The sequence below is a fragment of the Nonomuraea sp. CX421 genome, assembly GCF_059358955.1.
This window is the reverse complement of sequence record NZ_JCADBK010000021.1, coordinates 57672-113130: the sequence shown is the minus strand read 5'-3', so window position 1 is coordinate 113130 and position 55459 is coordinate 57672. Positions and strand designations below refer to the sequence as shown.

At 70.6% G+C, this 55459-nt stretch carries 57 protein-coding genes and 1 tRNA gene (1 of these 58 running past the window's edge); 35 read left to right on the top strand and 23 right to left on the bottom strand.

Annotated features, from left to right (window positions below):
• The 4 genes in view from AC5L3X_RS29760 to AC5L3X_RS29745 are tightly spaced (each overlapping or abutting the next) and all read left to right on the top strand, a layout consistent with a single transcriptional unit that may run on beyond the window.
• Window positions 1-328, top strand: the end of a protein-coding gene (locus tag AC5L3X_RS29760; RefSeq protein ID WP_494861327.1) for a glucose-1-phosphate thymidylyltransferase. The gene continues 737 nt to the left of window position 1, outside the view; the window shows 328 of its 1065 coding nt (coding positions 738-1065); its start codon lies beyond the left edge, outside the window; the stop codon is at window positions 326-328.
• Window positions 325-2082 (top strand): acetyl-CoA carboxylase carboxyltransferase subunit alpha, encoded by a 1758-nt coding sequence (locus AC5L3X_RS29755; RefSeq protein WP_494861325.1) that lies wholly within the window; start codon window positions 325-327, stop codon window positions 2080-2082. Before AC5L3X_RS29760 ends, AC5L3X_RS29755 begins: the two co-directional genes overlap by 4 nt.
• On the top strand, window positions 2061-2648 hold the full coding sequence (locus AC5L3X_RS29750) for an acetyl-CoA carboxylase biotin carboxyl carrier protein (protein WP_494861323.1): 588 nt from the start codon (window positions 2061-2063) through the stop codon (window positions 2646-2648). The genes AC5L3X_RS29755 and AC5L3X_RS29750 overlap by 22 nt, the downstream gene beginning before the upstream one ends.
• Window positions 2648-3997: an acetyl-CoA carboxylase biotin carboxylase subunit gene (locus tag AC5L3X_RS29745; protein WP_494861321.1), complete on the top strand. Its 1350-nt coding sequence runs from the start codon at window positions 2648-2650 to the stop codon at window positions 3995-3997. Before AC5L3X_RS29750 ends, AC5L3X_RS29745 begins: the two co-directional genes overlap by 1 nt.
• 79 nt (window positions 3998-4076) lie before the next feature.
• On the opposite strand, the gene AC5L3X_RS29740 is transcribed toward AC5L3X_RS29745, so the two are convergent.
• Genes AC5L3X_RS29740 through AC5L3X_RS29725 form a run of 4 tightly spaced genes read right to left on the bottom strand, consistent with a single transcriptional unit; the run spans window position 4077 to window position 7715 of the window.
• Entirely contained in the window at window positions 4077-4532 is a 456-nt protein-coding gene (locus AC5L3X_RS29740) for an anthrone oxygenase family protein (protein ID WP_494861320.1), read from the bottom strand.
• A 6-nt stretch (window positions 4533-4538) separates the two neighbouring features.
• On the bottom strand, window positions 4539-5573 hold the full coding sequence (locus AC5L3X_RS29735; protein WP_494861319.1) for an acyltransferase domain-containing protein: 1035 nt from the start codon (window positions 5571-5573) through the stop codon (window positions 4539-4541).
• 24 nt (window positions 5574-5597) lie between these two features.
• Entirely contained in the window at window positions 5598-7448 is a 1851-nt protein-coding gene (asnB, locus tag AC5L3X_RS29730) for an asparagine synthase (glutamine-hydrolyzing) (RefSeq protein ID WP_494861317.1), read from the bottom strand.
• Between the two features lie 9 nt (window positions 7449-7457).
• Window positions 7458-7715 (bottom strand): acyl carrier protein, encoded by a 258-nt coding sequence (locus tag AC5L3X_RS29725; RefSeq protein WP_189129195.1) that lies wholly within the window; start codon window positions 7713-7715, stop codon window positions 7458-7460.
• Window positions 7716-7867: 152 nt separating this feature from the next.
• Here AC5L3X_RS29725 and AC5L3X_RS29720 point away from each other — a divergent pair, with 152 nt between their 5' ends.
• Window positions 7868-8008, top strand: coding sequence for a hypothetical protein (locus tag AC5L3X_RS29720; RefSeq protein WP_189129194.1), 141 nt, complete (start codon window positions 7868-7870; stop codon window positions 8006-8008).
• Between the two features lie 37 nt (window positions 8009-8045).
• Window positions 8046-9245: a cytochrome P450 gene (locus tag AC5L3X_RS29715; RefSeq protein WP_494861316.1), complete on the top strand. Its 1200-nt coding sequence runs from the start codon at window positions 8046-8048 to the stop codon at window positions 9243-9245.
• A gap of 73 nt (window positions 9246-9318) precedes the next feature.
• On the opposite strand, the gene AC5L3X_RS29710 is transcribed toward AC5L3X_RS29715, so the two are convergent.
• Entirely contained in the window at window positions 9319-9804 is a 486-nt protein-coding gene (locus tag AC5L3X_RS29710; protein WP_189128773.1) for a hypothetical protein, read from the bottom strand.
• Window positions 9805-9914: 110 nt separating this feature from the next.
• A complete protein-coding gene (locus AC5L3X_RS29705) occupies window positions 9915-10940 on the bottom strand; it encodes an LLM class flavin-dependent oxidoreductase (protein ID WP_494861315.1) in 1026 nt (341 codons plus the stop codon).
• A 189-nt stretch (window positions 10941-11129) separates the two neighbouring features.
• Here AC5L3X_RS29705 and AC5L3X_RS29700 point away from each other — a divergent pair, with 189 nt between their 5' ends.
• The 4 genes from AC5L3X_RS29700 to AC5L3X_RS29685 all read left to right on the top strand — a co-directional run bounded on the left by AC5L3X_RS29700 (window position 11130) and on the right by AC5L3X_RS29685 (window position 16115).
• Window positions 11130-12806: an FAD-dependent monooxygenase gene (locus tag AC5L3X_RS29700; RefSeq protein ID WP_494861313.1), complete on the top strand. Its 1677-nt coding sequence runs from the start codon at window positions 11130-11132 to the stop codon at window positions 12804-12806.
• Window positions 12807-12821: 15 nt separating this feature from the next.
• Window positions 12822-13661 (top strand): LLM class flavin-dependent oxidoreductase, encoded by an 840-nt coding sequence (locus tag AC5L3X_RS29695; protein ID WP_494861357.1) that lies wholly within the window; start codon window positions 12822-12824, stop codon window positions 13659-13661.
• Window positions 13662-13675: 14 nt separating this feature from the next.
• The gene (locus AC5L3X_RS29690) at window positions 13676-14827 is read left to right on the top strand and encodes a nucleotide disphospho-sugar-binding domain-containing protein (RefSeq protein WP_494861312.1); all 1152 of its coding nucleotides are present in this window, start codon (window positions 13676-13678) and stop codon (window positions 14825-14827) included.
• Between the two features lie 118 nt (window positions 14828-14945).
• Window positions 14946-16115, top strand: coding sequence for a nucleotide disphospho-sugar-binding domain-containing protein (locus tag AC5L3X_RS29685; RefSeq protein ID WP_494861310.1), 1170 nt, complete (start codon window positions 14946-14948; stop codon window positions 16113-16115).
• Between the two features lie 4 nt (window positions 16116-16119).
• On the opposite strand, the gene AC5L3X_RS29680 is transcribed toward AC5L3X_RS29685, so the two are convergent.
• Window positions 16120-16881: an SDR family NAD(P)-dependent oxidoreductase gene (locus AC5L3X_RS29680; protein WP_494861308.1), complete on the bottom strand. Its 762-nt coding sequence runs from the start codon at window positions 16879-16881 to the stop codon at window positions 16120-16122.
• A gap of 233 nt (window positions 16882-17114) precedes the next feature.
• On the opposite strand from AC5L3X_RS29680, the gene AC5L3X_RS29675 reads away from it, so the two are divergent.
• The 16 genes from AC5L3X_RS29675 (at window position 17115) to AC5L3X_RS29600 (ending at window position 28462) form a co-directional block, all read left to right on the top strand.
• Window positions 17115-18140 (top strand): methyltransferase, encoded by a 1026-nt coding sequence (locus AC5L3X_RS29675; protein ID WP_494861307.1) that lies wholly within the window; start codon window positions 17115-17117, stop codon window positions 18138-18140.
• A gap of 28 nt (window positions 18141-18168) precedes the next feature.
• Window positions 18169-19173, top strand: a complete 1005-nt coding sequence (locus AC5L3X_RS29670) for a methyltransferase (protein WP_189128780.1) — start codon at window positions 18169-18171, stop codon at window positions 19171-19173.
• A 9-nt stretch (window positions 19174-19182) separates the two neighbouring features.
• On the top strand, window positions 19183-19503 hold the full coding sequence (locus AC5L3X_RS29665; protein ID WP_189128781.1) for a TcmI family type II polyketide cyclase: 321 nt from the start codon (window positions 19183-19185) through the stop codon (window positions 19501-19503).
• Window positions 19500-19904 carry a cupin domain-containing protein gene (locus AC5L3X_RS29660; protein ID WP_225263893.1) on the top strand — a complete coding sequence of 135 codons (405 nt, stop codon included), beginning with the start codon at window positions 19500-19502 and terminating at the stop codon, window positions 19902-19904. Before AC5L3X_RS29665 ends, AC5L3X_RS29660 begins: the two co-directional genes overlap by 4 nt.
• Window positions 19904-21163 (top strand): beta-ketoacyl-[acyl-carrier-protein] synthase family protein, encoded by a 1260-nt coding sequence (locus tag AC5L3X_RS29655; protein WP_494861304.1) that lies wholly within the window; start codon window positions 19904-19906, stop codon window positions 21161-21163. Before AC5L3X_RS29660 ends, AC5L3X_RS29655 begins: the two co-directional genes overlap by 1 nt.
• The gene (locus AC5L3X_RS29650) at window positions 21160-22335 is read left to right on the top strand and encodes a ketosynthase chain-length factor (protein ID WP_494861302.1); all 1176 of its coding nucleotides are present in this window, start codon (window positions 21160-21162) and stop codon (window positions 22333-22335) included. The genes AC5L3X_RS29655 and AC5L3X_RS29650 overlap by 4 nt, the downstream gene beginning before the upstream one ends.
• An 11-nt stretch (window positions 22336-22346) precedes the next feature.
• Window positions 22347-22808 (top strand): SRPBCC family protein, encoded by a 462-nt coding sequence (locus AC5L3X_RS29645; RefSeq protein WP_494861301.1) that lies wholly within the window; start codon window positions 22347-22349, stop codon window positions 22806-22808.
• On the top strand, window positions 22805-23266 hold the full coding sequence (locus AC5L3X_RS29640; RefSeq protein ID WP_494861300.1) for an anthrone oxygenase family protein: 462 nt from the start codon (window positions 22805-22807) through the stop codon (window positions 23264-23266). Before AC5L3X_RS29645 ends, AC5L3X_RS29640 begins: the two co-directional genes overlap by 4 nt.
• Before the next feature lie 14 nt (window positions 23267-23280).
• Entirely contained in the window at window positions 23281-24006 is a 726-nt protein-coding gene (locus tag AC5L3X_RS29635; protein ID WP_494861299.1) for an SDR family NAD(P)-dependent oxidoreductase, read from the top strand.
• Window positions 24007-24008: 2 nt separating this feature from the next.
• Window positions 24009-24320, top strand: a complete 312-nt coding sequence (locus tag AC5L3X_RS29630; protein ID WP_189128787.1) for an antibiotic biosynthesis monooxygenase family protein — start codon at window positions 24009-24011, stop codon at window positions 24318-24320.
• The gene (locus tag AC5L3X_RS29625) at window positions 24317-24643 is read left to right on the top strand and encodes an antibiotic biosynthesis monooxygenase family protein (RefSeq protein WP_494861298.1); all 327 of its coding nucleotides are present in this window, start codon (window positions 24317-24319) and stop codon (window positions 24641-24643) included. Before AC5L3X_RS29630 ends, AC5L3X_RS29625 begins: the two co-directional genes overlap by 4 nt.
• Window positions 24640-25350 (top strand): SDR family NAD(P)-dependent oxidoreductase, encoded by a 711-nt coding sequence (locus AC5L3X_RS29620; RefSeq protein WP_189128789.1) that lies wholly within the window; start codon window positions 24640-24642, stop codon window positions 25348-25350. Before AC5L3X_RS29625 ends, AC5L3X_RS29620 begins: the two co-directional genes overlap by 4 nt.
• On the top strand, window positions 25350-25733 hold the full coding sequence (locus AC5L3X_RS29615) for a SchA/CurD-like domain-containing protein (RefSeq protein ID WP_189128790.1): 384 nt from the start codon (window positions 25350-25352) through the stop codon (window positions 25731-25733). The genes AC5L3X_RS29620 and AC5L3X_RS29615 overlap by 1 nt, the downstream gene beginning before the upstream one ends.
• The gene (locus AC5L3X_RS29610; RefSeq protein ID WP_225263891.1) at window positions 25730-26590 is read left to right on the top strand and encodes an NAD(P)-dependent oxidoreductase; all 861 of its coding nucleotides are present in this window, start codon (window positions 25730-25732) and stop codon (window positions 26588-26590) included. The genes AC5L3X_RS29615 and AC5L3X_RS29610 overlap by 4 nt, the downstream gene beginning before the upstream one ends.
• 6 nt (window positions 26591-26596) lie before the next feature.
• Window positions 26597-27538 carry a dTDP-glucose 4,6-dehydratase gene (gene rfbB, locus AC5L3X_RS29605; RefSeq protein WP_494861297.1) on the top strand — a complete coding sequence of 314 codons (942 nt, stop codon included), beginning with the start codon at window positions 26597-26599 and terminating at the stop codon, window positions 27536-27538.
• Between the two features lie 747 nt (window positions 27539-28285).
• Entirely contained in the window at window positions 28286-28462 is a 177-nt protein-coding gene (locus AC5L3X_RS29600; RefSeq protein ID WP_189128792.1) for a hypothetical protein, read from the top strand.
• Window positions 28463-28562: 100 nt separating this feature from the next.
• Here AC5L3X_RS29600 and AC5L3X_RS29595 read toward each other — a convergent pair whose 3' ends face one another.
• The 8 genes from AC5L3X_RS29595 to AC5L3X_RS29560 form a co-directional block, all read right to left on the bottom strand.
• Complete coding sequence (locus AC5L3X_RS29595; RefSeq protein WP_494861295.1) at window positions 28563-31109, bottom strand: polysaccharide lyase family 8 super-sandwich domain-containing protein; 2547 nt, start codon at window positions 31107-31109, stop codon at window positions 28563-28565.
• A gap of 15 nt (window positions 31110-31124) precedes the next feature.
• Window positions 31125-32078, bottom strand: coding sequence for an aldo/keto reductase (locus tag AC5L3X_RS29590; protein ID WP_494861294.1), 954 nt, complete (start codon window positions 32076-32078; stop codon window positions 31125-31127).
• 97 nt (window positions 32079-32175) lie between these two features.
• A complete protein-coding gene (locus AC5L3X_RS29585; protein ID WP_494861292.1) occupies window positions 32176-32577 on the bottom strand; it encodes a hypothetical protein in 402 nt (133 codons plus the stop codon).
• A 212-nt stretch (window positions 32578-32789) separates the two neighbouring features.
• Window positions 32790-33641: a metallophosphoesterase family protein gene (locus AC5L3X_RS29580; protein ID WP_494861290.1), complete on the bottom strand. Its 852-nt coding sequence runs from the start codon at window positions 33639-33641 to the stop codon at window positions 32790-32792.
• 55 nt (window positions 33642-33696) lie between these two features.
• Complete coding sequence (locus AC5L3X_RS29575) at window positions 33697-34383, bottom strand: 4'-phosphopantetheinyl transferase family protein (protein ID WP_494861288.1); 687 nt, start codon at window positions 34381-34383, stop codon at window positions 33697-33699.
• 95 nt (window positions 34384-34478) lie between these two features.
• A complete protein-coding gene (locus tag AC5L3X_RS29570; RefSeq protein ID WP_494861286.1) occupies window positions 34479-34805 on the bottom strand; it encodes a hypothetical protein in 327 nt (108 codons plus the stop codon).
• Window positions 34798-36306, bottom strand: coding sequence for an ADP-ribosyltransferase (locus tag AC5L3X_RS29565; RefSeq protein ID WP_494861284.1), 1509 nt, complete (start codon window positions 36304-36306; stop codon window positions 34798-34800). Before AC5L3X_RS29565 ends, AC5L3X_RS29570 begins: the two co-directional genes overlap by 8 nt.
• A gap of 3 nt (window positions 36307-36309) precedes the next feature.
• On the bottom strand, window positions 36310-36549 hold the full coding sequence (locus AC5L3X_RS29560) for a hypothetical protein (RefSeq protein WP_494861282.1): 240 nt from the start codon (window positions 36547-36549) through the stop codon (window positions 36310-36312).
• A 239-nt stretch (window positions 36550-36788) separates the two neighbouring features.
• Between AC5L3X_RS29560 and AC5L3X_RS29555 the strand changes: the two genes are divergently transcribed.
• The 5 genes from AC5L3X_RS29555 (at window position 36789) to AC5L3X_RS29535 (ending at window position 41714) form a co-directional block, all read left to right on the top strand.
• Window positions 36789-37574: a S1C family serine protease gene (locus AC5L3X_RS29555; protein ID WP_494861280.1), complete on the top strand. Its 786-nt coding sequence runs from the start codon at window positions 36789-36791 to the stop codon at window positions 37572-37574.
• A gap of 14 nt (window positions 37575-37588) precedes the next feature.
• On the top strand, window positions 37589-38578 hold the full coding sequence (locus AC5L3X_RS29550; protein ID WP_494861278.1) for an AAA family ATPase: 990 nt from the start codon (window positions 37589-37591) through the stop codon (window positions 38576-38578).
• A 6-nt stretch (window positions 38579-38584) separates the two neighbouring features.
• Entirely contained in the window at window positions 38585-39577 is a 993-nt protein-coding gene (locus AC5L3X_RS29545) for a DUF58 domain-containing protein (RefSeq protein ID WP_494861276.1), read from the top strand.
• Between the two features lie 100 nt (window positions 39578-39677).
• The gene (locus AC5L3X_RS29540) at window positions 39678-40664 is read left to right on the top strand and encodes a VWA domain-containing protein (RefSeq protein ID WP_494861274.1); all 987 of its coding nucleotides are present in this window, start codon (window positions 39678-39680) and stop codon (window positions 40662-40664) included.
• On the top strand, window positions 40665-41714 hold the full coding sequence (locus AC5L3X_RS29535) for a VWA domain-containing protein (RefSeq protein ID WP_494861273.1): 1050 nt from the start codon (window positions 40665-40667) through the stop codon (window positions 41712-41714). It begins immediately after the preceding gene.
• Window positions 41715-41730: 16 nt separating this feature from the next.
• Here the strand turns inward: AC5L3X_RS29535 and AC5L3X_RS29530 are convergent, their stop codons facing one another.
• Window positions 41731-42909, bottom strand: a complete 1179-nt coding sequence (locus tag AC5L3X_RS29530) for an FAD-dependent oxidoreductase (RefSeq protein ID WP_494861271.1) — start codon at window positions 42907-42909, stop codon at window positions 41731-41733.
• A gap of 54 nt (window positions 42910-42963) precedes the next feature.
• Here AC5L3X_RS29530 and AC5L3X_RS29525 point away from each other — a divergent pair, with 54 nt between their 5' ends.
• Entirely contained in the window at window positions 42964-43539 is a 576-nt protein-coding gene (locus tag AC5L3X_RS29525) for a PadR family transcriptional regulator (protein ID WP_494861269.1), read from the top strand.
• 89 nt (window positions 43540-43628) lie between these two features.
• On the opposite strand, the gene AC5L3X_RS29520 is transcribed toward AC5L3X_RS29525, so the two are convergent.
• Entirely contained in the window at window positions 43629-44024 is a 396-nt protein-coding gene (locus AC5L3X_RS29520; RefSeq protein WP_494861267.1) for a MerR family transcriptional regulator, read from the bottom strand.
• Window positions 44025-44073: 49 nt separating this feature from the next.
• Between AC5L3X_RS29520 and AC5L3X_RS29515 the strand changes: the two genes are divergently transcribed.
• The gene (locus AC5L3X_RS29515; RefSeq protein WP_494861265.1) at window positions 44074-45123 is read left to right on the top strand and encodes an aldo/keto reductase; all 1050 of its coding nucleotides are present in this window, start codon (window positions 44074-44076) and stop codon (window positions 45121-45123) included.
• Between the two features lie 103 nt (window positions 45124-45226).
• Here the strand turns inward: AC5L3X_RS29515 and AC5L3X_RS29510 are convergent, their stop codons facing one another.
• Window positions 45227-45379 (bottom strand): hypothetical protein, encoded by a 153-nt coding sequence (locus tag AC5L3X_RS29510; RefSeq protein WP_494861263.1) that lies wholly within the window; start codon window positions 45377-45379, stop codon window positions 45227-45229.
• A gap of 5 nt (window positions 45380-45384) precedes the next feature.
• Window positions 45385-47904 carry an ABC transporter substrate-binding protein gene (locus AC5L3X_RS29505; RefSeq protein WP_494861261.1) on the bottom strand — a complete coding sequence of 840 codons (2520 nt, stop codon included), beginning with the start codon at window positions 47902-47904 and terminating at the stop codon, window positions 45385-45387.
• A gap of 337 nt (window positions 47905-48241) precedes the next feature.
• On the opposite strand from AC5L3X_RS29505, the gene AC5L3X_RS29500 reads away from it, so the two are divergent.
• Window positions 48242-50239: a hypothetical protein gene (locus AC5L3X_RS29500; protein ID WP_494861260.1), complete on the top strand. Its 1998-nt coding sequence runs from the start codon at window positions 48242-48244 to the stop codon at window positions 50237-50239.
• Between the two features lie 77 nt (window positions 50240-50316).
• Window positions 50317-50766 carry a hypothetical protein gene (locus tag AC5L3X_RS29495; RefSeq protein WP_494861258.1) on the top strand — a complete coding sequence of 150 codons (450 nt, stop codon included), beginning with the start codon at window positions 50317-50319 and terminating at the stop codon, window positions 50764-50766.
• A 61-nt stretch (window positions 50767-50827) separates the two neighbouring features.
• On the opposite strand, the gene AC5L3X_RS29490 is transcribed toward AC5L3X_RS29495, so the two are convergent.
• The 4 genes from AC5L3X_RS29490 to AC5L3X_RS29475 all read right to left on the bottom strand — a co-directional run bounded on the left by AC5L3X_RS29490 (window position 50828) and on the right by AC5L3X_RS29475 (window position 55382).
• A tRNA-Arg gene (locus AC5L3X_RS29490) sits at window positions 50828-50926 on the bottom strand.
• 63 nt (window positions 50927-50989) lie between these two features.
• A complete protein-coding gene (locus AC5L3X_RS29485) occupies window positions 50990-51502 on the bottom strand; it encodes a hypothetical protein (RefSeq protein ID WP_494861256.1) in 513 nt (170 codons plus the stop codon).
• A 248-nt stretch (window positions 51503-51750) separates the two neighbouring features.
• Complete coding sequence (locus tag AC5L3X_RS29480) at window positions 51751-53304, bottom strand: CBS domain-containing anti-phage protein (protein WP_494861254.1); 1554 nt, start codon at window positions 53302-53304, stop codon at window positions 51751-51753.
• 320 nt (window positions 53305-53624) lie between these two features.
• The gene (locus tag AC5L3X_RS29475; RefSeq protein ID WP_494861253.1) at window positions 53625-55382 is read right to left on the bottom strand and encodes a hypothetical protein; all 1758 of its coding nucleotides are present in this window, start codon (window positions 55380-55382) and stop codon (window positions 53625-53627) included.
• Between the last annotated feature and the right edge of the window lie 77 nt (window positions 55383-55459).

The following is a 55459-nucleotide window of genomic DNA, read 5'->3' as shown; positions in this document are numbered from 1 at the left end:
GGACGACTCCTGCGAGATCCGCGGCCCGGTCGTCATCGAGGAGGGGGCGCAGGTCAGCGGCTCCCGCATCATCGGGCCGGCGGCGATCGGCGGCTCGGCGGTGGTGCGCGACAGCCGCATCGGGCCGTACACCAGCATCGGCGCCGACTGCGACATCGTCGGCGCCACCATCGAGAACTCGGTGGTGTGCGACGGCAGCACCGTCCGCGGCAGCCTGCGCGACTCCCTGATCGGCCGACAGGCCAGGGTGAACGGCGACTTCGGACGGCCCGCCCGCCTGGTGTTGGGCGACCACAGCGAGGCCAGGCTGCACGAGGGCGCCTCATGACCGTCACCCTCGAAGCCACCTGGCTGATCTGCCCGGGCTGCTCCGACCTGGTCTTCCGGCCCAAGTACGAGCGTGGACTGCGGGTCTGCCAGGGCTGCGGCCACCATGCCAGGCTCACCGCCCGCGAGCGGCTGGACAGCCTGCTGGACCCCGGCTCGGAGAAGCCGGTCGAGACGGCCCTGCCGGTCGACGACCCCCTCGGCTTCACCGACACCCGGCCCTACACCGAGAGGCTGGCCACCGCGCGGGCCGGCACCGGCCTGCGTGAGGCCGCCCTCTGCGCCACCGGCACCATCGAGTCCCACCCCGTCGTGGTGGCCTGCCTCGACTTCGCCTTCGTCGGCGGCTCGCTCGGCTCCGGGGTCGGCGAGCTGGTCACGGTCGCGGCCGAGAAGGCGTTGGCCGAACGCGTGCCGTTGCTCGTGGTGACGGCCTCCGGCGGCGCGCGGATGCAGGAGGGCGCGCTGTCGCTCATGCAGATGGCCAAGTGCAGTCAGGCGCTGGCCCGCCTGGACGAGGCCGGGATTCTCACCGTCGCCCTGGTCACCGACCCGACGTACGGCGGCGTGGCGGCCTCGATCGCCACGCTGCCCGACGTGCTGATCGCCGAGCCCGGCGCGCATCTGGGGTTCGCCGGGCCGCGCGTCATCGAGCAGACCATCCGGCAGCGGTTGCCGGAGGGGTTCCAGACGGCGGAGTTCCTGCTGGCGCGGGGACTGATCGACGCGGTGGTGCCCAGGCCGGTGCTGCGCCGCGCCCTGGCCCGTCTGCTGGCGGCCGCCCGCCCGGACGGCACGGGCGCCCCGACGGGCGACGCAGCCCACCCGGCCGACCGGGCTGACCGGGCCGAGCGGGCCGGGGTCGAGCAGGTCGAGCCGACCAGGGCCGAGCGGGCCGGGCTCGTGCGGGACTCGGCGGCGCTGCCGCGGCGCCCCGCCTGGGAGGTGGTGCGGCTGGCCAGGGAACCGGCCCGCCCGACCACCCTCGACTACGCCGGCCTGCTCCTGGAGGACTTCACCGAGCTTCGCGGCGACCGCGCGGGCGCGGACTGTCCGGCGATCGTGGGCGGTATCGGACGCCTGTATGGCAGGGGTGTGATGCTCATCGGCCACCAGAAGGGGCACGACACCCAGGAACGCGTGAAGCGGAACTTCGGCATGCCGACCCCCGCCGGATACCGCAAGGCGGCCCGGCTCATGCGGCTGGCCGGCAAGCTCGGCCTGCCGGTGCTCACCCTCGTGGACACCCCCGGCGCCTACCCCGGCATCGAGGCCGAGGAGCAGGGACAGGCGTGGGCCATCGCCGAGAACCAGCGCCTGATGTCGGGCCTGCCCGTGCCCGTCGTCGCCGTCATCACCGGCGAGGGCGGCAGCGGCGGCGCGCTGGCGCTGGCCGTGGCCGATCGGGTGCTCGCCCTGTCCAACGCCGTCTACTCCGTCATCAGCCCCGAGGGATGCGCCGCGATCCTGTGGAAGACCGCCGCGGCGGCCCCGCAGGCCGCCGACGCGCTCGGCCTGGACGCCCGCGAACTGCTCCGGCACCGCATCGTCGACGCGGTCATCCCGGAGCCTGACGAGGGGGCGCACGAGGCCGCCTCACGTACCGCCGAGCGGGTCGGCAGGGCCGTACGGCAGGCGTTCGAGGAGCTGACCCCGTCGCCGGTCGCCGAGTTGGTCGAGGCGCGGCGGCGGCGCTTCCGCAGTTTTGGTGTCCCTTCGTCCGAGGAGTCGAGATGGCCGAACACGGAGACCTGATCGAGGCGGTGCACCGGCATGCCGTGGGGTTCGTCGAGTCGGTCGGCGGGCCGATCCGCCGGCTGAAGGTGACGGCGGGCGAGGTCACCCTCGAAGCGGAGTGGGCCGGCCCCGCCGACTCCGCCGACCCTGCCGCCCACGCCGGCCCTGCCGACCGGCGAGCCCCCGCGCCCCACGGCGCGACCTCCAACGGGCAGGGGCCGGACGGTGTGGTCTCGGGGGCGGCGCTGGTCGCCGCCACGGTGGACGCGCACGGGACCCGGGCCGCCGTGACGGCGGCGTCGCAGGGGGCCTCGGTCACCGTGAACGGAACCGCCGCCACGATGGCGTCGGTCATCCCGTCGCCCACGGTCGGCACCTTCTACCGCTGCCCGGAGCCCGGAGCCGAGCCCTTCGTCAAGGAGGGCGACCTGGTCACGCCCGGCCAGCAGGTGGCGATCCTGGAGGCGATGAAGCTGATGAACCCCATCCACGCGCTCACCGCCGGCCGGATCACCCGGATCCTCGTCGAGGACGCCGCCGCCGTCGAGTACGGTCAGGCGCTCTTCGCCCTTGAGGAGAGCTGATGTTCGGGACGGTCCTGGTCGCCAACCGCGGCGAGATCGCCCTCCGGGTGGTCCGGACCTGCAAGGAGATGGGCATCCGCACCGTCGCCGTCTACTCCTCGGCGGACGAGGACTCCCCGGTCGTCCGCATGGCCGACGAGGCCGTGCGGATCGGCCCGCCTCCGGCCAGACGCAGCTACCTGTACGCTCCGGCCATCCTTCAGGCCGCCCGCCTGACCGGCGCGGAGGCCATCCATCCCGGCTACGGCTTCGTGTCGGAGGACGCCGACTTCGCCGAGATGTGCCAGGCGGAGGGGCTGACGTTCATCGGGCCGCCGCCGGAGGTGCTGGCCATGCTGGGCGACAAAGCCGAGGCGCTGCGCGTGCTGTCGGCCGCCGGACTGCCGGTCCTGCCGGGCACGCACCGGCCGATCGCGAGCGCGGGGGAGGCCGTCGAGGCGGCGGCCGGCATCGGCTTCCCGATCATCGTCAAGGCCCTGTCGGGCGGCGGCGGCCGGGGCATGGCCATCGCCATGCGCCCGTCCGAGCTGCCCGAGGCGTACGCGCGGGCCCGCAGCGCCGCCCGGGCCGTCTTCGGGGACGAGCGCGTCTACCTGGAGCGGTACGTCGAGTCGGCTCGGCACGTCGAGGTGCAGGTGCTGGCCGGGCTCCACGGGCAGGTCCTGCACCTGGGCGCGCGCGACTGCTCGGTGCAGCGGCGGCGGCAGAAGCTCATCGAGGAGACCCCGGTGCCCGGCCTGCCCGAGGACGTGGCGGCCGAGCTGTGCGAGCGGACCGTCGAGGCGGCCCGTGCCGTCGGATACGTCGGGGCGGGGACGTTCGAGTTCCTGCTCGACGACGCGGGCGAGTTCCACTGCATCGAGGTCAACTGCCGCATCCAGGTCGAACACCCGGTCACCGAGCTGGTCACCGGCGTGGACCTGGTCCGCGAGCAGCTCCACGTGGCCGCGACCGGCACGCCCGGCATCACGCAGGACGACGTCCGGCTGAACGGCGCGGCCATCGAGTGCCGCGTCAACGCCGAGGATCCGGCTCGGGGCTTCCTGCCGACGCCCGGCACGATCGAGTCGCTGACGCTGCCGGCCGGGCCGTTCACCCGGGTGGACGACCACGTCCGGCAGGGCATGCGCGTCTCGCCCTTCTACGACCCGCTGCTGGCCAAGGTGAGCGTGTGGGCGCCCGACCGGGAGCAGGCCATCGCCCGCATGGAGCGGGCGCTGTCGGAGTGCGTCGTCACCGGTCCCGGCGTCAGCACCACGACCGCGTTCCTCGCCGGGCTGCTCGCCCACCCGCTCTTCCGGGACGGCAAGCACACCACGGCCCTGGCCGAGACCTTCGACCCGGCCTGACCGCGAGCCAGGCGCACCGAGAAAGGCGGCGCGGCCCCCGACCGGGGGCCGCGCCGCCTCACTTGCCGACGAGCCGCGCTCAGGTGAGCGCCACGCCCAGGCTGTTGGCCGTCAGCGCGGCCACGGCCAGCGTGGTCCGCAGCAGGTGCCAGGCCCGCCAGCGCGGCCGCGGATCGGCCCAGTCGGCCGGGACGGCGTCCGGGTCGATCCGCTTCAGCATCCGGTTGATCGGCACGTTGCACAGGTGCGAGACGCCCGCCACCCCCAGCATCAGCACGACCGTCGCCCCGAACAGCACCCGGGCGCTCTGCGGCCCCGGTAGCAGCGCCAGGGCCAGGTCGCCGGCCGCCGTGCCCAGCACGAGGATCGGCATGACCGGGTCCCAGTTACGGCCGAGGAGGGTCGTGGTGTAGAGGTAGCGGTCGGCGGGCATCGCCATCAGCGCCGGCACCACGCTCAGCGCCACGGCGAACAGCACGCCCGCCACCATTCCGCTGCTCACCACCACCAGCACGGCCAGCGGTGAAATCTGCATCGCTCGTCACACTCCCTCTACACTTCCTCGCCGAACTTCCTCGCCGAGAGCTCCCTCGCCGACCTGGGCGTCCAGCTCCTCCATCGCCGCCTTCCACGCGGCGAGCGTTCCCTCGGCCGACGCCGGCAGCGGCGCGACCACCGTGCTGCGGCCCGACCGCACGGCCGCGTGCCGCCGCGCCAGCATCGACAGGCTCCTCCCGGGACCGGCCTCCACCAGCGTGTGGACGCCGTCGGTGAGCAGGCCGTCCAGCGCCGCCCAGAACAGCACGGGCCGGGCGAGCTGCCCGGCCCAGAAACCGGGGGAGAGCGCCTGGGCCCCGCTGACGGGCAGGCCCGTCGCGGTGGACCTGATTGGCACCCGAGGCGGCGCCAGCGACATCCCGGCGAACCCCACGGCGAACAACTCCGCCGCGCCACGCACCGCCGGGCAGTGGAACGGCTGGCGCGACGGCACCCGCCGGGTCGTCACGCCGTCGGCCGCCAGCTCACGGGTCAGCTCCGTCAGCCACGGTTCGGGCCCGGCCACGACGGTGTGGCGGGGGGCGTTGATCGCGGCCACGGCCACGCCCGCCGCCCGGTGCCGGGCGCCGATGCGTGGCTCCAGATCGTCGGCGGCCACCCCGGCGGCGATCATGCCGCCGGGGCCGACCGTCGCCATCGCCTGGCTGCGGGCCGCCATCAGCCGCGCCGCGTCGGCCAGGGTGAACACCCCGGCCAGGCAGGCCGCCGCCAGCTCGCCGACGCTGTGGCCGAGCAGCGCCGCGGGTCTGAGCCCGCGGGCCGTCAGCGTCCTGCCCAGCGCGTACCCGATGGCGAACAGCAGCGGCTGGGCGCGCGAGGCGTCGTCGAGGGGGACCCGAGGATGGTCGCCGAGCCAGTCGGCGCGCAACCGGCCCCCCTCCTCGCCCATCAGGGCGAAGAACTCGTCCATGGTCGCGGTGAACTCCGGCTCGGCGCCGTACAGCTCCACCGCCATGCCGGGATGCTGTGCCCCCTGTCCGGGGAACAGCAGCACCACCGGGCGACTCGGCTCGGGCATGCGCGACCTCTCAGTAGTCAGCAATCAGTAGTCGAGGGTGACGTCGTACTCGGTGAACCACCTGGTCAGCCAGAGCGCCATCTCCAGGCTGCCGCGGTCGTACGGCCGGCTGACGTGGCCCGCCGGGCGCTGGACCGCCTTCCTGACGCGCTCCGGGTCGAGCAGCCCCGGCACCGCGCGCTCGCCGCCGCCGGTCAGCTCGCCGAGCTCGTCGCGCAGGGCCTGCTCGTACGCCGGGTCCTGCGTGGCCGGGTACGGCGTTTTCACCCGGTCCCGTACGGCTTCGGGCAGCAGGTCGCCGACGGCGGCCCGCAGCAGGCTCTTCTCCCTGCCGTCGAACGTCTTCATCGCCCACGGGACGTTGAAGACGTACTCGACCAGGCGGTGGTCCAGGAAGGGCACCCGGACCTCCAGGCCGTTGGCCATGCTCATGCGGTCCTTGCGGTCGAGGAGCGTCTGCAGGAACCGGGTGAGGTTGAGGTAGGTCACCTCGCGCATGCGCCGTTCGAGCCGGTCCTCTCCCGGCAGCACGGGCACCTCGGCCAGCGCCTCGTGGTAGCGGGCCAGCCGGTGCTGCTGGATGTCGAGTTTCTCCTTCAGCTCCTCGTCCAGCAGCGACAGCCCGCCGAAGTACCGCGCCGAGCCGGGCGTCAGCCAGGGGAAGGTGCCGGCGTCCACGGCCGCCGGGTTGAAGAACCAGCGGTAGCCACCGAACAGCTCGTCGGCGCCCTCACCGGACAGCGCCACCGTGGAGCGCTCGCGCACCGCGCGGCAGAGCAGGTAGAGCGACGGCCACATGTCGCCCCAGAACGCGGGCGGCTGGTCGTTGGCCCGCAGCACCGCCGAACGCACCGACTCGGCCACCAGCTCGTCGCTGTTCAGCCGCACTTCGCGGTGCTCGGCTCCGACGTGCGCCGCCAGCGCGCGGGCGAACGGGGCGTCGGGCGCGCCGCGCACCGCGTCGGCCTGGAAGATGTCCTCCGCGCCGGAGAAGGCGACCGAGAACGACCGTACGGGGCCGTTGCCGGCGGCCGCCAGCCGGTCGGCGGTCAGCGCCGTCAGCGCGGACGAGTCGAGGCCGCCCGACAGCAGGGTGCACACGGGCACGTCGGCGATGAGCTGCCGGCCGACGATGTCCTCCAGCAGCCCGCGCACCGTGGCGACCGAGGTGTCCAGGTCGTCGGTGTGCTCGCGGGCCTCGATCGACCAGTAGCAATGCTTGGTCAGGCCGCTTCTGCGCAGCCGTACCAGGTGGCCGGGGCGGACCTCGTGCATGCCGGACAGGACCGCCCGCTCGGGGGTCTTGACCATGTCGAGGACCTCGCGCAGGCCGTCCAGCCCGACGCGGCGCCGCACCTCGGGGTGCGCGAGCAGGGCCTTGGGCTCCGAGCCGAACAGCACCCCGGAGCGGGTCGGATGGTAGTAGAGGGGTTTGACGCCCAGCCGGTCGCGCAGCAGCACCAGCTCCTGCGTGCGGACGTCCCAGACGGCCAGCGCGAACATGCCGTTCAGCCGCCGCGCGAAGTCGGCGCCCCACCGCAGGTAGGCGTGCAGCACCACCTCGGTGTCGCTGCTGGTGCGGAACCGGTGGCCGTGCGAGACCAGCTCGGCACGCAGCTCCCTGAAGTTGTAGATCTCCCCGCAGAACGTCACCGCGGCCAGGGTCGTGCCGTCCTCCTCGGCCGACATGGGCTGGTGGCCGCCGGCCAGGTCGATGACCGACAGGCGGCGGTGCCCGAGCAGGACGTGCCGGTCCTGCCACAGGCCCTCGTCGTCGGGGCCTCTGCGACTCATCGTGGCCGTCATCGCCCTGGCCGTCGCCGTGTGGCGGGTCAGGTCACGCGAGAAGTCCACCCAGCCGGCGATTCCGCACATGCGCGCTCCTCAGGACGTGCCCGCCAGGGCCCGGTTGACCGTGTTGAGCAGGTCCGCGGGCGTCTTGGCGCCGCCGACCTCCTCCTCCGAGATCTCGAGTGAGTACTCCCGCTCGATGGCGCTGACCGTGTTGAACAGGGCCAGCGAGTCGTAGCCGAGCGCTTCGAAGGTCGTGTCGAGGATGTCGCCGTCCAGCTGGACCGACTCGTCCTCGCCGGCGCTTTCGCGGAGCAGTCGCACCAGTGTGTCGATGGTGATTTCCCGCATCTTCACCCCTTGTCTTACCTAAGAGCTGTCTATGGCGGGAAATGTCGTACGACGCGCTTGACGGACGTTGGACGGCGGCTCGACCCGCCGTGCGGCCCGTGCTCCAGCGGGGCTCCAGCGAGACCACAGATCGCGCGGTCACGGTCGGCACCATGAGGTTGCCGTTAGGCGAATGGCTGCGGGCCTACGTCCGCGTATGGGCGGAGTACCCGTCCCTGATCTTCTACCAGCCGAGCCCCTGGGACGACGGCCCCGAACCGGACGACGAGTGGCCCGAGACGGCGAACCGGTGAGGCCCACCGCGTGCCGTAGCCGTACAAGGAGGCAAGTATGACCGCAGAAGCACCACCCCCGAGCTTCCCGTTCGCCGCCGCCGACCCCCTGGAGCCGGCCGAGGAGTACGTGCGGATGCGCGAGAACGGCTCCGCCGCCCGCGTCACCCTCCCGTCCGGTGACCCGGCCTGGCTGGTGACGAGGTACGAGGACGTCCGCACCGTGCTCGCCGACCCGCGCTTCAGCCGGGAGGCGATCACGGCGCCCGGCGCGCCCAAGGTGTTCCCGATCGCCCGGGGCGCCAAGTCCATCATCGTGATGGACCCGCCGGAGCACACCAGGCTGCGCCGCCTGGTGTCGTACGCGTTCTCCGTGCGGCGCATGGAGGAGCTGCGCCCGCGCGTGGAGGAGATCGCCCGGGGGCTGGTGACCGCGATGGAGCGCACGGGCCCGCCCGCCGACCTCGTGGCCGGCCTCACCCAGCCGCTGCCCATCATGGTCATCTGCGAGATGCTCGGCGTGCCGTACGAGGAGGTCGACCAGTTCAGGACGTGGACCGACCTCATGCTCAGCTTCGACTCGGGCCGCCGCGAGGAGGTCATCGAGGCCCGCGACCGGCTCAACGGCTATCTGGCCGAGCTCATCGCCACCAAGCGCACCCGGCCGACCGACGACCTGCTCATGGTGCTGATCAACGCCAGGGACGAGGGCGACCGGCTGTCGGAGGAGGAGCTGGTGGCGTTCGCGTTCACGCTGCTCGGCGCCGGCTACCACGCCACCACCGCCGGGATGACGCACGTGATGCTGCGGCTGCTGCGCAGTCCCGAGCGGATGCGGACGCTGCGCGACAAGCCCGAGCTGCTGGCGCCCGCGGCCGAGGAGCTGCTGCGGCTGTCGCAGGCGGGCGGCGGGGTGGGCGCGCTGCGCATCGCCACCGAGGACGTCGAGCTGGGCGGCACCCTCGTCAGGGCGGGCGACGCGGTGCTGCCGTCCACCACGGCCGCCAACCGGGACCCCGGGGTCTTCGCCGACCCCGACGGGTACGACCCGGCGCGCGAGCAGAACCACCACATCACCTTCGGCCACGGCGTCCACTACTGCCTGGGCGCGCAGCTCAGCAGGATCGAGCTGCGGATCGTGCTGGAGACGGTGCTGGAGCGGTTCCCCGGTCTGGAGCTGGCGGTGCCGGCGGAGGAGCTGGAGTGGCGCACCGGGACGGCGTTCGGCCGCCCCGAGCGGCTGCCGGTCACCTGGTAGGGAACACGGCCGGCCGGCGGGGAACACGGCAGGGGCGGCGCCGCGCGATCACGCGGCGCCGCCCCCGCTGCCGTCACGGTGCCTGGACGCTGTAACGCCTGCCCTCGACCTGGGTCTGGAAGACGCCCTGGACGTTGCCGTCGGCGTCGACCGACGTGCCGGTGCCCGACGAGGTGAACGTGTCGGCCGAGGTCACCTGCCCGTCCTGGAGGCCGCGCAGCTCCCAGTCGAAGGCGCCTTCGGCGTTGAGGTTGTAGTGCCTGAAGGCGTACCGGAAGCCGGTGGCGGTGAGCTTCCAGGTGCCGAGCCCGACCCGCTTGCCGTCGGCCAGCGTGAAGCTGCCGTCGGGCCGCAGCGCGAACAGGGCGCGCTCCTTCTTGGTGCTGGACGCGAACTTGATCTCCACGGCCCAGGTGCCGACGGGCGAGCGTAACTGCTCGGTGTCACCGCTGGCCGAGCCGGCCAGGCCGGCGACCGAGCCGAGCGTCAGGGTCGTCGCCGCCGCCACCAGCGCCACGCGCCGGGCCATCCCGGGCCGCCTGCCTACCTTGTCTGCCATGCTTCCTCCCTGTGTTCTGACCGTTTCATCTGTTCTGTGTCCGCCGGCTTCGTGTCCGCCGGCTTCGTGTCCGCCGGCTTCGTGTCCGTCGGTCTTGTGTCCGCCGGCCTTCATCGGCCGGAACCGACCAGGCCGATCGCTTCCGCCGCGACCTGGAGAGACGTGCGCCGCGCCGCCGGGTCGGAGCTGACGGGCGACAGGGCGAGGGTGGTGACGCCGGCCCGCGCGTACGCGTCCATCCGCTCCGCCACCCGGTCCGGCGGCCCGAGCAGCGAGACGCTGTCGACGAAGTCGAACGGCACCGCCGCCGCCGCGCCCGTGCTGTCACCGGACCGGGCCCGGTCCTGGATCTCCACCGCGGCCTCGCCGTGGCCGAGCCGCTCCAGCAGGCGGAAGTAGAAGTTGTCGGTGCGGTGCCCGAGGCTGACGAAACGCGCCACGTGGTGCTTGACGGGCAGGGCGGCGGCCTCCGGGTCCTCCTCCACGGCGATCGACACCGAGGGGATGACCTCGAACGGCTCGCCGGCCAGGTCGCCGCGCCGCCGTCCCGCCTTCAGGTGCCCGATCGCCTCGGCCACCCGTCCGGGCGAGCTGAAGACCCCGAACCAGCCGTCGGAGATCTCCCCGGCCAGCTCCAGCCCGCGCTCGCCGACGGCGGCGAGGTAGATCGGGATGCGCGGGTTGACCAGCGGCGCGTGCAGCCGGAAGCCGGTGCCCCGCCCGCCGGGCAGCGGCACCCGCAGGTGCTCACCCTGGTGGTCGACCTGGCGGCCGGCCAGCGCGGCCCGCACCACCGAGACGTACTCGCGGGTCCTGGCCAGCGGGCGGCCGAACGGCAGGCCGTACCAGCCCTCGGTGATGAACGCGTTGGAGACGCCCAGCCCGAGCCGGAACCGGCCGCCGGACAGACCGTCCAGCGTGGCGGCCGTCATCACGGTCATGGCCGCGGTCCGCGCGGGAATCTGGAACACCCCGGCGGCCACGTGGATCCGCGTGGTCCTGGCCGCGAGGTACCCCAGCGCGCTGGCCGCGTCCGATCGGAACCCCTCCGGCACGAACGCCACCTCGAACCCGTGCCGCTCCGCCTCCACGGCGAGATCGGTGTCGTTCAGCGGGACGTTGATCCCCAGTCGCATGGCATGCTCCGCTCTCTCGGGTCTGATCGCCGCGGGGGACATCCTGGAAGGTCCGCTTCGAGCCGCGCTGGACCTGGGGCGAACGAGGCTGGAGCGGAACTCGACCGGGCGTCCAGCGCCGCGCGACGCCTGTTCTGCTCCCTGGTACGGCGGGTTCCCGTGCCGATGACCGAAGGGATGAGGCCAGCCATGCCACACGAAGACACCGAGGTGCTGATCGCCGGCGGGGCCGTGGTCGGCTTGTCCGCGGCCCTGTTCCTGGCCCGGGCCGGAGTCCGGGTGACGCTCGTCGAGCGCAAGCCCAGCACGCTGCGCCATCCCAGAGCGCGGGTGATCAACCCCCGCACCGTCGAGGTCTACCGGTCGGTCGGCCTGGAGGAGACGATCGTCGCCGCCCAGTCCCTGACCTCCGACCTGAGCACCAAGACGGTCATCAGGGCGAGGACGCTCGACGACGCCGAGCTGTTCTCCATGCCGATGCGCAACGAGGCGCCCGGGCTCAGCGAGGCCACCCCCTGCGACTGGTGCTCCATCGACCAGAACCGGCTGGAGGAGATCGTCGCCGACCATGCCGTGAAGCTGGGCGCCGACGTGCGGTACTCGACCGAGCTGGCGTCGTTCGACGACGACGGCGACGGGGTGACGGCGACCGTGCGCGACGCCGACACCGGCCGGGAGCGCCGGATCCGCGCCCGCTACCTCATCGCCGCCGACGGCAGCCGCAGCTCCGTACGGCGGCGGCTCGGCATCGGCGTGACCGGCCCCGGCGTGCTGCAGAACATCGTCAGCCTCGTCTTCAAGGCCGACCTCAGCGGCCCGCTGCGCGGCAGGGACCTCGGCCTGGGCTACTTCGACCAGCCCGAGCCGGGCACCCGGATGATGCCGCTGGACGGCTCCCGCTGGGTGTTCGTCACCCCCTACGACCCGGCCGCGCAGTCCGCCGATGACTTCGACGACGACTGGTGCGTGGGGGTCATCCGCGCCGCCGTGGGCGTGCCCGATCTGCGCGTGGACAACATCGAGGTGCAGATCGAGCGGACCGGCGCCAAGGTGCTCGGCTACGAGGTCGCCGCCCAGCTCGCGGAGCGCTACCGCCAGGGACGGGTGTTCCTGGTCGGCGACGCCGCGCACGCCATGCCGCCGACCGGCGCCCTCGGCGCGGCCACCGGCGTGCAGGACGCGCACAACCTGGCCTGGAAGCTGGCCGCCGTCCTGGTGGGTGACGCGGGCCCCGCCCTGCTCGACACCTACGAGCAGGAACGCCGCGCCGTCGCCGGACACACCATCGACTACGCCATGAAGACCATGCGCGACCGCACCAGCACCGCCGACGGCGACGAGAAGCCCGTCAGCTACGCCGCGATCATCCTCGGCTACCGGTACGACTCCGCGGCCGTGCTCTCCGAGGAGACCGGCGGCCCGCCCGCGCTGGAGCCCGAGCTGCTGGGCGCGCCGGGCACCCGGGCCCCGCACTACGCGCTCGTCCGCGACGGCGAGCCGCTGTCGACGCTGGACCTGTTCGGCGCGGGAACGGTGCTGCTCACCGGCCCCGAGGGTGGCGGCTGGCACCCGGCGGCGGCCCGCGCCGGGCTGGACGTCCGGATGATCGGCGGCCCCGAACTGGCCGACCCCGAGGGCCGCTGGCCGCAGGCGTACGGGGTGAGCGCGTCGGGCGCGGTGCTCGTCCGCCCGGACGGATTCGTCGCCTGGCGGGCTCCCGCCCTGCCCACCGACGCCCAGCCGGTCGCCGGGCCCGACGCCGGGCGCGATGCCAAGCCCCATGGGCGCGATGCCCGACACGACGCCGAGCCCGACGTCGAGGCCACGCTGCGGTCGGTGGTCGCCCGGATCCTCGATCGCGGCTGAGGGGGGCACGTGACCATGGACATCGGACTCGCCCTGCCCACGACCGTGCCGGACGTGACCGGCGAGCGGCTCATCGAGTGGGCCCGCCGGGCCGACCGGCTCGGCTTCAGCACGCTCGGCGCGCTCGACCGCGTCGCGTACCCCAACTACGAGTCGCTGCTCGCCCTGACGGCGGCCGCCGCCGTCACCGAGCGGATCAAGCTGGCCACCACCATCCTCATCGCCGCCTGCCGCGACAGCACGCTGCTGGCCAAGCAACTGGCCACCCTCGATCACCTGGCCGGCGGACGGCTGGTGGTGGGCCTCGCCTCGGGAGACCGCGAGGACGACTTCACCGCGACCGGGACGTCGTTCGCCGGCCGGGGCAAGCGGCTCGACACCGTCGTCCGCGAGCTGCGCGCCGCCTGGTCCGAGGCGAGCACGGGCCTGCGACCGGCGCACCCGCCGTCCCTGCTGATCGGCGGCCACTCGCAGGCGGCCATGCGCCGCTCGGCGCGAGTCGGCGACGGCTGGATCGGCGGCGGCAACTCGGTCTCCCGCTACGCCGACCTGGCCGCCCGGGTGCGCGACGAATGGCGGCGGCAGGGCCGGACGCGGGCTCCCAGGCTGCTGGCGCTGTCCTACGTAGCGCTCGGCCCCGGCGGGCGCGAGCACGCCGAACGCTACCTGCGCTCCTACTACGCCTTCATCGGCGACAAGGCCGAGCTGGTGGTCTCCGGCGTGGCCACGGAGCCCGGGCGGCTGCGCGAGCTCGTCCGAGGCTACGCCGAGGCCGGCTGCGACGAGCTGATCCTGCTGCCGTGCGCGGCGGACCCCGGACAGGTCGACCTGATCGCCGAAGCGGCGCTGAGCTGAGAGCTGGTGGAGCGATGCGGATGCTCGTCACGGCCTGGGCGTGGCCGTCCCACCTGTACGCCATGGTGCCCCTGGCCTGGGCGATGCGCGCGGCCGGGCACGACGTGCTGGTGGCCTGCCAGCCGTCCCTGATGGCCGTCGCCGAACGGACCGGCCTGCCGTGCGCGCGGGTCGGGTCCGACGTGGACTCGGTGGACATGGTCCGCGGCTACGCGCTGCCGACCCGCCGCTTCGGCACCCCGGAGGCGGTGGCCTCGGCGAACGGGGGCGCCCCGCGCGCGCTGCGCATGTTCCAGGCCAACGCCGAGGCCATGGTGGACGATCTGGTGCGGCTGGCCCGGGAGTGGCGGCCCGAGGTGATCGTCCACGACCCGACGGCCTGGGCCGCCTCGATCGCGGCGGCCGTGGCCGGGGTGCCGGCCGTCCGCCACCTGTACGGGGCCGACCTCGTCCACCGCGCCCGCCGGTTCCTGCCGGAGCTGCTGGCGCCGATGGCCGAGCGGCACGGGCTGGACGACCTGGAACCACTGGGAGCGGCCACGGTCGACCCCTTCCCGGCCGGTGTGCAGGTGGAGGTGGACTACCGGCCGACGCCCATCAGGTACGTCCCGTACAACGGGCCCGGCCAGGCCCCCCGCCTCGGCCCCTCGGACCGGCCACGCGTCTGCGTGACGTGGGGCACGACCATGGCCCGCGTCGACTCCCGCCGCTTCCTGGCCGGGGAGGTCGTCCGGGCGCTGGCCTCGCCGGAGGTCGAGGTGGTCGTCGCCGTGACCGCCGCGCAGCGGACGCTTCTCGGGCCCGTGCCGGAGGGGGTGCGGGTCGTCGAGGGCGCGCCGCTGCACGCCCTGCTGCCCTCCTGCGACCTGCTGGTGGCGCACGGCGGCGCCGGCACCTCGCTGACCGGCCTGGCCGCCGGCCTGCCGCAGCTCCTGGTGCCGCAGTTGCCCGACCACCAGGCGCACGCCAACCGGCTGGTCCGCGCCGGGGCCGCCGACCTGCTGCCCCCCGACGAGGCCGACCCGGCCGAGCTGCGGGAGCGCGCACTGCGCCTGCTCCACGACGAGCGGGCCCGGCAGGCCGCGGCGCGCCTGCGCCAGGAGATCGCCGACCGGCCCGCCCCCGCCGCGGTCGTCCCGTGGCTGGAACGCGTCGCCGCCGGCTGAACGGCCCGGCGCGGCCGGTCGGGGGCGGCCGGGCCGAGCACGGGCGGGCCGAGCGGCCGGGGTGAACGGTCCAGCGCGGATCCACCGAGCCTCCAGCGTCCGGGCGCAGCCTGCGCGCATGCGGATCCTCATCTCCACCATCGGAACAGCCGCCCACTTCTACCCGGTCGTGCCGTTCGCCTGGGCCCTGCGCTGCGCGGGCCACGACGTGCGGGTGGCCTGCGAGCCGGGCTTCACCGCCACGGTCGGGGCCACCGGCCTGCCCGCCGTCGCCGTCGGCCACGACGTCGACCTGCGTACGTTCTGGCAGGGCGTCGCCCTGGAGCCCGCGGCGGGCACCGGCGACGACGACCACCTGCGCACGCGCATGGAGCGGTCGATGGCGATGTTCACCGGCATCGCCGAGGCGGCGGCCGGCGACCTCATCGACCTCGCCCGAGCCTGGCGTCCCGACGCGGTCGTGTTCGAAGCGCGAGGGTACGCCGGGCTCATCGCCGCCCACAGCGTGGGCGTCCCGGCCATCCGCCATACCTGGGGCATCGACACCAACTACTCGCGCCGTGACTTCGACCGGCCGTACCTGGACGAGCTGTGCGCCCGCTACGGCCTGACCGGCGTGGACCCCCTGGGCGACCTGACGCTGACCCCCTGCCCACCCAGCCTCACCGAGCCCGACGAGGTCAACCGCGCGCGGCTGCGCTACGTCCCGTACAACGGCTCCGGCGGCCTGCCCTCCTGGCTCGTCCCCGCGCCGGAGCGGCCGCGCGTCTGCGTCACGTGGGGGCACATGTTCTCGCAGATCACCGACAACCTGCATCCGATCAACCAGGCCATCGAGGGCCTGCGCGGCCTGCCCGTCGAGGTGGTGGCCGCCGTCGCGCCCGGCCAGCGCGCGCTGCTGCCGGCCACGCCGCCGCCACAGGTGCGGGTGGCCGAGTCGGTGCCGCTCAACCTGCTGCTCCCCACCTGCGCCGCGGTGATCAACGGAGGCGGCGCGGGCACGCTGATGACCGCGCTCAGCGCGGGCGTGCCGATGGTCGTGGTGCCCTCGCACACCGACGAGCCCGAGTACGCCGAGCGCATGTCCGCCGCCGGCGCGGCCACCTGGCTGTCCTACCGTGAGGCGGACGCCGGGGCGTTCCGCGCGGCGGCGGAAAAGGTACTGGCGGCCCCCTCCTACCAGGAGGGGGCCGCCAGGCTGGCAGCCGAGAACGCGGCGCTGCCGTCACCGGCCGCCCTGGCGGCGGGACTGGACGAGGTGATCGCCCAGGCCCGCCGGGGCGGGTGACGGATCAGGTTCCGCCGGTGACCTCGACGATGGTCCCGGTGATGTTCCCGTTGGCCTCCGAGCCCAGGAACACGATGGCCCGGGCCACTTCCTCCGGAGTCGAGATGCGGCCGGTGGCGGCCGAGGCGGCCACCTGGCTCATCAGCTTCGGGGGAAGGGCCCGCCGGGTGGTGTCGGTCGCGGTCGCCCCGGGCGAGACCACGACGCTCAGGATCCCGCTCGTGCCCGCCTCGCCCGCCAGGGTGCGGCTGAAGGCGTTCAGGCCGGCCTTGCTGGCGATGAACGCCTCCTCCCCGGGAATGCCCGAGCGCACCGAGGCCGCGGAGATGAAGATCATCCTGCCCCAGCCGCGCGCCTTCATCGACGGCAGCACCGCCTGAACCGTGTGGAAGGCGCCGTCGAGCTCCTCGCGCAGCTGGCTCTGCCACTCAGCCACCGGCACGTCCTCGAAGGCGCGGAACGGGATGTGCGGCCCCGACCAGGGGGAGGCATTGGCGACCAGTACGTCCACGCCGCCGTAGGCGTCGATCACGCTGTCCACGGTGGCCCTGATCGTGGCCGGGTCGCCCAGGTCGTACCGTGTGGCGATGGCGGTGCCACCCGCCTGCTCGATCTCGGCGACCGCGCTGTGCGCGCCGTCCTTGTTGGACCGGTAGGTGAGCGCCACCCTGGCCCCCTCCGCGGCGAACAGGCACGCGGTCGCGCGCCCGATGCCGCTGCTGGCGCCCGTGATGAGCACGCTCTTTCCGGTGAGCCCCAGATCCATCCGTCACTCCCTTGTCATCGGCACGACGGGCGGAGCCGGCCCGCCGGGACGCCCATGCTGACCCGCCCCACTCGAGCATCACCTGAGCGGTGCTCGCCGTCGCCGCTCCGCGCCCCGCCGAGGCGCGGCCGGCTGCTCAAGCGGCGCTGGAGCGATCCTTCAGCCCTCGCCGTCAGCGTCGGCAGTCGGCGGGTCTCAGAGGACCCGGCCGCCGGAAAACCCGGAGGTATCTCATGGCAATGGCGGTCATGCGCGACAAAGCGGCCGCGGAGGTATTCGAGCTGTCCACAGGAGTGCACGCCAGCGCGGTGGTGCGCGCGGCGGTCCAGCTCGGCCTGGCCGACGCCGTCGGCGACGAGCCCGTCACCCTGGAAGCACTCGCGTCGGCCGTCGGGGCGCGGCAGGACACGCTCGGGCGCTTCATGCGGCTGCTCACCGCGTACGGCATCTTCGCCGAGGTGGGGGAGGACCGCTACGAGCACACCCCCACCTCCAGAGCGCTCCGCTCGGACGCGCCCGACGGCCCCGCGGGGATCATCCGCCTGGGCGGCGACTGGAACTGGATCCTGTGGGGACTGCTCGCCCACTCGGTCAGGACCGGCGAATCCGCCTTCCAGGCCCACTACGGCCAGGACATCTTCACCTACTTCGACCAGAACAGGCAGGCGGGCGACGCGTTCCAGCACGGCCTGTCGGTCGTGGCCAGGCGGGAGGACCCGCTCGTCGCGGAGGCGCTGCCGGTCAAGGACGGCGAGTGCGTGGTCGAGCTGGCCGGCGGCAAGGGCAACCTGCTGCGCGCGGTGCTGGAACGCCACCCGGGCGTCACCGGTGTGCTCGTCGAGACCGAGCAGGCGCTGGACACCGTCGACCCGGCGCTGCGCGAGGGCCCGCTGGCCGAACGCTTCCGCGCGTTCCCTGGCGACTGCCAGACGGCCGTCCCCGGCGGCGGCGACGTCTATCTGATCAAGCAGACCCTGCACATGTGGGACGACGAGACGTGCCTGCGCGTCCTTGCGAACTGCCGGCGCGCCGCACCGCCCGGCGCCCGGGTGGTGGTCGTCGAGCAGCTCCTCACGGAGGGGCCCGCCGAGCGGCGGACCCGGCTGATGGACCTGCACATGCTCCTGGTCGCCGGCGGCAGGGAGCGCACCGAGAAGGACTTCGCCGAGCTGTTCCACCGGGCCGGCCTCAGCTTCGGCGGCATCCGCGGGGAGGCGGGCGACCTGCGGCTGATCGAGGCCGTGACGCCCGAGGCCTGACCCGATCAGCACTCAGAAGGGAGCCCCCATGGCAACGGACGCACCGATCACCACCCCGGCCGACATCTTCCGGCTGGGCAGCATGTACGCGATGTCGAAGGTCGTGCTCACCGCGGTCGAGCTGGACCTGTTCACCGCCCTCCAGGACGCCGACGCCACCGCCGAGGAGGTGTGCGAGCGCCTCGGCCTGCACCCGCGCGCCACCAGGCAGTGGCTGGACACCCTGGTCGTCACCGGCCTGCTCCGGCGCGAGAACGGAAGGTACGGCAACAGTGAGGCCGCGACCCGCTTCCTGGTCCGCGGCGCCCCCGCCTACGTCGGCGGCTTCCTGTCGCGCTCCGGCGAGATGCTCTACCCCGCGTGGGGCCGCCTCACCGACACGCTGCGCACCGGCCTGCCGCAGGCAAACGACGGCGACTTCCGCGAGCTGGTCGACAACCCCGCGTTCCTGGACCGCTTCCTGACCATGATGGACTCGCTCAGCGGCCACCTCGGCCCCGAGCTGGCCAAGTCCTACGACTGGACCGCGCACGACTCCGTCGCCGACATCGGCGGCGCCCGCGGCAACCTCGTCTCGCACCTGGTCAGGGCGCACGTCCACCTCAAGGGCATGGTGTTCGACCTGCCGCAGATGGAGCCCAGGTTCGACGCGCACCTGGCCGAGCTCGGGCTGTCCGGCCGGGCCTCCTTCGTGCCCGGCGACTTCTTCAACGACCCGCTGCCGCAGGCCGACGTGCTGATCATGGGGCACGTGCTGCACGACTGGTCGGAGGAGGAGCGCCGGATGCTGGTCGGCAAGGCGTACCAGGCGCTCGCGCCGGGCGGGGTGCTGCTCGTCTACGACCGCATGATCGAGGACGAGCCGACTGACGCCGACAACCTCGTGGTGAGCCTGCACATGATCCTCACCACGACCGACGGCGCGGAGTACACGCAGGGCGAGTGCCTGGCGTGGCTGCGCGAGGCCGGCTTCCGGCAGACCTCGGTCCAGCCGCTCGGTCCCACGGACTCCCTCGTCATCGCGACCAAGTAGGAGATCACCTTGCACAGAACGCTCATCGTCGCGCACATGGAGGCCTCGCACGCCGACGCCATCGCGACCATCTTCGGAGAGTCCGACGCCACCGACCTGCCGCACCTGATCGGCGTGTCCCGCAGGACCCTCTTCCGTTTCCACGACCTGTACTTCCATCTGGTCGAGGCGGACCAGGACATCAAGCCCGACCTGGACAAGGCTCGCGAGCACCCGCTCTACCTGGACGTCAGCCGGCGGCTGTCGGAGCACGTCAGCCCGTACGACCCCAACTGGCGCGAGCCGAAGGACGCCATGGCCATCCCCTTCTACACCTGGGAGCGCTCGTGACCGAGACACAGGGCGGACTGAAGATCGTCCACATCGACGACGTCGAGCCGAACCGCCGGCGCGGCGGCGACCTGCGGGTGCTGCTCAGCCCCAAGACCGTGGGCTCGACCACGGGCTTCATGGGCGTGACGCTGCTCAAGCCGGGGGAGTTCGTCGCCGAGCACTACCACCCCTACTCCGACGAGTTCATGTTCATCGCCCGCGGCACGATCGTCGCCCGGCTGGACGGCGAGGACGTCAAGATGCTCCCCGACCAGAGCGTCATGGTGCCCAAGGGCACCCGGCACCGCGTCGAGAACACCGGTACGGAGGACGCGCTCATCGTCTTCCACCTGTGCCCGCTGGCCCCCCGCCCCGAGCTGGGGCACGTCGACACGGAAGAACGGGCGGGAGAGGGCTGATGCGATCCGCCCGCGTCGTGGTCACCGGGATCGGCGTCGTCGCTCCCGGTGACCCGGGCACCAAGGCGTTCTGGGAGATGCTCACGGCCGGTCGGACGGCGACGCGCACCATCACCTTCTTCGACCCGTCGGGCTTCCGCTCCCGGATGGCCGCCGAGTGCGACTTCGACCCGGCGGCGCAGGGCCTGTCGGCTCAGGAGATCCGCCGGATGGACCGGGCGGCGCAGCTCGGCGTGGTCGCGGCCAGGGAGGCGTGGGCCGACAGCGGCCTGGGTCAGGACGTCGCGCCCGAGCGGATGAGCGTCAGCCTGGGCAGCGCCGTGGGCAGCACGATGAGCCTGGAGGAGGAGTACGTCGTCCTCAGCGACGGCGGCAGACGGTGGCTGGTGGACGACGGCTACGGCGTGCCGCACCTGTACGGCTTCATGGCGCCCAGCACCCTGGCCGCCGAGGTGGCGTGGAGCTGCGGGGCCGAGGGCCAGGTCGGGTTGATCTCGACCGGCTGCACGTCGGGGCTGGACGCGATCGGCCTCGGCGCCCGGCTCATCCGGCAGGGCACGGCCGACGTGGTGGTGGCCGGCGCGACCGACGCGCCGATCTCACCGATCACCTCGGCCTGCTTCGACGCCATCAAGGCCACCTCGCCCAACAACGACGACCCCGAGCACGCTTCGCGCCCGTTCGACCTGCACCGGGACGGGTTCGTGCTGGGGGAGGGCGCGGCCGTGCTGGTGCTGGAGGAGCTGGAGGCGGCGCGCCGTCGCGGCGCGACGATCTACGGTGAGATCGCCGGATACGCCTCCCGCAGCAACGCCTTCCACATGACCGGCCTCAAGCCGGACGGCAGGGAGATGGCCGAGGCGATCCGCGCCGCGCTGGACGAGGCCCGGCTCGATCCGTCGGACATCGACTACGTCAACGCCCACGGCTCGGGCACCAAGCAGAACGACCGGCACGAGACCGCCGCCTTCAAACGGGCACTCGGACCGCGCGCCCACGAGGTGCCGGTCAGCTCGCTCAAGTCGATGGTCGGCCATTCGCTCGGCGCGATCGGCGCCATCGAGGCGGCGGCCTGCCTGCTGGCGATGCGTGACCAGGTGGTGCCTCCCACGGCCAACCTGCACACCCCCGATCCGGAGTGCGACCTGGACTATGTGCCGGTGACCGCCCGCGACCAGCGGGTGGACGCGGTCCTCAGCGTCGGCAGCGGGTTCGGCGGCTTCCAGACGGCGATGGTGCTGGGACGGGGAGAGCCATGAGCGCGGTGACCGGCATGGGAGTGGTGGCGCCCAACGGCGACCGTACGGAGGACTACTGGCAGGCGGTCCTGGACGGCCGGTCCGGGCTGGGGCCGATCAGCCACTTCGACGCCGGCGGCTACCCGGTCAGCAGGGGCGGCGAGTCACCGTTCGTCGCCAAGGGCCGGGTGCCGGGCAGGCTCGTCGCCGAGACCGACCGCTTCACGCACATGGCGCTGGCGGCGGCCGAGATGGCGCTCGCCGACGCCGGTGTGGACCCGGCCGAGCTGCCCGAGTACGAGATGGCGGTCACCACGGCCAGCTCGTCCGGCGGCACCGACTTCGGGCAGCGGGAGATCGAGAAGCTGTGGCGCAACGGGCCCCGGCACGTGGGCGCGTACCAGTCCATCGCCTGGTTCTACGCGGCCAGCACCGGCCAGATCGCGATCCGGCACAAGATGCGCGGCCCGTGCAACGTCGTCTGCGCCGAGCAGGCCGGCGGGCTGGACGCGGTGGCCCACTCGTGCCGGCTGCTGCGCGACGGGGTGCGGCTGGCGCTGGCCGGCGGCACCGACGCCTCGCTGTGCCCGTACGGGCTGGTGGCGCAGCTCAGCAACCGCAGGCTCAGCCCGTCCGGTGAGTTCCTGCCCTTCGACGCCCGCGCAGACGGCTACCTGCCGGGCGAGGGCGGGGCGATGCTCGCCATCGAGCCCGCCGACACCAAGAAACCGAAATATGGCTACATAGCCGGTCACGCGGCCACGTTCGATCCGCCGCCGTGGTCCGACCGGCCCCCGGCGCTGCGCCGCGCCGTCGAGGCCGCCCTGGCCGACGCCGGCGCCGAACCCGGCGACATCGACGTCATCTTCGCCGACGCCGCCGGGCTGCCCGACCTGGACCGTCAGGAGGCCGAGGCGGTCAACGCGGTGTTCGGGCCGCGGGCCGTCCCGGTCACCGCGCCGAAGACCATGACCGGACGGCTGTACGCGGGCGGCGCCGCGCTCGACCTGGCCACCGCGCTGCTGGCCCTGCGCGACCAGGTCGTCCCGCCCACCATCGGCATCACCAGCCCCGTCGAGGGGCTCGGTCTCGACCTCGTCCGCGACACCCCCAGGCAGGCGCCGCTGCGCGCGGCACTGGTGCTGGCCCGGGGCTACGGCGGATTCAACTCGGCAATCGTCGTCAGAGCGTAAGGACCTTGACCATGGCCGTACACACCGAGAACCAGATCGTCATCGCCGCGCCGATGGAGGTGGTCTGGACGATGACCAACGACGTGGACAACTGGCCGCGGCTGTTCGACGAGTACGCCGCGGCCGAAATCCTGGAGCGGCACGGAAACACCGTCCGCTTCCGGCTCACCATGCACCCCGACGCCGACGGCAACGCCTGGAGCTGGGTGTCCGAACGAACCATGGACCCGCAGACCAGGACCGTCCGGGCCCACCGCGTGGAGACCGGCTGGTTCGAGTACATGAACATCGCCTGGGACTACTCCGAAGTGGACGGCGGCGTGCTGATGCGCTGGAAGCAGGACTTCCAGATGAAACCGGAGGCGCCGCTGGACGACACGGCGATGGCCGCCAGGATCAACGCCAACTCCGCCGTCCAACTCGACCTGATCCGGCGCCGCGTGGAAGCCGCCGCGGCCCAGACGGTGCGATGATCTCGCTGCTCGTCCCGCTGTCCCTGGCCGGAGGCGGCCTGGCGTCAGGGGTCATGCTGTCGACCGTCATCGGCATCGAGCCGTACACCAAGGCCATGCCCTACGACGGGTACGTGCGCGCCATCCGCTTCCTGTGGCCGCGCTACGACCCGCTCATGCCCATCGTCAACGCCATCACCTTCCTGGCCAACGCCGCCCTGGCGGTGCTGGCCCCCACCACCGGCGCCCGCGTCACGTACACCACGGCGGCGGCCCTGCTGGCGCTCGTCATGGCCATCTCGGTCGCCAAGAACGTGCCGATCAACAAGTACGTGACGTCGCTGGACCCCGCCGACCCGCCGTCCGACTGGGCCGCGCGGGACCCCCGGGCCCAGTGGCGCTCCTGGAACCTCATCCGCACCGTCCTCGTCCTGACCGCGCTCGCGGCCAGCGGCGCCGGCGCGGCCACCCTGATGTGACAACGGAGAACCCCATGCGACTGAACGGCAGGAACGCGCTGGTCACCGGCGGCGCCAGAGGCATCGGCCGGGCCATCGTGCTCGACCTGGCCAGGGCGGGCGCGAACGTCGTCACCTGCACCAGGCAGGGCGGCGAACCCGCGGAGACCCTGGCCAAGGAGCTACAGGCGATCGGCGGCGAGCACCACGTCGCGACCGCCGACGTGACCAGACAGGAGGACATCGACGCCCTGGTGGGCGAGTGCGAGCGCCGATGGGGCCGGATCGACATCGTGGTCAACAACGCCGGCGCGATCAGCCACGTCCCGTTCGCCGAGCTGGACGCGGCGGAGTGGCACCGAGTCGTCGACACCGGGCTGACCGCCACGGCCATGGTCATCCAGCGGGCGCTGCCGCTGATGGGCGAGGGCGGCTCGATCATCAACATCGGCTCGAAGGTGGCCACCGTCGGCCTCCCGCTGCGCGCCCACTACACGGCCGCCAAGGCCGGGCTCATCGGCCTGACCAGGTCTCTGACCAAGGAGCTCGGTGAGCGCGGCATCCGGGTCAACCTGGTCGCCCCCGGCCCGATCGAGACCGAGGCGGGCGTGCCAGACGAGGTGCGCGAGCGGTACCGGCGGCTCATCGCGCTCGGCCGGATGGGCCGCCCCGAGGAGATCGCCACCGTGGTGACCTTCCTGGCCGGCGAGCAGTCGGCGTTCGTCAACGGCGAGACCATCAACGTGGACGGAGGCATCTAGCGATGACCTTCCGTGTGATGTTGCGCATGCAGATCAAACCGGGCGCCGAGCGCGACTTCGAGGAGACCTGGCTGCGGGTCGGCACCGCGGTCACCGAGCACCCGGCCAACGAGGGCCAGTGGCTGTCGAAGAGCGACGAGGAGGACGGCGTCTACTACATCGTCAGCGACTGGGTGGACGAGCCGCGCTTCCGGGAGTTCGAGCGCAGTGAGCAGCACCTCAACCACCGGGTCAGGCTGCACCCGTTCCGCTCCGGCGGCTCCATGGTCACGATGAACGTGGTCTACGCCATGGACCCCGTGGCCCGGACATGACCAGCCCGAGGGTGCGGGTGCTCGTCTACGCCACGGCCTCCGGCGACTCTCCCGGCGACCTGGCCGACGCCTACCACCGCGTCAGCCAGGAGCTGTCCGGGACGCCCGGCCTGCTCGGCAACGAGTTGCTGCGCTCGCTCACCCAGCCGGGCGGATTCCTGGTCATGAGCGAGTGGGACAGCCTCGAATCCTTCCGCACCTGGGAGGCCGGCACCCGGCACCGGCAGACGACCGCGCCGCTGCGCTCCTTCCAGGACAGCTCGCGCGGGCCGAGCTTCGCCCTCTACACCGTCACCGCCGCCTACTCCGAGGAGCGATCATGACGTACGACGCCGGGCTCGCCGGCAAGCGGGTGCTGGTCACCGGCGGATCGCGGGGCATCGGCGCGGCCACCGCCCGCGCGCTGGCCGCCGCCGGCGCCCGCGTCATCGCCTGCCACCGGGGCGAGCCGGCCTCGCTCTCCTACGAGCTGGTCACCGCGGACGTCACCCGGGAGGCGGAGGTGGCCGCGCTCGCCGACATCTGCGCCACGCGCCTCGGCGGGCTCGACGTGCTCGTCAACAACGCGGGAGTGGACGGCATCACCCCGATCGACAAGCTCGACGCCGCCCAGTGGCACGAGATCATGGACGCCAACCTGACCTCCGCCTACCTCGTCACCAGGCAGGGGCTGGGCCTGCTGTCCGACGGCGCCTCGGTGGTCAACCTGTCGGCGTCGGTCGCGCTGCGCGGCCGGCCCGCCAGCGCGCACTACACCGCGTCCAAGGCCGCGCTCATCGGGCTCACCCGGTCGCTCGCCCGCGAGCTGGGCCCGCGCGGCATCAGAGTGAACATGGTCGCCCCGGGCGTCGTCGACGCCGCCGGCCCAGGCGAGGGGCCGCCCCCGCACCTGCGCGAACGGCTGGCCGGCATGACCGCGCTGGGCCGGCTCGGCACCGCCGACGAGGTGGCCGCCGCCGTGCTGTTCCTGGCCGGAGACCAGTCCCGCTACATCACCGGAACCACGCTCTACGTCGATGGAGGAATGTGATGACGTACGCCGCGATCACCTACCGGGTCAAGCCGGGGCACGAGGACGAGATCGCCGAGATCTTCCAGGGCTTCCAGCGGGTCGGCAGCTCCGTCCTGCGCGACGAGCAGGGCAACGAGGTGGGCCGCCTGCTCGGCACCGCCGTGTTCATCAAGGACGACCTCATGGTCCGGGTCATCCACTTCGAGGGCACGCTGGAGGCCGTCTCCGCGAACATGGCCAAGCACGGCGGCGTCCACAAGCTGGAGAAGCAGCTCGCCCCCTACCTGGTGCGCGAGCGTGACACCAGCAGCCCGGACAAGTTCGGCGCCTACTTCCGCGACGCCACCATGCGCTGCATCTCCCAGCTCTCCGCCGACACCCGGCCCGTGGAGGCGTCGTGAAGCTCGCCGTGGTGGGACTCGGCGCGATGGGCGGGGGCATGGCGAAGCGCCTGCTGGAGTCCGGCTTCCCGCTCATCGTGCACAACAGGACGGCCGCCAAGGCCGATCCGTTGCGCCAGGCCGGGGCCCGGTGGGCGCCACAGCCGCAGGACGTCGCCCGCGACAGCGACGTCGTCCTGCTCAGCCTCGCCGACGAGAAGGCCGTGGAGCAGACGCTGTTCGAGCGGATGCTGCCGGCGCTCAAGCCCGGCACCGTGGTCGTCGACACCACCACGGTCTCGGCGGCGTACGCCGCCGCGGCGGCCGAGCGGCTGACCGCGCACGGGATACGCCGCGTGGAGCTGTGCCTGATCGGCAACCCGGTCATGGCCGAGCAGGGCCGGCTGCGCCTGTTCGCGGCCGGTGACCAGCGCGACGTGGCCGAGATCGAACACGTCCTGACGGCCATCGGAGGGGAGCTGCGCTATCTGGGCCCGCCCGGCATGGCGTGCACCATGAAGCTCGCCTTCAACCTGCTGCTCGGCGTCCAGACCGTGGGCCTGGCCGAGGCGGTGGCCCTAGGTGTGCGGGCGGGACTCGACCGCACCATGCTGATCAACGCGATCACGGGCAGCGCGTTCTGCTCGCCGGCCCTGGCCTTCCGCGCCGGCTACATGCGGGACGGCTGCTACGAGCCCGCCGCCTTCCGCGCCCAGCTCATGGCGAAGGACCTGCGGCTGGCCATCTCGGACGCGGCGTCGGGCGGGCTGACCCTGCCGGTGTGCTCGCGCGCGGCGGAACGGCTGGACGAGGTGGTCGCCGCGGGCCGGGGCGACGAGGACAGCGCGGTGGTCGTGGAGACCGCCATGGCCTCCTGAGCGGCCATGAGGATCCTCGTCACCGGCGGGGCCGGGTTCATCGGCTCCCACTTCGCCCGCATCGCCGCCGCGGAGCGGATCACGGTGCTCGACCGGCTCACCTACGCCGCGGACCTGGCGAACCTGGACGGAGTCGCCTGCGACGTCGTCGAGGGCGACATCTGCGACGCCGGCCTGCTCAGCCGGGTGGTGCCCGGTCACGACCTGGTGGTCAACTTCGCGGCCGAGTCGCACGTGGACCGGTCGATCGAGGGGGCCGCGGAGTTCGTCCGCACCAACGTGCTCGGCGTCCAGGCGCTCATGCGGGCCTGCCTGGACGCCGGGACCCCCAAGGTGGTGCACGTGTCCACCGACGAGGTGTACGGCAGCATCGAGTCGGGCTCGTGGCGCGAGGACGCGCCGCTGCGGCCGCGCTCGCCGTACGCGGCGAGCAAGGCGGGCGGCGACCTGATCGCCCTGGCCGACGCGACGACGCACGGCCTGCCCGTCGTCATCACCAGGTGCGGCAACACCTACGGACCCCGCCAGTATCCCGAGAAGATCATCCCCCTGTTCGTCACGAACCTGCTCACCGGCCGCAAGCTCCCCCTCTACGGCGACGGGGGCAACGTCCGGGAATGGATCCACGTGGACGACCACTGCCGGGCCATCCTGCTGGTCGCCGAGCGGGGGGTGCCGGGCGAGGTCTACCACGTGGCGGGCAGCGCCCAGCTCACCAACGTGGAGCTCACCGGGCGCCTGCTCACCGCCCTGGGCGCCGACTGGGACATGGTCGAACGGGTGGCCGACAGGAAGGGGCACGACCGCCGCTACTCGCTGGACGACGCCAAGCTGCGCGCCCTCGGCTACCGCCCGCGCGTCGGCCTGGAGGAGGGCCTGGCCGAGACCGTCCGCTGGTACGCCGACAACCCGTCCTGGTGGAAGGACAAGACTTCGACCGGCTGCTGAACGTCCCGGTTCCTCCATCTTTGGCCCTGGTGAGACCGGGGCCATTTCATTCCCGCCGCTCGTCAGGCCGAGTCGTTCCGGCCGGACGTCGCCCCGCTGCGGCACCCTGGCGAGCACGGGCAGTGAGGAGGGAGAACCATGCACGACGAACACGACCACCCCGCACCCTCACCCGAAGAACCTCTGCCGACGCGGCGCCCGCCAAGCGATCCGCCCCGTCGGCGGCCGGTCAGGCTGGCCGGCGGAGCCGAGTCCTTCGGCTGGCGAACGTACTCGACTCCGACCCCACCGGAGCGACCGTCACCACGGGACCGGGACCGCCGGACCAGACCGGCGGTCATCGCCGGCTTCGTGGCCTGCGTGGCTCTGGGCATCTGGTCGACCGCCTGGGGCACGGACACCACCTCCCCGGGGACGGGGACCGCCATGGCGCCGACACCCTACCCGCGCGTGACGGAACGCACGGCCGTGCCCGCCTCGTCACCGAGCCCCACGGTCACGGCCCGTCCGCGCTCGGCCGCGTCCAGACCGAGACCCAAGGCACCGACCCGTGGGAAGACCTCGTTCGAGCGGGCCCACCGTACGGAGAACCGCACAGAGAACCGTACGGAGAACCGATCCGACGTTCGTACGGAGAGCCGGAGGCAGAACCACACGGAGAGCCGGACGGCGAGCAGGGCGGAGAACCGGGCCGTGCCACGCCGACGGCATGAGAACGACCCCGCGCGCCCGTCCGGCAGGACCGGGGTGAAGAGGCAGGTCGACCCGCCCGTGGAGGTCAGGAGCGAGGAACAGGTGCCGGCGGACGGCGGCATCGACAACGGAACACCCCCGATGTTCGCCGAGAAGTGCGACGAACTGTTCCCGCCCTCACACCCCGAGTTCCGGCTCCACAACCAGATCTGCCACCAGATGTACGGGTGACCTGCGACGCTCGCCGACGTCCGAGGCCCCACCGGACGTGTTCCGGTGGGGCCTCGACGCGCGCCTCGGGGAAGATCTCCGGCCCAGACGGCGGCCGTCGTCAGCGCAGGGTGGCGGCGAAAGTGCGGCCGTGGGCGTGCCGGGTGGTGGCCTGGACCAGGGTGCCGCCCGGCACGCGGCGTACCGTCACTCCCTCGTCGGCCGCGACCAGGCGGAGGGGAGCACCGAGCAGGACGACCGTGACGCGGTCGCGGTTCATGGTGGGGTCGGACAGGGCGACGGTCGTGCGCTCGCCTGACCGGACGATGACCGAGGCGGGGCCGTCGACGATCAGGCGCCCGGCGCGGCGCGGGCCGTCGGTGAAGACGTTGGCGGCGACGATCCCGAGGTCCCGGTGCCTGATCGCCTGCACGTGCCGGTCGTTGGCCAGGACGGTCAGCGGGCCGTTCGCGTAGCCGCGCAGGCGGGTCTCGGTGGCGTTCGGGACCAGGGCGTAGGCCAGGGCGGGGACGTCGCCGGCGGAGGGGTGGGTGACCGAGGCGGTGAAGACGTTCTTGGTCACGCTGGTGTCGGGGTTGGACGCGCGGACGACCCTGCGGCTGCGGGTCACCATTTCCACGCCGGCCGCCACGGGCTGCCTGCTGAGGAAGGCGTAGCCGATCGCGGTGCCGCGGGTGGCGTTGGCGTAGCGCAGCCAGCGCGGCGGCGTGCCGTCGCCCGCCTGCCAGGCCCCGCCGTGCCAGCCCTCGCCGGTGAGCCCGAGCGTGTCGGCGGGAGCGGCGATGCGGCTGTCCACGGTGGTCACGGCGTCGCGGCCGCCCTGGCCGGAGACGTTCGCGGCCAGCACCACGATCTCGTCGTCGAGCATGAACCAGGACTTCGTCGCGCGGGCGTTGCGGTAGGCGACGAAGTCGTCGGGCAGCAGGCCCGCCTGTTTGGCGGTGTAGGCGGCGTCGTCGGACTGGACCATGCCGGCCGCGCCGTACGCGCCGAGGGTGGCGCCGCCGGAGAAGGAGGAGCCCGCGCGGGGGAAGTACACGTAGGTGTTCTGGGACTCCGAGGAGGAGGTGAAGTTCAGCGGGTGCCCCGGGTTCTCGTACCAGAACCGGCCGTACAGCTCGGGGATCGTGCGCCGCTCCTCCGTGGGCGCGGTGACCCCGGCCAGCCGGTACGGCGAGACGGTCGTGTAGTAGTCGACGCCGAAGACCTCGCGCTGGTCCTCGCCCGCCAGGTAGAGGTAGTAGGCGCCGTGGCCCTGGAACCAGGGCAGGAGGTTCTCGCCGTTCATGTACTCGTACGCGCTGATCCGCTCGGAGCTGCGCGCCAGGGCGAAGGCGTAGCCGGGGCGGCGGTGGACGGTCCGGTCCATGGAGTTGAACGCCACCGAACGCTCGGGCGGGTTCAGGTCGGCGGGCGGGAGGGCGGAGTCGGCGCGGATGGCTGTGTATCGGGCGACGCTGACCGGGGAGACGAAGGCGGACGTGTCGGCGGCCGGCAGGAACCTGACGTACTTCTTCAACGCCAGAGCGTCGGCGCTCGACGCGTGGTCGGTGAGGTCGGCGACGGCCTCCACGATCACCCCGACGTCGGCGTAGCCGGTGGTGGCGCGCGAGACCGCCCGCCCCTTGACGATCTCCATCATCCACCCCTCGAAGATCAGCGGGGCGAAGCCGTCGGCGATCCAGCGGCACACCACGCCGGCCAGGTCGGCGGAGCCGCCGCTCGTCACCCCCTCCAGCGTCTTGAGGGTCTGTACGACGCGGGTGAGCAGGACGCGCCCGTAGGAGCCGGTGTAGGCGACCGAGTGGTGCTGGATGAAGGAGCCGTCGCGGTAGTGGCCGTCGGTGACGCCGTGCCGGAGGTCGTAGGGGTCGATCGTGGCGAAGACGGTGGCCTGGTCGGAGATCGCCTTGCCGACGCGGGCGTCGTCGCCGGTGAGCGCGCCCTGCAGCATCCGGTTGGCGGTGATGTCGGCGAGGTTGGCCCCGGTGTGGAAGCGCGAGTCGAGGTCGACGTCGCCGTCCTTGCCGTTGCGTAAGTAGGCGTCCATCGAGGCGACGTAGGTCGCCGTCAGCTCGGGCCGCTCCTGCCGCACCGGGTCGGCCAGCAGGGCCAGCGTCCTGCTCACATGGGTGGGGATGCCGATCTCCCAGGTGTGCCAGTTGCCGTAGTAGCCCGCCGCCTGGTCGCCGTAGTGGCGCTCGTGCAGCCACACCAGGCCGTCGACGACCCGCCGCTGGACGGCGACGTCCTCGGCGAGCGCGCCGCCCGGCGTGCGGGTCGCGAGCGCGATCTCGTACAGATACTGGAACGCCAGCCGCAGGTTGGCGTCGTCGGCGCCGAGCGGCAGGCCGGCGAACAGCTGACCGTCGCCCGCCTGGTCCATGGCGGTCAGCCGCTGCGTGGCGGTCCGGAGGATCGCGGCGAGCTTGCCGGCGACCTCGGGCCGGGCATTGACGTCAGGAGTCCCCGCGAGCATCGCCACGGTGTTGGCGAGCAGCCGCGCGTGATCGACCCCCGCCGCAGCACGCGCGGGGGAGCCCGCCAGGCCGAGCAGGCCGGTTACCGGGAGCGTTGCGGGGAGCAGGGAGAGAACCTGGCGACGGGACAGGTGCGGCACGGCGTGCTCCAAGCGGCTGGAGGGCATGCCCAGCCTAAACGATCACTGCCATTTCAACGAGCCCCTTGTCGCCCAGTAGGTCTCGGGCTCCTCGGCCAGTACGGCGAGCCGTTCGTCCAGCTCGGCGTCCCAGCCGACGCCGGTCGCGGTCAGATTGCTGTGGAGTTGCTCCACCGAGGCGGCGCCGCTCAGCACCACGCCGGCCCATGGCCGAGCCAGGATGGCGGCCAGGGCCAGGGCGTCCGGGGTGAGCCCCCGTTCGCGGGCGACGGCGGCGAGGACGCGCGGGGCGGCACGGGCGGTCAGCCGGCCGTTCGCCACGCCCTCCTTGACGATCACGCCCAGGCCGGACCCGTGCGCCCTGGCCAGTGCCGGGCCGGCGGACCGTTCGAGCAGGTTCCAGGTCGCCTGGACCGTGTCGAACAGGCCCAGCTCGAGAGCCCGGTCGATGGTGCCGGCCTGACGAGGACCGGTCGTGGACAGGCCGACCGCCACGCCCGCGGCGCGTAGTTCGCGCAGCTCGGCCAGGACGTCCTGGTCGTCGAGCACGCCGCTCTCCAGGGTCGCGGAGTGGATCTGGTACAGCGACAGGTGCTCGCCCAGCAGGTCGCGGGACTCGCCGAGCTGGCGCCGGAACCGGCCGGCCGACAGCTCCTTCACCTCGTGCCGGTCGGCGTCCGTTCGCCAGCCGCCGACGTAGGCGTACCCCCACTTCGATCCCACGGTCACGGCCCCGGGAGCGATGGCGCGCTCGCGCAGCCAGCCGGCCAGGAACTCCTCCGCGCGGCCGTAGGAGCGTGCCACGTCGAAGTAGCGCACACCGGCCGCCCACGCCGCGTCCAGCACCGCCCAGCTCCTGACCCGCAGGGCGGCGATGCCGCGATCAGCGCCGAGATCCTCCGCCCGGCCCAGCGTGATGTAAGCCGGGCGGCCGAGCGCGGCCAGCCCGACACCCATCGGGGTCGCCGGCAGCGGATTCCGCGTCTTCGCTGTCATGCCGCCAGTCCACCACACGACCACGGATTGGCGAGCGCGATCATGTACACCGGCAAGGCCGCGACGAGGGCGCGCAGCCAGGCCGGCGGGAACCGGCTTAGTAGATGCGGTACTTGCGGCCGCAGTTGTCGAACTTGCCGGCCCAGCAGGTGAACGTGTACACCTTCTTGATCCCGCGACCGCTCCAGGTGCCGACGACCTTGCCGTCCCAGGCCTTGTTGAACTTGTGCCAGGAGCCGTTCTGGTAGTACTCGAACCACACCCAGGCCTTCTTGCCGCCGCGCTTGTCCACCCCGTGCCACTTCGTGAAGACCTTGCCGTGGCTCTTCCACGTCTTGCCGAACGTGTAGGCCTTGTGGTCGCTGGAGAAGACCTTCCCCCAGTTCCCGGAGGACTGCGACGCGGTGGTGGTGGTGGCCTGGGCGGCAGCCGGGCTGAGGGCGAGGCCGGTGACGGCCATCGAGCCGGCCAGGGCCGCGATCGCAAGGGTCTTACGCATTGGGTTCCTCCCCGTTGTGGTGCTGCCGGTGTCGTTGTTTTGTCCGGCAGCAGGGACATTACGGAGAAGCCCGACGATCAACTGTGTACGAATCCACACATCCAGGGTGATCGGCGTCACACCCCTGCTGCGAGGCGATGACCGGCTGTCGGGCGCCCGGCGTGACGCCGACCTCGATCTCGCTCCGGAGCAGGCTGCCGAGTCTCCTTCGATCAGCGGGAGCGCGCCGGCTGGGCAGGGGGCAGGATCTGGCGGTAGCCGGGCTGGGAGCCGCGGGGACGCCATTCGCGTGGGTAGCCGACGGACACCTCTTCGAAGGGGACGCCGTCGTGGACGGTGGTGCGGGGGATGTGCAGATGACCGTAGACGGCGGCGGCGGCGTGGAAGCGCCGATGCCAGTCGGCGGTCAGGTCGGTGCCGCACCAGAGGGCGAACTCCGGGTGACGCAGCACGCGGGTCGGGTCGCGGACAAGGGGATAGTGGTTGACCAGGACCGTCGGTGGGCCGTCGGCCACCGCGGCGAGCCGGGTGGCGGTCTGCCGGACCCGGTCGTGGCACCAGGCATCCCGGGTGGGGTAGGGGTCAGGGTGGAGGAGGAACTCGTCGGAGCAGACCACGCCGACGTCGTAGGCGCGGGCGAGCGCGGCATCCTTGGTGAAGGTGCCGTCGGGACGGAAGGTGTAGTCGTACAGCAGGAACAGTGGCGCTATGGTGACCGGCCCGCCCGGCCCGTCCCAGAGCGGGTAGGGGTCTTCGGGGGTGGTCACGCCCAGGTCGCGGCAGAGGGTGACGAGGTGCTCGTAGCGGGCTTGGCCGCGCAGGCGCACGGGGTCGTCCGGCGGAGTCCACAGCTCGTGGTTGCCCGGTGTCCACACCACCTTGGCGAAGCGGGCGCTGAGCAGGCGCAGCGCCCATTCGACGTCGGCCACGTACTCACCGACGTCGCCGGCCACCAGCAGCCAGTCACCGCTCGATCGGGGACGCAACCCCTCCACGAGCCGCCGGTTCTCGGCATACCGCACGTGCAGATCGCTGATGGCCAGCAGGCTCGGCGAGGGACCCACACGGTGAGCATAGGCTCGGCCCGGCCTGCTGTCCCCTTCCGAGAACCGGTCAGCCTCAGCCGGGCAGGACACAGATGGCGGTCACGACCAGCCCACGGGAGACCGTCCACCGGCCCGTGAAGCCGGACACCGGTCCCGCCACCAGCAGCCGGGCGTCGAAGGTGCGCTGGTCGGGCCGCACGGTGAGGGTCGCGTCCTCGAACCCGAGCCAACGCCGGGTGAGCGGAAACCAGGCCTTGTAGACCGACTCCTTGGCGCTGAACAGCAGCCGGTCCCAGGAGACCCGCGGATCGGCCCGCGCCAACTCGGCGATCCAGGCCCGCTCGGCCGCGTCGGACACCGTGGCCAGCACCCCCTCGGGCAGCGGGCCGTTGGGCTCGGCGTCGATGCCGAGCGCCAGCACCTCGGTCCGCCGGGCGACGGCGCACGCACGGTATCCCTCGCAGTGGGTCATGCTGCCCACGACCCCCGACGGCCAGATCGGCGCACCGCGCGGACCGGGCAGGATGGGGACCGGTGGCAGGCCTAACTTGCCGAGGGCGGTGCGGGCGCAGGCCCGGACGGTGGTGAACTCCCTGCGACGTTTGTCCACCGCCCTGGTGAGCAGCGCCTCCTCCTCGGGAAAGAGCGTCGCGGCAGGATCGTCGGCGAAGGCCTCGACCCCGACCACGCCGGGCAGAACCTCCTCGATCACCGAGCGCGCTCCCCCTTCTGGGCGGGCGGGCTCGGCGGGTGGACTCACGGGGTGATCGTAACCTTGGGCATCCCGAGCGGAGCCCTCAAGGCACTGTTGGTACGGCTGCCGTCGCCGTCGTGAAGGCAGGTGGTCAGCGTGGATTACGCCTCAGGGCGCAATTCGAAGTCCGGTGCGTACAAGGCGGGGTCCAGTAGCTGGTCGGCGGGGATTCCCGACTTGTAAGCCTCGGCGAGAATTCGGTCCATGCGGCTTACCGCATACCCCATGTCCGGTTCAGGATCATCGATGATACTGAACCCTGCGGCTTGACGGTCGTCGGTCCAGACATCTCCGAGCAACCGTCCTCTCTGGTCGTACACCGTGGCGCGTCGTACCGGGCCGTTGGCCTTGAAATCGTAGGAGTCGTTGTCCGAGGCGAACTTGGGAGCGACATAATCGTAGAAGCGAGGATTCGGGGTGTCAGTCATCGTAGGGTCCTTTCCATCCGAGGTCGGCATCCATGGACGGTTGGGCGTCCCAGTCGGGCGGCTTGGTCCAGCCCTCCGGTACGACGTCTGCTTCCATATACCAGTGGCCGTCCTTACGGTACACACCGCGCACGATGTACGAAGTGCCGCGGCGTAAGAGAATCTCCCGTTCGCCGATCAGCTTGGTGATGGGGTACATGTTGAGCGCTTCGTGTCCCTTTGGCGCTCGTAGCATCACGCGGAGGTCTCCGTCGAACCCGGCCCGCCGGCCCACGCTTGTGCTCAAATATCCCGGCTCGGTGATGACGCGGCCTCGCAGGCGCTTCATTTCGTCAGGTGACTTTATGTCGACCCCTAGCCACTCCAAGAACTTTTCCTCCACGCCTCTGTGTAGGACCATGTCGGATGGCAGATGAGACTTGCCGATTGCCCGGTCCATGGCCGCGATTTCGTCAGCGACTTCGGGCGACCAGACAACGCCGGGATCGGCGTCCTTCTCTCGCAGGGTTGGGTTGATCCTCTTATAGCCGATGCCGCCGTAGAAATCTAACGCGCGCAATTCCTCATGGGTCAGGTCCGGTAATGGCATGTTGTCCCGCGCCCACGCGCGTCCCTCGGCGTTGCTGGTATGCCGTACGGCGTCGTCCAGAGGATTCGCAGCCGGAACCGTCGGCATGCTCCTCGAGGCGTCGATGGGGCCGTCCCCGTCGGGGATGTGGTCTCCGTTGCGGTCAAGGTGTCGCCCGAGGTTGTGGGGTTCGAGGGCGGTCGTTGGCTTGGGGCGGATCACGGCCTTGGCGGCCTGGCCGAGTGCACCTACGGCTCGCTTGCCGCCGGAGAGCACGCCGCTGGCTCCGGCCGATGTGATCGCCGCCACGATGTCCGGGATGAGGCGGCCGAAGGCGCGGTCGGGGTTGGACGTCCAGGTGTCCCAGTCCGCTGCTGCCTTGGCGAATCCGACCGGATCCTGGACGCCCGAGACCACGGCCTGGGCCAGGTCGTTGATGTCGCGTTCCCAGCCCAGGTGATCGAAGAGCAGGCGGTTGGGGGAGAGCTTGACCACCATCTCGCCCAGCCCGGCCAGGCCCTCGACGGCGCCTTTGACCTGTTCGGTCATCGGGTCGCCGGAGTTCAGGTTCGGATCGAAGGTGGCCTGGAGCTGCTGGCCCATGCGGTCCCAGAAGCCGCCCGTCAGCGGGAGAGCCGCTCCGGCGGTGAACACCGACTCGTCGACGAAGACCGGTTGACCGCCGCCGAACAGCTCCGGCTGGTCGAGCTCCATCCGTTCCAGGATCAGCAGCCGCCGATCGACCTCCGGCCCCTGCTGCCCCGCCCAACCGGCCACCTGCCGGATCCTGTTGGCCGAGACCGGCGACAACCAGGCCCCGCGCAGCAACTCCCACAGCTCGTCCCCGATGGAGCCCAGCGAGGCTTCGGCCGCGCGCAACGCTTCCTTCAGTGCCCGGACTCCCTCGGGGACCATGCCCTCAAGCTCCGCCATGGCTCAGCCGGGGTTGTCCACGGGCGTACGGGCGAGCAGCGCCCGCAGTTCGTCCACCGCCTCCGCGCACGCGGTGAGGAGGGCCTGGCGTTGACCGGTCAGCTCCTGGCCGAAGCGCTGCGCGGCCGGCCCTGTCCAGACGTTCTGCGACATGAGCGACACGGCCCGGTCGAGACCGGTCCTGGCCTCGTCGGCCAGTTGCTCGGCTCGGCGTAACGCCTGCTCCACTTGCTCCCGGGTCATACGCGACTCCCTCGGGCGCGATGATCGAGCGTGAGACCAAGATGTGCAGCCATTGGACTTCGGCACAGCAGGCGGAGCAATCGAATCGCCGGAATTGGTCTGGTTCGCGGACTCGATCGGCTCAGACAGAGTAGGCGGCCCCGCCGTGCTGCGCGCGTTGGGCTGCGGGGGACCGGTTCTCATGAAGTTCTCAGGCGAAGTTTGTAGCACTTTCGACTGGGATTGATGACTATGGGGCAATGGAGCGCGTGCCGCAGGAGGCCGATGCGGCCGAGGCTCAGGGAGCCGTGGCCGGGAGGGCTCGGCGGTTCGTCCTCGCGGGCGGCGTGCTCGTCGTCGTGGCGGTGCTGGCGTACTGGCTGGGGAGCGGCGGCGGGAACGGCGAAGCGGCCGCGCCCAGACCGAGCCCGACGCCGACGCCCAGTGCGACGCTCACGACGGCCGACGTCTTCAAGAGGGTCGGGCCGTCGGTGGTGGTCATCCAGGCCGGGAAGTCGCTCGGAACCGGAGTGATCGCGGTCGAGGACGGGACGATTCTGACCGCGTACCACGTCGTCAAAGGCACGAAGGACGTCAACCTGACGTTCGCCGACGGCACCAAGTCGAAGGCCGTCGTCGTGTCGTCGAACCCCAAGCGCGACGTCGCGACCCTGAAGCCCGCGGAGCTGCCGGAGATCGTCGTCCCCGCGACGCTCGGCGGCGCGGTGGCCGTGGGCGCGCCCGTGGTGGCGATCGGCAATCCGCTGGGCCTGACCTACAGCGTCTCCACCGGCGTCGTGTCGGGGCTGAACCGGAGCGCCGAGAAAGGCGACCTGAGCGGGCTCATCCAGTTCGACGCCTCCGTCAACCCGGGCAGCTCCGGCGGTCCCCTCCTGGACGCTCGCGGCCTGGTCATCGGGATCGTCGTCTCGATCGCCGACCCGGGAGGCGACAAGGCGTTCGCCGGCATCGCGTTCGCGGTGCCGATCGGCCTGGCCCTGGGCGGCACCGAAGGCGACGGCCCGCCGGGCGGGCCCCAAATATGACGAGAAGGAACCCCATGACCTCGACGAAGTCCCCCGAGTCGGCCCATCCGCTCGAACAGGTGCTGTTCGAGGTCAAACGCACGATCGTCGGGCAGGACGTCCTGCTGGAGCGCATGGCCGTCGCGCTGATCGCCGACGGTCACCTGCTGGTGGAGGGCGTGCCGGGCCTGGCCAAGACGCTCGCGGTGAGGTCGCTGGCCGCCGCGATCGCCGGGAGTTTCCAGCGCGTCCAGTTCACCCCTGACCTGGTGCCCGCCGACCTCGTGGGCACGCGGGTCTACCACCAGCACTCTGGGGAGTTCCGTACCGAGCTCGGCCCGGTGTTCGCGAACCTGCTGCTGGCCGACGAGATCAACCGCGCCCCCGCCAAGGTGCAGAGCGCCCTGCTGGAGGTGATGCAGGAGCACCAGGTGACGATCGGCCGTGAGACGTTCAAGGTGCCCGAGCCGTTCCTGGTCATGGCGACGGAGAACCCGATCGAGTCGGAGGGCACCTACCCGCTGCCCGAGGCGCAGGTCGACCGTTTCATGATGAAGGTGGTCGTCGACTATCCGACGCAGGCCGAAGAGCAGGCGATCGTCAACCGGGCGCTGCGTCCGCCCGAGCCGCCGCAGCCGATGATGACCTCCGAGGACCTGATCGCGATGCGGGCCCACGCCCAGCAGGTGTACGTCGATCCGGCGATCGTCGACTACGCGGTGCGGCTGGTCTCCGTGACACGTTCCCCCGCGACGGCCGGGCTCGGCGAGCTGGAACGGTACGTCACCTACGGGGCGAGCCCGCGGGCGTCCATCGCGCTCGTCACCGGCGCCCGGTCGCTGGCGTTCCTGCGCGGCCGCGACTACGTCCTGCCGCACGACCTGGCCGAGCTCGCGCTCGACGTGCTGCGCCACCGCCTCGTGCTGTCCTACGAGGCCCTCGCCGACGACGTCGACGCCGACACGATCATCACCAGGGTGCTCGGGGCCGTCCGGGCGCCCGACGTCGTCCTGCAGAACCGCTGACCTGCCATGGCCACCGCCCCCGAGAGGCTCCTGCTCCGCCTGGAGTGGAAGGTCGTCCGCCGGCTCGACGGCCGGCTCCAGGGCGCCCATCGCACCGCGCACCGCGGCTCCGGGATCGACTTCACCGGTTTACGCGCGTACGGGGACGGCGACGACGCCCGGCACATCGACTGGAACGTGACCGCCCGGCTGGACGAGCCGCACCTGCGCCTGTTCACCGAGGACCGCGAGCTGACGGTGTGGCTCGTACTCGACCGGTCGGCGTCGATGCTGGCGGGCCGGCCGGGGCGCGGCAAGCACGACGTGCTCGCCGAGCTCGCGCTCGTCCTCGCCCGGCTGTTCGGCCGGAGCGGCAACCGCGTCGGCGCGCTGCTGTTCGACACCGGAATGCTGCGCGTCGTGCCGCCCGGCACCTCCCGGCGGCACGCCCTGCGGATCGGCGCCGAACTGGAACGCACCTCCGGTCGCGATGTCGGCCGTGATCTCGGTCGTGATGCCGGTCGTGATGCCGGTCGCACCTCCGGTCGCACCTCCGGTCGCGCCTCGGGACATACCTCGGGACGTACTGCCGGGGCGCGGGGCGGTACCACCACCGACCTGGCGGAGATGCTCGAAGCGGCCGGACGGCTCGCGCGCCGCCGCGCGCTCGTCGTCGTGCTGTCGGACTTCATCGGCGACGGCGACTGGGAACGCTCGCTCCAGCGCCTGGCCCGGCGGCACGAGGTCGTCGCCCTGCGGATCGTGGACACCGCCGACGACGCGCTGCCCGAAGCCGGGCTGATTGTGGTCGAGGACGCCGAGACCGGCGAGCAACTCGTCGTCGACTCCGCCGACCCGCTGCTACGCGTCCGCTTTCGCGAGGCCGTCGACGCCCGCGATGCCCGGCTCACGGCGGGCATGCGCCGGGCCGGGGTGCCCGTCCACCGCATCGACACCGACCGCGACCTGGCCGAGGCACTCGTCGAGGTCGTCGCCCGAACCCGGGACCGGTCAATATGACCGAACCCATCGGCGGAGGCCTGAGGACGGCGGAGAAGGCTCTGACCGAGTCAGCCGAGGCCATAACCACCTTGGTCATGAGGTTGGCGAAGGAGGCTTCATGACCGAGCTTGCCGAGGTCGGCGAAGGAGGCCTCATGACCCTGTCCTCCCCGCTGCTGCTGGCCGTCGGACTGCTCGTCACGGCGGCGCTCGCCTGGGCCACCGTCGTCTCGGCACGCCGTCGGACGGCAGCGCTCGCCGCGGCCGGGGTCGCCATGCCGGGCGTCCGCCGCGCGTACCTCGGCATCGGTCTGACGATCGCCGGCGTCGGGGTGCTCGCGATCGCCAGCGCCGGACCGGCGGCCACGGTACCGGTCCCGCGGACCGCGGGCACCGTCATCCTCGCCATCGACGTCTCCAACAGCATGGGCGCCGACGACGTCGAGCCCACCCGGCTGGCGGCCGCGCAGCGAGCGGCCCGCGCGTTCGTGGCGGCGCAGCCCGACAGCGTCGACATCGGAGTCGTCGCGTTCGAGGGGGGCGCGCTCACCACCGCACGGCCCGACGCCGACCACTCCGTCGCGCTCAAGGCCATCGACCGGCTGAAGACCACCGGCGGCACCTCGCTGGAGACGGCCATCACGGCCTCGCTGTCGGCGATCACCGGCAAACAGGTGGCCATCGGCCGCGACGGCACCGCGCCCGACATCGGCTACTGGCCGTCGGCGACGATCGTGATGTTCTCCGACGGCCAGAACCGGGGCCCCGACGTCGAACGGGCCGCCACCGTGGCCCAGCGGGGAGGCATCCACATCCACACCGTCGGGGTCGGCACCACGGCCGGGGCGACGGTGAAGGTCGACGGCTACCACCTGCAGACCTCGCTCGAGGAGGACACCCTCACCTTGATCGCGCAGACCACCGGCGGCGCCTACCACCCCGCCTCCGACACTGCGCGGCTCGACGGGATCGCCGACACGATCGACCTGCGGCTCACCGTCTCCGACGAGCCGCTGCCCCTCGCCGGCGGGCTGATCGGGCTCGCCCTCGCGCTGCTCACCGCGGGAGCGGCGCTCACCGTGCTCCGGTCAGGACGGGTGATCTGAATGACGTTCTCATGGCCATGGGCGCTGCTGACAGCCCTGATCATCCCGCTGATCTTCGCCGTCCGCTGGTGGGCCCGGCGCCGCCGCCGGCGGGCCGCCGTGCGCGTCACCTCGATCGCGTTGGTACGCAGCGCCCTCCCCGGCCGTACGCGCTGGACGCGGAAGATTCCCCCGGCGCTGTTCATCGCCGGGCTCGCGCTGCTCGTGGTCGGGGCCGCGCGACCGCAGGCATCGGTGCCGGTGCCGATGACGTCGACGACCATCCTGCTCGCGCTCGACACCTCAGGCTCCATGTGCTCCACGGACGTCGACCCCAACCGCCTCACCACCGCGAAGAAGGCCGCCGTGGAGTTCATCGAGTCGCAGCGGGGCGGGCCGCGCATCGGCCTGGTCACCTTCGCGGGCAGCGCGGGTCTGCTCGTCCCTCCCACAGACGACACCGACTCGCTGATCGAGGCGCTGGACAATCTCAGCGTGGCCCGCGGCACCGCGATCGGTCAGGCCATGCTCACCTCGATCGACGCGATCGCGGAGGTTGACCCGTCGGTCGCTCCCACCGGGGCCGACCCCGGCGGCGGCGAAGGCCACGCCGGTGCCGCGATCATCGTGCTCACCGACGGCGCCAACACCCAGGGCGTCGACCCGCAGACCGCCGCCCAGGAGGCGGCCCTGCGCCGCGTCCGCGTCTTCACCATCGGCTTCGGCACCACGAACCCGGCCCCGATGGTCTGCGAAAACTCCCAGTTCGACGGCTTCGGCGGCTGGGGCGGCGGCTTCGGCGGCCGTGGCAGATTCGACGGCGGCCGCAACCCCCGCACCCTCGACGAGCCCGCGCTCAAGCGGATAGCCCAGACCACCGGCGGCTCCTACCACCGCGCCGAGAACGCTGACCAACTCCAAAGCGCCCTCGACGCACTCCCCAGCAGCTTCACCGTCGTTCGCCAGCAGGTCGACACAGCCGCCTTTTTCGCCGCAGGCGGAGCCATCCTCATCACCGCGGCCCTGTCCCTCTCCCTCTGGTGGAACCGCCCCCGGCCCCAAGCTCGCTGACCGTCCTGTCGCCGTGTCAGCGAGACGGGGTGAGGATGTGGTCGTCCCACTCGATCCGGTAGTCGTGCATCCAGGCCAGCGCGTTCTTCTCGGCCAGCTTGCGCATGATCGTCGGCAGCACCAGGTCGCGGGCGAACGCGCCGAGAACACCTGGCGCCTTGCCGCTCCCGTTGCGCTTGCCCTGGGCGACGATGCGCTCGACCCGCTCCCGGCGCAACCCCTCGAAGGCGGCGAACGCGCCGGGGAGGCCGGGAACGTCGCGCAGGCATTTGGCCAGCACCACCGCGTCCTCCATGGCCATGGACGCGCCCTGTCCGGATGATGGCGAGGTCGCGTGCGCGGCGTCGCCGACGATCACCATGCGCTCGTTGAACCACGTCGGCACCGTCGGGAAGTCGTAGGTGTTCCAGCCGCTGATGATGTGCTCGGTGGCGCCGATGATGTCGAGCATCGGACCGACGTCGTCACGGAACAGCGACGTCAGCCGGGCCCGCCACTGCGTCGGAGTGATCGCCGCGAGCTCCTCCCGGGTCGGCTCCCTGCGGCTCGGCGGGTTGGCGAACCACCACACCTCGCCGTCCGGGTGGACGAGATATCCGAAGAAGCACTTCTTGCCGAAGATGAAGTGGTTGGTCCCCGGCTCTCCCGGCACGGTGACGCCGCGCGCGAAACCGCCCGTGTTCAGCAGTCCGACGTGCCGGGCGCGCGGCGCGCCGGGATCGATGATCGCGCGGGTGCGCGAGCGCAGCCCGTCGGCGCCGATGAGTAGATCGCCCTCGGCCGTGCTCCCGTCGGAGAAGACCGCGCGGACGCCATCCCGGTCGATCAGAGCGTCGTCGAGCCGCTTGCCGTAGTGGATGCGCACGCCGCGCCGTACGGCCTCGTCGCGGAGCGCCTGGTAGAGGTCGGCACGCTTCAGCGTGCGGCCGGGCTGGGTGAAGGTGGCGAGCTCTTTGCCACGCCCGTTGAGCATGCGCATGCGCGAGGAGTCCATGCCGAGCCCGCCGACCAGCTCGTCCAGGCCGAGGACGCGGAGGGCCGCGAGCCCGTTGGACGCGAGAGTGAGGAACGCGCCGACGCCATCCGATTTCCGGTCGTACGCCTCGAAGACGTCGCTGTCGATGCCCGCCTGCCGCAGCGCCATGGCCGTGACCGGGCCCGCGATGCCTCCACCAACGATCAATGCCTTAGTCATGGCTTGAATATACATAATATAACTACTTCTTGCTACCCCGATACGATGTTCGGTATGTCGACGAGGCGGTCCCCTCTGGCCATGGCGCTGCTCACCCTGGTCTGCGAAGAGCCGATGCACGCGTACCGGATGCAGCAGATGATCAAGGAACGGCACAAGGACGACGTGGTCAACGTCGCGCAGCGGAACAGCGTGTACCAGACCATCGACCGCCTGCTTCGGGCCGGGCTCATCGCCGTACGGGAGACGTCGCGCGAGGAGAACCGCCCGGAACGGACCGTCTACGAGTCAACGGAGGCGGGCCGGGAAACTCTGCGGGAATGGATGCGGACCATGCTGTCCGTGCCGGCGCGCGAGTTCCCCGAGTTCCCCGCCGCGCTCGCGTTCATGCTCGTGCTCCCGCCGGACGAGGTCGAGGCCGCGCTACGCGCCCGCGTCACCGCCCTTGAGGGGCGCATCTCCGCGCTGGACGCGGAGATGCGAGAGGCCGCGGCGTTTCTGGAGCGGGTCTTCATGGTGGAGTCCGAGTACCAGCGGTGCGTGGTCGCGGCCGAGCTGGACTATGTGCGCGGACTCGCCGACGACCTGCGCGCCGGCCGGCTCAACTGGGATTACCGCCTGCAGGGGTAAGGGGAGCATTTAGTAGGTTGATGGAATGTGCCGTGAGCGTCGACGGGATACGGTTGGGGCCTACGCGGGTCTGCTTGCCCCCAAGAGGCTCAGGGCGCACAGTCTGGGACGTGTTCCCGCAAACCCAGGCGGCCCTCGTAGATGGCCACCTTGTGGGTGATCAGCTTGAGGCACTCGTCGAGTTCGTGCATCTGGGCGAGCACTCGTTCCCGATGTCCGCGCAAGACCTCCAGCCGTTCCGCCTCGTTGCCTTGGCCCGCTCTGACGAGTTCGGTGTAGCGGCGGATGTCGGTCAGGGGCATGCCGGAGGCCCGTAGCCGGATGCACACGCCGAGCCAGTCGACGTCATCCTGGTTGTAGACCCGGTGTCCTGCGGTTCCCCGCCGTACCGGCTGGGTCAGCAGCCCCTCCCGCTCGTAGAACCGGAGTGTGTGCACGCTGAGCCCGGTGCGTTCGGCGACCTGGCCGATGCTCAAACCCGACATGTGGCCCAGTTTGACCTAGAGTCGGCTCTAGATTCTACGGTTCCGAACCATGAGATATCGCATCCTCGGCGGCACCGGTATCGAGGTCAGCACCCACTGCCTCGGCACCATGATGTTCGGCTCGGCCGGTAACCCCGACCACGATGACAGCATCCGCATCATCCACACCGCCCTCGACCACGGGATCAACTTCGTGGACACCGCCGACATGTACTCGGCGGGCGAGTCCGAGGAGATCGTGGGCAAGGCGCTGCAGGGCCGGCGAGACGAGGTGGTGCTGTCGACCAAGGTGCACTTCCAGATGGGGGAGGGGCCCAACCGAAGCGGCAACTCGCGGCGTTGGATCCTGCGCGAGGTCGAGGCGAGTCTCAAGCGGCTGCGCACCGACTGGATCGACCTCTACCAGATCCACCGCCCCGACCACCGGACCGACATCGAAGAGACCCTCTCCGCACTGACCGATCTGGTACGGCAGGGCAAGATCCGCGCCTTCGGCAGCTCGGCCTTCCCTGCGCACGAGACGGTTGAGGCCTACCACGTGGCCCGGCAGCGCGGCCTGTACCGGTTCCGCACCGAGCAGCCGCCGTACAACATCCTGGCCCGCGGCATCGAGGGCGACGTCCTTCCCACGGCGCAGCGGCTCGGCATGGGCGTGCTCACCTACAGCCCGCTGGGCTGGGGGTTCCTGACCGGCCGTTACCGCAAGGGGCAGCAGGCCGACATGTCAGAGGGCCGCGCCGCGCTCGCGCCAGAACGGTTCGACCCGTCCATCCCGGTCAACGCGGCCAAGTTGGAGATCGTCGAGGAGCTGGTGAAACTGGCGGACGAGCTCGGCTGCACCCTGCCGGAGCTGGCTGTCGCCTTCGTCGCGTCACACCCGGCGGTCACCTCGGTCATCCTCGGCCCGCGCACGATGGAGCAGCTGGAGGGCTTGCTGAAGGGCGCCTCACTGGTGCTCGACGACACCGTACTCGACCGGATCGACGCGCTCGTGCCGCCCGGCACCAACGTCTACCACCCTGTCGGTCTCTGGAGCCCCGCGCCGCTGACCGACCCCGCACTGCGCCGCCGCCCGCTCGGCGACCGCGCCGCGAGCTGAACCCCCGCCACCGCTCGTCAGATGCGGGTGTCTTCGAAAAAGGCGCCGACAGGGTCAGCCGCGACAGCCGCGGCTACGACGCGAACAAGAAGATCAACGGTCGCTAGCGGCGGTCGAAGCGGAACTGTTTGTGCTGGTGGCCGACGAAGTCGAGCACGGTCAGGCAGGGCTTGTCGTCGGCGAGCCGCAGGCCGCGGCTCATCGCCGTCATGCCGAGCAGGATCGGCGGCGCGAGGCGTCCTGAGAATCTGCGCACGCGCGTCACGACCCGGCCGGTCCGCAGTTGGCTGCTTCAGCAGTGGGCCGGCAAACCAATATCGCCTGGAACGTCTTGCCCGACTCGACCGTCGTGAGCCATACCTCGCGGTTCTGGGCGTCGTGGTCGCTGGCGTGAGCGGAGAAGAAGACCTTGCCGGTTGCGCCGTCGAACTCCTGGCCGCGCAGGTTGTAGTGCACGCCGCTGCGGATGTCGCCGGTACCGCTCTGTGTACGGTAGGCGTTGAGCGCGATTCCGACGGCCTGGGCCGCGTCATAGCCGAAGGCGGCGTGGGCGACGGAGATGCCGAGCGATTTTGCAGCCGCCCATTGCTGCACGGTCTTCTGGCCCTGGTTGAGAGAAGTGTCACGGACGTCAGTCAGTGACACGAAGGACATGCTCACATCGTGGGTGCCGGAGTTGGATCGCACGTCGTTGGCGACGGAACCGGTGACATCGTCCGAGGCGAGCAGTTTGATCTTCTGTGTTTCGCATGAGGTGCCCCACGCGCGCTTGAGGCTGCTCAGGAAGTCGGCCCTGCCCGTGTAGTAGATCACCTTCGCGCCCGACGTGCAGGCGTCCTTCACCGCGGCATCCAGTGAGGCGTCATCGGCGAAACCGTGCTCCGTCTTCTCCCCTCCGTACTCCTTCAAAAACAGATCCTTGAGGTCCCGGCTATAGAGCTCACCTTCCTGCTGCTGCCAGACGACGGCCACTTTGGGCCTCAAGCCCGCCCCCGGAGCGAGCTCGAGTGTGTCAAGCCAGTGGACCGTGGCCTTCATCTGCAGGCTGTCCACGACGGCCAGCCGGAACAGGTAGGCCGACCGCCGGCCCGCCGCCACATTCGCGATCTCGTCGACCGTGGAGACGGTGCTGACCATCGGAACGTTCGCCTTCGTCAGCGCCTCCACCGCCTTTTTGACCTCCTCGCGGCTCCAGGCGAACCCCACGGCGGCCGTCAGCGACGGGTCCTCCAGCGCACGTTCCCCGATGCTGGTGGCCGCGAGCTCGGCGCTGAGAAAGTCCTGGCCGGTGTTGGCGAACACGACCTTCATCTTCCAGTCGGACTTGCTCTTGTTGAAACTGCCCTGATACGCGCCGATCCCGGCCAGCTCGCCCGCCACCGCCGTCATCTGGCCGTCCTTGAAAGTCGCGCTAGGCTGCGTCGTCAGCGGGCCGAGGTAGGCGATCGTGAACACCTTGGAACCGAACGGAATCTGGCCGTTCTGCACCTCTATCTGGTCCGCCGCCGGCTTCACGAGCCGATGCGGTGCCATCTTGTCCAGTGGCCCCAGGCCCACGCACTGCCCGGCCACCCTGTGCAGCTCGGTACCGCAACCCACGGTGGCCGCCAAGGTCGCGGTTATCGGCGCGCCTACCAGGAGCAGCACCACTGCCCAGAAGGCCAAGGGGCGAACGGGGAACAACCTCGCCTCTCTGTCGGTACTCGGTTGGGCGTCGTCCTGCTCCAGATTGATCACGAGGTACGAGCTCGGCCTGATCCTGCGCATGGTCTCCTGCCACCTGCGGTAGAGCTCGACCGGACCCGCCGTGCCGCTGGTGTCGAGTTCGGCGCGATGCCCGGTCGGCGGCTGCGACGTGGAGACGACCAGTAGCAGAGGGCCTCGCTGTCCCGTGCTGACCCTGACCTCGTCGACCAGTTCCACGAAGCGACGGCCCGCGCTGCCGGGGTCGGCGTTCTTGATCCTGACCACGGGATAGGTGTGGCGGCCCCAGCCGGGCCACGGAATCACGCGACGCCGGTAAGCCTGGCGGAGGTCCTCGAGCAGCGCGGTGACCATCAGTCTTTCGACCTCCTCCTGCCGCTCGGCCTCGTCCCGCCCCGGGGCGGCGAAGCGCATCGCATAATCGATGAGGTCTTCGCCCCTCTTGCGCGTCAGAAAGGGGGCCTTGCGAAACCAGCGATAGAAGATCAGGCCACGGATCAACAGTGCGGCGTGCAGCAAGGCGCAGATGACCGCCACGACCGGGCTGACTAACCAGAGCACCAGGCTGACGCGGTCCATGAGAGTCTGCAGCCCGAACGCGGCCAGTCCGGAGGCTGGCAGCCAGGTGGTCATGGTCCTGCCCACGTAGTCGGCCCAGCGCCGCAGCGCCGGTCCCGTGAACGCCTCCTTCTTCCGCCATTCGGACAGAGATTGCTGGTAGGCGTTGCGCACGACCACGGGGTTGGGCGGATTTCCGGCTCCGGGAACGTGGATGTCGCGTTCGCCCCAAGCCCAAAGGACGAACCGGGTCAGCGGGAAGCGGGGTGGCGGGAGCAGCGTGCCCCTGACCCAGCGCGCCAGGAGACCGTCAACGCCCGTCAGCCGCTCCACGATCGCCGTGACGTCAGAAAAGCCGGTGGCTCCCGCATCGATCTCCGCATGCGGCGCTCGCCGGTCGAAGTACCTCGCCTTTTCGACCGCCTCCTCGGCCAGTTTCGCATCGCCCGTGAACACCAAAACCGGCCGTCCGCTTTCCCTGGACAGGGGCGAAGGGCGGCGTACTGCCTCATCGATCACCTGATATATGGAGGTATATGGCATGCGTGATCAAGCCTCCGGTTTGATGTTTCGAGCCCCCTGCGCGAATGCTATGGCGAGCGTACGTCGATCAAGGTGTCATCTGCCCCGATTCCGTAGATCGCGTTTTTTGTGGTGCTGCCCGGAATTCTCCCGGAACGCGACTGGCCGTGCGTCGACGTTCAGGTGTCAATGCGGGTGGCACAAAGGTCGCACACGAAGTCGAGGTCTTTTGTGGCCGCCCGTCTCCGTCCACCGGTCACGTCCACCGCCCGGGCCGCTGGGAACTCCGACTGACAGTGAGACGATGAATCTGTGGAGATGGGAGGCTTGGACGGTGCGTAGCTGGTTTGAGCCCGCAGAGGCCGAGGAGTTCGAGGCCGCCAAGGACCTGCTGATCCGGCGGTGTGTCACCTGGGCGGCGGAGCACGGGCATCCGGTGGACGACCTGCTGCTCTCCGCCGCCGTGGACGCGCGGCACGAGAGCCGCGACGGCCGGCTGGCGTACTGGGACGGTGCGCGCATCAGGTTCTTCCTGCTGCGGTACGTGCCGTACGCGGTGACGGCCCCGCGGGAGGAGCTCGACCTGGCCCCGGAGGTGCTGCGCACGTACCTGCGCTATCTCGACGCCACGGGCCTTCGCGACCCGCGCGGTGCCGCGCTCGCGGAGGCGGAGGAGATCATCGACGGGGCGCGGGCGGAGTACGCGGCCGCGCTCGACGATCCCACGCTGCGGGGGGTGGCGACGTTCTGGGCGCACACGGCTCTCGGCCAGGGCGTCGATCTCACGGTTCCCGGGGCGTTCGAGCGCTTCAAGCGCGATCTTGACGCCGGTCGCGTTCCATACGACGAACAGGTGCTCGACAAGATCATCCAGAACCGCCTCGTGAACGGCGGCATCGGCGAGGAACGCGACTTCCCCCCACTGCCCGTCTCCCTGCCCCCCGCGTCCGAGCTGGCGGAGGCCGCCGCGCGCAGCCGGACCGTGCAGCGCCTCATCACCCTGGCCGGGTGGGCAGGCAAGGAGGGCCGCGCCCTCACCGACGCGGGCCACCTCCGCGTCGCCGACGCCCTCGAGGTGTCGGCCCTGCTGGGCACCGGTGAGGACCGGCTGCGCGTCCGCAGCGCCGCCGATCTGCCCCAGCTCAACCTGCTGCTGGCCTGGGCCAGGAAGCTGCGCCTGATCCGTACCAGCAAAGGCCGGCTCTTCAGCGTGGCCAAGGCCGCACCCCTGCTGCGCGACCCGGAGGCGCTGTGGAAGCGCGCGTTCGAGGTGCTGCCGGAGCTGGGCCGGGTGGTCACCACTCCCGTCGCGACGTGGCGGCCCGCGCCCCTCCTGGCCGCGATGTTCCACGAGATCCTGCCGGACGTGCTCAACTCCATGTATGGGCTGGACGAGATGCCGGTGGTCCGGCTCGAAGAGACGGTGTGGCTGGCCTGCCAGGAGTACTTCGTTCTCGGCCAGGAGAAGGAGGACCGGCGTGATCTGTGGCGCCGCGAGGTTGCCCAGGACCTGGGACGCATGTTCGAGGTCCTGTCCGACCTCGGGGCCGTGGAGATCACCCGCGGCCCCGCCGCCCCCCTCTACGCCAGCGACCTCGACCACGACGACCAGCCGTTGCCGCCGGACGCGGTCGAACGCCTGCGCACCGCCCTCGCCGAGCCCGACCTCCCGCTGGTCCGCCTCACCCCGCTCGGCGTGCGCGGCGTCCGCGCCCGCCTCCTCGCCGAAGGCCGCGACGTTCCCCTCATCGGCGAGCTGGCCACCGCCCCGCCGGCCGAGCTGCTGGGGGTGCTCGCCCAGCACTTTCCGCCGGAGGACGCCTTCGCGGAGCTCCAGGGGTGGCTGGCCCGGCCGGGGCAGGACGTCGAGATGTTGCTGCAGGCCGTGCGGGACTGCCCGTTCCGTACGCGGGTGGCGGCGATGCTCCGCGTTCTGGCCGACGCCCTTCCCGGGAGGCGGCTCCTGCACGACCTGCGTCACGACCCGGTCCTCGGTCCCGCCGTGTGGATGCAGCTCGTCGACGCCGGGCAGATGAGCCCCGAGTCGTTGAGTGAGCGGGAGAACCTGCTGATAGTGGCCGAGAACTTCCTGTCGGTGCTGGAACTCGCCGGGCCCGGGGGGCTTGCCGAGCAGCTCAGGAGGATGGGGGGCGGGGACGCGTACGAGCTCGTGGAGGCGGTCCTGGCCTCCGGGCACCCCGATGTCGTCGGATTGCGGGAGCTGCGCGAGCTGGTGGCCGAGCCGCTCCGCAAGCGCGCCCGCCATCCCCTCCGCCTCGTTCCCACCCGGCCGAGGGGAGCCCGAGGCCGCCGCAACAAGCGCAAACGCTGATCTGGGGAGGCTGAGGCCGGCGGCTGGATCGCGGCGATCCACCAACGAGATCCGAGCACGCCGCAACGCTCGCGCCCATGCGAAAAGTCAGCGTGGCGCTGGCAGCGCTGCTGGTCCTGACCGAATGCGGGCAGAACACCGGAGTAGGCGGCCTCATGGACGCGATGGCCGCCGTTTTCGGAAAGGGACCCGCCGCCGCGTACTTCGAATACGACGAACCGGCTTGGTGGCTTGACCTGGGCGTCAAAGCGGGCGACGGCCTGACTCGCCGCTGGTTACCCGCGGCCATCCCCGGTCTGGGCCACCTCCCCTCAGCCGCGGCGGCCCTGCCGGAGGCCACGGGCATGACCCCCGCGGCCGGTACGCGGGCGATCGCGATCGGAATACCGCCGCAGGAGGCGTTCCGGTTCGAGGGCGACGTCGACGCGGACGCCGTACGGAATGAGCCGGCCGCCATCTACCGGAGAACTCCTGCGCGAGCTGACCATCGACCCCACCCGCGACTGCCGTCCTCAAGCGAACCCTAACAAGACGAAACCCCCGAACCCGTAGGTTCGAGGGTTTCCGATGTCCTGAGACATCAGAGAGTGCCCCCGGCAGGATTCGAACCTGCGGCACCCGCTTTAGGAGAGCGGAGGCGACACTGCGAGTCCTAGCGCCTGGACCTGCGTAAACAGGTCCCTCGGCACATGCAACTTACAAGATCATCCCGCTCATGTCCCACACTGCCGAGATGGTTACGCAAGGGCTTCAAGCGGGTGTACGCCGTACCGGACGAATGGAGGACAGATAGATCGGGATGACCGCAGAGGGCTCGCGGGCTACACCCTCGAGTTCCTGCGCGAGCAGGGTGGCGTCCGAGGTGCTGATTTCGAGCAGGGGGCGCCGGAGGTGGATGGACCAGGTGTTCTTGCTGGGGAAGGCGTCGAGCCGTGGAACGAGAGGCGCCAGGTCGAGACCCATGAGATAGGGCGCGAGCGCCATCACGGTGATATCGCAGCCGCGAGTGAAGTCACGGCCCGCGATGGCGACAGGCTTCTCGTAAGGCACGACCTCTGAGGCGACCACGGCTGTGCCGATGACCCGTGTGCGGTCGCGGGTTGGGTTGTGCCAGCACCCTCGGGTGGTAATGACGAAGAGATCGTCTCCGACCTTAAGCCGGTTCACCTCGCTGCGATTGGTCCGTGGGAAGGCCATCCGCGACTCACGCAGTACCCACGCGACAGCCTCGCGCTCACCGAGGATCAATAGGTATGCACCCACGACCAGCACGTTATCCCATGCCGCGACCCCGAACTTCGGGCCCGAAGTTAGCGATCGTCGCGGCCCCAGTAGATCTCCACCCGCTGTAGGAGAGTGGAGCTTCCTTGGCCAGTTCAGGCCTCATGAGCTGGGAAAACAGCATGCCTGGGCCATGCAAAATCATCCCATGCATATCCCGGACATGCCGACCGGATCAAGGGCAGGCCTGACCCTTAACCGTGCCTATAACGCGGCTGAGAGTCCGCCTGTCAAGGCCGTGGATCTACGATGCGGAGCATCTCGATGAAGCCCTCCACTTTCGAGAGGGTCTCCTCGTCCAACGGGTCGGGAGCGAAGTGCATCAGCTCGTTGCGAACCGCCCGGATGAGCTCCAGCAGCTCAAGGAAGAGCGCATGATCGAGCGGCCATTCCAGCCGATTCCAGCGTGCGGAGGAGGCGAGCAGATGCTTGTATGCCCCCAGCATTAGGTCGTTCGCCGAGCTGACCCGGGCGGCCATGTGCCTTGGCGCGGCCTGCCGGAGTTCGTCGACGGTGAAGACCTCGTCAGCTCGCCTTCTCAGTCGTCGCTCGGCCTCCTCCACGAGGACGAAGGGCCGGGCCAGATTACCGAACTGTTGTGTTAAATCGGCTGCGGTAATGATGCCAGTTACTCTTTTGTCGGAGTCGCAGACGAAGACAAAGCCCTTGTCGTAGATCTCGCTCACTTGGCTCAGCAGGTCTTCGTGATGGTCGACCAAGCCGGTGGTCCGGTCCACCGCGTCGGAGACAGTGTGGAGTTTCTGGCCTCGCATAGACGCTTTGCCGATGGACTCCCAGCTTAGAGCGCCACGCAGTATCCCATTCTCATCGATCACGGCAAGCTGTGAATACTTGCCGCTCAGCATCTTGGTATGGGCAATCTTGAGCTCGTCCTCCAGGCGGACAGAGGCCACGCCCTTATTCGCAGACTCCAGGACGCCGACGCGCAGGGTGATTGCGGGCAGGTCCGAGGCGTCCTCAACGTCGGGTTCCAACGACGGGCTGGGAATCGTCTCGGTGCTGTCCGGTTCTTCGCCGACGGGAAGGAGCTCAATGACGTTGTCGAACCAGCCCTCGGTGAAGGACGGCCGCGTAGTCACGCCTTTGGCAACTAGATCTGCCTCGATGCGGGCCACAGATGCTGAGGTTCGGCGAGTGACTCCCCAGCGTTTGAGAAACTCGCGGATGGTGAGCCGGATCGGTTTGCCAGTGCTCTTGGAGATCACTCCGTCGAGCAGCTCGTGAGGGGTGGCGAAGCCTGCCAGCATGACCATCTCGTCTGGCGTAGGACCGGGGTCGACACCATGTTCGATTAGATGGGTGATGCGTCGGGGGGCGCCGAAGCGGCTAAGGGCGCAGATCGTCAGAAGGGAACTCATGCTGTTGCGCAGGTCCTGCTCGATGTCGCTCTTGGCGATGTCCGTACGTAGCCATTCCACGGGTCGTACATGGCGGAAACCGGGCTCTGCGTCGCTTTTGTAGCAATAGGGTCCAGTCACCCGTCCCAGGGCGACAGTTGGCCGTGTCTTCAGTGGGCACACGATGAGGTCGCCCTCGCGGATTTCTTGGAGGAACCGCCACAGCTGCCCCGTCCAGTTGGACAGCGTTGCCTTTCCCTCGCGGGGGTAGGTCGCCCCGACCAGTATCGCCATGTTCATCCGGCTCTCGCAGGCACCGAGGTCGCCCAGCTCCGGCCAACCCAGCATTGCTAGCCCTTCGTGTAGGGCAATGCTTTCCCGCTGCCCGGCTTCACCGAGTCGAACCAGCCATGCCCGCGATGTCATCGGCACTGCCTTCCTTGACCCACTTCTGTGTGATCACGAGAATGTCACCCCAAGGGGCCCATCAATCGGGTCCGTCGCCCGGCCCGGCCGGGGACCCTACGCGCTGCTATAGGTGAGTGCCACTCGCTTCGCCGCCTTGCCCGTGCTCAGCCTGAGTACCACAGACTACCCACATGAAATATGGAGTGAGGAGCACGAGACAATTGCAGAGTGCTTCATCCTTGCCCAGCCAATGCCCGCCTAACGAACCATTCTAAGTGCTAGTCGGAATTTCGACACGGCCACTGCCGTCTGCCCGGCGGTCACTGAATCGAGTCAGGTCAAAAAAGCGTGTCTTGACTGTATGTCTTGTGCGCATAGCGCTTGGCCTTGGATCCGCGTTTGTGTGCACGTTTCTGGCGAGCACTCACCGATTCTGGACTACTTTCCGTGGCCACAACAACGCTATGACCTGCTTGAATGCGGTCCCGTACGAGAGACCGCAGATGCTCTGGGGTAGTGCCGACCGTGCCGGCTAGCCCATGCTTGATCAGCTCGATGAACTGCGTATTCACTAGGTAGCGCTCTACCTGCTTGTAGCCGAGAAGTCGTGCTTCACTGCTGGCCTGAGCGCCGCGTGTGCAGTCATCCTGCAAGAGTAGTCGAACATAAGATATCGGCAGATACATGCCGGGAACGAGTCCCTCAACCGGTTGCTTTTGGATGTCCTCAGGCCAATGAGCGAGCTTAAGGAAACAGGGGTCGCTTCCCATCCGCCATTCGCTAGGCAGCGTAGGGGGACGGCTCAGCCGTGCAACCTTCTCCAGCCGATCGATCTGACTCATCAAACGCTTATCCACGTAGATGGACTTTGTGAGTGGATTGAGACGCTTGTACTGAACGAGCACGAAGCTCAGGGTTGGCTCGTGGAAGTAGATCATGTCGGTCCCAAGTCGGGTTTCGACTGGAGTGGCGTTGACGTTGGTCACCTCTAGTCGCCGCCCATCCGCGTCCTGCAGTACGTGGATGTCGCACCTGAGTTCGTTGCCGTGCTGCCATTCGCTAAGTAATCCAAAAGCATCGCCGGCGGCGCGTACATCGTGATCGATCAAGCTGTGCTCTACAGGTTGCGCTATGAGCCCAGCTAGGTATGGTGCATCCCGCGACAGAGGGCGCTGCCACGCTGCCAAGGCATAGTGTGGAAATTCCGCGATTCGCAAGAGAGTCCGTGTGGCGTCCTGTTGTTCTTGCCACGCACGGTCCGCTGGGTCACGGCTGTCCAGGACAGGGGGATCAGCTTGGGCTGTCAACCAGTCGAGCAGGCCTACTAGCTCGGGATAGTCTTGCCGAAGGGCAGCGTCGACCGCCTTCCATACGGCATCGCTGCATTCGCCGACTGTCCCGAGGACAGCGGCTTGTTCGAATTGCTCGCGCAGCGTACTCGGGAGTCGGCTGAGTAGCCCGTCGGCTCCGTTGAACTTGATGGCTTCCATGCACTCTCGAAGCGGATCGACCGTGATGCTTTTGTCAACGGCCCCCACAGTATTGTGCCGGGCAACTACGCCAAGCCATGCAAGATGTCGAAGCGGGTGACCGCCTGCCCTCTCGGAGTTGTCTTGACTCAACACCAGGACCATCCGTGAGCCGATGACCGAACCGTCCTGCTTAGTTCCTTTCGGAAGGGCCTTCGTCAAGCGCTGCTCTACCCTCAACTTGGTGCGTATGGAACCAAGCTCGCCAGATCCGAGAGTAACTATGTAGGCCATGAATAGAGCGTAGTAGACCTTCTTCTGAAGCTGTAGGTGTTGACTGATGTGATCGTCTGCCTGCTCGCAAGGTGACCACGAACTGGATCGAAGCATGCTGGCGGACTGCACAGCACCGCTGTAGAAGGAGAGCGCAGGCGAAACTTCCTGCTTACTTGGGTTGACCTGCCTAAACACCCCAACGCAGTACTCGTCCTTCGTATGATCATCCCGCGCATGTCCCACGCTCGCCGAGATGGCGGCTTGCAAGCACCAAGGTTTCTCGAGTACATCACGGTTGGGCTTGATCATACTGGCTGGAATCGTTGCGGTGGTGGAGGAGGTGGCTGCCACCGAGCTTCCTGCCGACGCAGGCAGGGCGCTGCTTGATCCATACTTCCGAAGCGAGTCGCCGTCTCGGATGGACGCCT

Coding starts and splice junctions, on each gene's coding strand:
- AC5L3X_RS29715 (WP_494861316.1), top strand. CDS start 8,046: ATGACCGCAGAAGCACCACCCCCGAGCTTCCCGTTCGCCGCCGCCGAC.
- AC5L3X_RS29585 (WP_494861292.1), bottom strand. CDS start 32,577: ATGCGTAAGACCCTTGCGATCGCGGCCCTGGCCGGCTCGATGGCCGTC.
- AC5L3X_RS29540 (WP_494861274.1), top strand. CDS start 39,678: ATGACCGAGCTTGCCGAGGTCGGCGAAGGAGGCCTCATGACCCTGTCC.
- AC5L3X_RS29735 (WP_494861319.1), bottom strand. CDS start 5,573: ATGCCCGAGCCGAGTCGCCCGGTGGTGCTGCTGTTCCCCGGACAGGGG.
- AC5L3X_RS29635 (WP_494861299.1), top strand. CDS start 23,281: ATGCGACTGAACGGCAGGAACGCGCTGGTCACCGGCGGCGCCAGAGGC.
- AC5L3X_RS29675 (WP_494861307.1), top strand. CDS start 17,115: ATGGCAATGGCGGTCATGCGCGACAAAGCGGCCGCGGAGGTATTCGAG.
- AC5L3X_RS29495 (WP_494861258.1), top strand. CDS start 50,317: ATGCGAAAAGTCAGCGTGGCGCTGGCAGCGCTGCTGGTCCTGACCGAA.
- AC5L3X_RS29615 (WP_189128790.1), top strand. CDS start 25,350: ATGACGTACGCCGCGATCACCTACCGGGTCAAGCCGGGGCACGAGGAC.
- AC5L3X_RS29645 (WP_494861301.1), top strand. CDS start 22,347: ATGGCCGTACACACCGAGAACCAGATCGTCATCGCCGCGCCGATGGAG.
- rfbB (WP_494861297.1), top strand. CDS start 26,597: ATGAGGATCCTCGTCACCGGCGGGGCCGGGTTCATCGGCTCCCACTTC.
- AC5L3X_RS29690 (WP_494861312.1), top strand. CDS start 13,676: ATGCGGATGCTCGTCACGGCCTGGGCGTGGCCGTCCCACCTGTACGCC.
- AC5L3X_RS29720 (WP_189129194.1), top strand. CDS start 7,868: ATGAGGTTGCCGTTAGGCGAATGGCTGCGGGCCTACGTCCGCGTATGG.
- AC5L3X_RS29570 (WP_494861286.1), bottom strand. CDS start 34,805: ATGACTGACACCCCGAATCCTCGCTTCTACGATTATGTCGCTCCCAAG.
- AC5L3X_RS29710 (WP_189128773.1), bottom strand. CDS start 9,804: ATGGCAGACAAGGTAGGCAGGCGGCCCGGGATGGCCCGGCGCGTGGCG.
- AC5L3X_RS29725 (WP_189129195.1), bottom strand. CDS start 7,715: ATGCGGGAAATCACCATCGACACACTGGTGCGACTGCTCCGCGAAAGC.
- AC5L3X_RS29520 (WP_494861267.1), bottom strand. CDS start 44,024: ATGTCGGGTTTGAGCATCGGCCAGGTCGCCGAACGCACCGGGCTCAGC.
- AC5L3X_RS29560 (WP_494861282.1), bottom strand. CDS start 36,549: ATGACCCGGGAGCAAGTGGAGCAGGCGTTACGCCGAGCCGAGCAACTG.
- AC5L3X_RS29515 (WP_494861265.1), top strand. CDS start 44,074: ATGAGATATCGCATCCTCGGCGGCACCGGTATCGAGGTCAGCACCCAC.
- AC5L3X_RS29525 (WP_494861269.1), top strand. CDS start 42,964: ATGTCGACGAGGCGGTCCCCTCTGGCCATGGCGCTGCTCACCCTGGTC.
- AC5L3X_RS29630 (WP_189128787.1), top strand. CDS start 24,009: ATGACCTTCCGTGTGATGTTGCGCATGCAGATCAAACCGGGCGCCGAG.
- AC5L3X_RS29745 (WP_494861321.1), top strand. CDS start 2,648: ATGTTCGGGACGGTCCTGGTCGCCAACCGCGGCGAGATCGCCCTCCGG.
- AC5L3X_RS29550 (WP_494861278.1), top strand. CDS start 37,589: ATGACCTCGACGAAGTCCCCCGAGTCGGCCCATCCGCTCGAACAGGTG.
- AC5L3X_RS29625 (WP_494861298.1), top strand. CDS start 24,317: ATGACCAGCCCGAGGGTGCGGGTGCTCGTCTACGCCACGGCCTCCGGC.
- AC5L3X_RS29750 (WP_494861323.1), top strand. CDS start 2,061: ATGGCCGAACACGGAGACCTGATCGAGGCGGTGCACCGGCATGCCGTG.
- AC5L3X_RS29655 (WP_494861304.1), top strand. CDS start 19,904: ATGCGATCCGCCCGCGTCGTGGTCACCGGGATCGGCGTCGTCGCTCCC.
- AC5L3X_RS29755 (WP_494861325.1), top strand. CDS start 325: ATGACCGTCACCCTCGAAGCCACCTGGCTGATCTGCCCGGGCTGCTCC.
- AC5L3X_RS29555 (WP_494861280.1), top strand. CDS start 36,789: ATGGAGCGCGTGCCGCAGGAGGCCGATGCGGCCGAGGCTCAGGGAGCC.
- AC5L3X_RS29650 (WP_494861302.1), top strand. CDS start 21,160: ATGAGCGCGGTGACCGGCATGGGAGTGGTGGCGCCCAACGGCGACCGT.
- AC5L3X_RS29640 (WP_494861300.1), top strand. CDS start 22,805: ATGATCTCGCTGCTCGTCCCGCTGTCCCTGGCCGGAGGCGGCCTGGCG.
- AC5L3X_RS29705 (WP_494861315.1), bottom strand. CDS start 10,940: ATGCGACTGGGGATCAACGTCCCGCTGAACGACACCGATCTCGCCGTG.
- AC5L3X_RS29480 (WP_494861254.1), bottom strand. CDS start 53,304: ATGACATCGCGGGCATGGCTGGTTCGACTCGGTGAAGCCGGGCAGCGG.
- asnB (WP_494861317.1), bottom strand. CDS start 7,448: ATGTGCGGAATCGCCGGCTGGGTGGACTTCTCGCGTGACCTGACCCGC.
- AC5L3X_RS29685 (WP_494861310.1), top strand. CDS start 14,946: ATGCGGATCCTCATCTCCACCATCGGAACAGCCGCCCACTTCTACCCG.
- AC5L3X_RS29535 (WP_494861273.1), top strand. CDS start 40,665: ATGACGTTCTCATGGCCATGGGCGCTGCTGACAGCCCTGATCATCCCG.
- AC5L3X_RS29530 (WP_494861271.1), bottom strand. CDS start 42,909: ATGACTAAGGCATTGATCGTTGGTGGAGGCATCGCGGGCCCGGTCACG.
- AC5L3X_RS29700 (WP_494861313.1), top strand. CDS start 11,130: ATGCCACACGAAGACACCGAGGTGCTGATCGCCGGCGGGGCCGTGGTC.
- AC5L3X_RS29695 (WP_494861357.1), top strand. CDS start 12,822: ATGGACATCGGACTCGCCCTGCCCACGACCGTGCCGGACGTGACCGGC.
- AC5L3X_RS29545 (WP_494861276.1), top strand. CDS start 38,585: ATGGCCACCGCCCCCGAGAGGCTCCTGCTCCGCCTGGAGTGGAAGGTC.
- AC5L3X_RS29740 (WP_494861320.1), bottom strand. CDS start 4,532: ATGCAGATTTCACCGCTGGCCGTGCTGGTGGTGGTGAGCAGCGGAATG.
- AC5L3X_RS29595 (WP_494861295.1), bottom strand. CDS start 31,109: ATGCCCTCCAGCCGCTTGGAGCACGCCGTGCCGCACCTGTCCCGTCGC.
- AC5L3X_RS29670 (WP_189128780.1), top strand. CDS start 18,169: ATGGCAACGGACGCACCGATCACCACCCCGGCCGACATCTTCCGGCTG.
- AC5L3X_RS29590 (WP_494861294.1), bottom strand. CDS start 32,078: ATGACAGCGAAGACGCGGAATCCGCTGCCGGCGACCCCGATGGGTGTC.
- AC5L3X_RS29565 (WP_494861284.1), bottom strand. CDS start 36,306: ATGGCGGAGCTTGAGGGCATGGTCCCCGAGGGAGTCCGGGCACTGAAG.
- AC5L3X_RS29620 (WP_189128789.1), top strand. CDS start 24,640: ATGACGTACGACGCCGGGCTCGCCGGCAAGCGGGTGCTGGTCACCGGC.
- AC5L3X_RS29680 (WP_494861308.1), bottom strand. CDS start 16,881: ATGGATCTGGGGCTCACCGGAAAGAGCGTGCTCATCACGGGCGCCAGC.